This window comes from Paenibacillus sp. W2I17 (genome assembly GCF_030815985.1).
Taxonomy (GTDB): Bacteria; Bacillota; Bacilli; order Paenibacillales; family Paenibacillaceae; genus Paenibacillus.
Map to the genome: position 1 here is coordinate 1,095,760 of NZ_JAUSXM010000001.1, position 57,671 is coordinate 1,153,430.

Consider the following 57,671-nt stretch of genomic DNA (forward strand, 5'->3'; position numbering starts at 1 on the left):
GATTAATAAGTGTCCCGATATCGCTAATGGATATTTCAATGCGGTCCCCGGGTGCAAGTGTAAAATCATTGGGTGGCACGATGCTAGTACCTGTCAATAACACCGTACCGTCAAACAAATCGTTATCTCTGGCCAGAAAAGAAACCAGCTCATCAAGTTTTCGGTTTAACTCACTTGTGCTTGCCTCGCTTTTGACAACTATTTCACTTTCGCGATATATTTCGCAGACGATGCTGAACGCATATGGATCCTGCACCGTTTCCGCTAGACGAATGGATGGACCTATGGAGCAGGAATTGCGCCACATTTTTGCTTGCGGCAGATACAGCGGGTTTTCCCCTTCAATATCGCGGCAGCTCATGTCATTGCCAACGATGTATCCCACAATGCTGCCATCCGCGGCAAGCACCAACCCCAGCTCAGGCTCCGGGATCTGCCAATTGGAATCGCTGCGAAGTGTGACAGCCTCATTAGGCCCGACGGTGCGGGCAGCTGTAGATTTAAAAAAGATCTCCGGTCTTTCGGCATCGTAAACTTTATCGTAAAAGGTCTTTGCATCCAGCTTGCCTTCCGTTGCTTCATAATTTCGCGCTTCGCGGCTGCGTTGATAAGTTACACCCGCCGCCCATACTTCCGGAGCTTCCAATGGAGTGATTAGATGCAAGGAAGTCCAATCGTCAGTTAACTTGTTTGACGGTTTAAAAGCGCTTTCAACAAGTTGAACTGGAGAGACCCCCTGCTTTCTTGCTTGATAGATCAAAGTCATAAAATCTGCTTGTGGCAAACGATACGCTTGTTCATCATCCGTAACGGCTGCCAGCCACTTCTGTTGTCCGTCCAGAAATCGAATAATTCTCATTCAAGCTTGCCTCCATTTTTCCCCATCGGGTTGATAATACTACCATAGCATCCGCTATGGTTCATGACGATGTTCTAATCACTCCCACGATTTACCCTTTTCACGCATTTTTTTTCTGTTAAGATGAGGTTAGATTCGTTTCGTTGAACTAAAGAAGATTTACGAGGACACTTCGATGACAGGATGTTGGAATATAGAATAGTACAAGGGGGTTGGTTTGCTGTGACCAAGCTTTCGGATGCTGTGTATTTAGGGCGTCTGCCCGATGTTCGCATGTCTTTTCAATTATTGGGGCTGCATGCAAGAAAAGTAGATTCCAGCTGGACTTATCCGTCCCATGAACATTCAATGTATGAAGTGCACTGGATGATGGACGGGCAGATGAACATGGTTGTCAACGGTCAGTCTTATCGTCAGTCGGTTGGCGACCTTCTGTTCATCCGGCCTGGTATGACCCACTCTTGCACCGGAGCCGGACCGGAGGGGTTCACTTATTTTTCCGTGCATTTCAGCATACACGATACATCCTTTTGCAGAGAACTTAACCGTTGCAAAGACATCTATTATCCGGCAAATTCGAATTTGGCTCTGGGGCTCTCCTCTTCCCTGTCTACTTTGTATGGTTTGGCCACAGAGCATTTGTCTAGCTCGCTATCTTCCTCCAAACAAATGAAAGTACATGCCGCTGTGTTTGAACTGCTTGGTTCCCTGGTTGGTCAGTTATCTCAGCAAGCCTCCGTTACGTTGTCGAGAAAAGAAACTATTGCCCATCAGATTGCTGAGCACATTGAGGATTCGGTAAGATATATCCATCTTCACGGGGAAATTCAGGAGAGCGATCGAACCTGGATTCAGGACATTGCCAAGTCGCTGAGCATTAGCCCGTCACAGGTTAATCGTATTTTTCGGCAGGTGTACGGCATCGCTCCACGCAAGTTTCTATCCGAAACCCTTCTGAACGAAGCGCAGCGGCTGTTAAAGCAAACCGACCTGAACATAGACCATATTGCGATGATGCTGGGGTATAAGACCAATGCGCATTTTAGTCGCCAATTCAAGCGGTGGACAGGCATCGCGCCAAGCGAATATCGCAGCCATTCGCAGCAGGCTGGAGAAGCCAACGTTGCGGATGACTAAAAGTTTAATCATAAAAACCCCAATTGTCTGAGCCGCAGAGGCTGAGCGGTCAACAAAACAGCTACTGGATGACCAGCAGCTGCTTTGTTTTGTCTCTGGATTGCTCAGATCATGTGTTTGAAGATTACGCTAAAATAAATGATGCAAGACTTGCACTTCCCGAACCTCTGTACGTAAAATACAAAGCCTGTATACCATCCGGAATGGTCATCTCGATTGAATAGGGTTTCCAATGATTGGTGAAATGTACCGGGATTGTACCCAGGACAGGACCGTCCCATGCGGTTTTGACCTCAAATACCCCGTGACAATATCCCCGTACCTTGATCGAGACCTGGCGAATTCCTCGGCAATCAAAGTATTTAAAACCTGCCGTTGCGGATTCAACCATATTGGCGATATATCCGACTTCTTCATCACCGTCTCTACCATCCTGGGTGATCTTTGGAAAGCGGCTGTCCAGCCAGGCTCCTGCCCCGAAACCTCCAGTGTACTTCTGATCATCTTTGGTCAAAAGATTACATGCAAGATATGCGGGGTACTCGCCTTTTCCTTCAAGCGGTCTCCCACTTGGACCAGAGGAGGTCATTTCCACCTGAGGAATGCTGCCGTCCTCTTCAAAAGATATCTTCTCAATACAGCCCTGCCGGTTGAATGCATCCCCATTGGTATGACGGTGATAGAAGACATACCAGTCTCCGTTGATCTCCACAATGCTGCCATGGTTATTGCCTCCATAATACATGGGTTTGTCAGCAGGTTTGTAGGAGTCGATATGGAGATCACAGTTGCTTACGATGACGCCCTGATATGTAAATCCTTTATTTGGAAATCGGCTGGTGGCATAACATAATTCATGCATAACGATGGAGGAATACACCAGATAGTAGGTATCACCTCTCTTCCGGATGGAAGGCGCCTCAAAAAATTCATGGCCCTCATAACCGCTGCCCTCACTGTAAGGTACACTCGGTGCTACGAATACAGGTTCTTCCACAATCGTCAGCATATCCGGACCTAGCATCGTGGCCATCGCGCCATGTCTTGATTGGTCTCCGGCCGCACAGAAGCCGGTATACAGATAAGTGTGCTGTCCTTCAGTCATCACGCCGGGATCGAACTGGGGCTCGTCCCCTTCTCTTTCGCCCAGACGAGTGCCGTCGTCATATTGTACATAACCATAGAATTCATATTTACCGGCAGGTGCATCACATACAGCCACCGAAACAACGGGTACCTTATCCAGCACATAATACAGATAATACCGCCCATCGGGACCCAGCGTAACATCTGGCGCATACAAGCACATATGGCCATTCGGATTCAGCGGGTCATCTGTTTTTCGGTAGATCACCCCTTCATTTCTCCAATTCCCAAGGTCATTCACGGGTGCAGACCAGCATACATAATCGTTCAGACAGAAGGCATGTCCGTGAAAACGGTCATGTGAACCATACACATACACTCTTTCATTGAATACATAAGGCTCACTATCAGGTACGTACTCCCAGGATGGAAGATATGGGTTGAACCCCTGCTTGTTCATTCCAGCTACACTCCTCATATAATTGTAATAGTACATTCGTTCTATGAAATAAAGATAACTCTCGTATAATAAAAAATAGCTTAAGTAGTGTATGGGTTATTCTTTTCTACAACTTAAAGATAAAGGGGAAGAACCATGACATCTATTTTTTACGTTGAATGTGACGCGGTACATCAGAACCATTTTGTTTTTGATATCCCTGAAGGGCATGATGCCTGGTTATTAGTCATTACACAGACCCCTGCCCAGTTTTGGGTTGATGGACAACTTAAGGAATACCCGGCTCATTGTGCTGTACTTTTCAAACCGTATCAAAAAATATATTATCGGGCTTGTTCAGAGCGCTATATAAATGATTGGATTCGTTTTGAAAGTGATGAACCGTTTGTAACCGATACCTCCCTTCCGCCAGGCACACCTTTCCCACTGGATGATCCGGAATACTGTCATAAGCTGTTCCAATTGCTTGTTGCAGAGCATTCTTTTCAGAACGATTACCGGGAATCATCCATCAATTGCCTGCTGCGAACCTTGTTCAATAAATTGCTTGAGTCTTGTGTCCAAGAGGATATTAGTCCTCAGCACTATCCTCTGTTGAAGCTTCGAACGGCAATTCATAACGATCCCAGCCATCCTTGGACCATATCGGAAATGGCGAAGATCATAAACGTCAGCCCGGGGTACCTGCAGTTGATGTACAAGAAATCGTTTGGCCTCTCGTGTATGGAGGATGTTATTCATAGCAGAATACGTTTGGCCAAAGAATATCTCAGACATCATTTGTATACGGTTGCAGAGATTGCTGATCGATGCGGTTACCGTAATGTCGAGCATTTTTGCAGGCAGTTCAAACAAATGACCGGTTCCTCGCCTAAACAGTTTCATAAACGACGTGGAGGTGTCCCGGCTGACTTAACAGAGTTGGGATATAAATCTCACTTTTAAGGGGGATGTACTTAGATCTATGGAAAAATTCCCACTCTGTCCAATACGCGTTTACACATACCTTAGCCATCCAATCGGTATAAACGTCATCGAGGTTGTTAGCGTTCTCTGCTGTCATTTTAAGTTAAGGTTTTAGACTGTATGATGCAATGACATATTCTCAAGCATGATTGATCAATTATCATATTGTGATACGCAAAACACACGTGATTCTCGTTATAACTTTGTTATACACCAAAAAGATCTCTTGAGCAGTGAATGCTGAAGAGATCCTCTTTTTATTTTACTCATAAGCAAGAATTATCCATCACTGAAATTACACTGGATCTGGAGTTCCAGTCCTGCTTCTCGATTTCTTAAATAGCAGTAAGGCAAGAAGTAAAGCAATTCCTACAGCTCCAAACCCCAACCAATTCAAATACAGGACAGATGAACGACTGATCACAAGCCCACCTAATCCAGATCCCAGTGCAAAACCAAATTGGATAAACGATGTATTTACGCTAAGGGCAATGTCGGGATTACGAGGTGCCAGTGTAACCAAATATAGTTGCTGGGCCGGAGATATGCTCCACGTTGCTAACATAAAAATCATTAAAACCAAGATTAAAATCATAAGATTGATCCCTGCTAGAGCGAACAAAAGAAGAGTTACCCCTTGTAACAGAAGGCCTAGACAAATTGTAAACTTTGATCCCTTTGCATCTGCCAATTGTCCGCCCACTTTTGATCCGACAAAGCTGCAAATTCCCGCGAGAAACAGAACACCGCTTATCTCGGTCATAGTAAGAGTGGATGTGGCTTGCAAGAAAGGCGTAATATACGTGAACAGTGTCGAATAGCCTCCGATATACAATAATGTAATAAGCAAGGCAGTCAGAATGAGTGGATTTTTTAAAATGGAGAGCTGCATTCTGAGGGTGATCTTTTCTTCCTCTTTGATTGCCGGAACCTTTTTGTAGATAATAAGTAATGGAACAACACTTAACAATCCAATGAATATAAATAGAACTCTCCATCCAAACATTTCACTAAAAAATGTGCCCAATGGGACACCGAGCACTAGCGAACTGCTGAGCCCCATCAAAATGATGCCGATGGCATTGCCCCTTTTTTCTTTTTCAACCAGTCGTGTCGATACGGCCATTGCTACTACGGTAGCCACTCCTCCGCTAGCCCCTTGAATAATTCGCACCCATAGTAAAGTTTCGTAAGAAAGGTCAACAAGCATAAGTCCGTTGCTGGCAATAAACACACTGAGGGTGGACAACAGTAACTTCTTGCGATCCATATTTATTGTAATTGCAATGAGAATCGGAGCGATAATGGCTGCTGCCAGAGCGAATACAGTAACCAGTAAACCCACTTCGGAAGTAGATACGCTCAAGTCTGAGGCGATCATTTCTATGACTCCTGTAATAATGTATTCAAGGGTTCCGATCAGAAAAACAGCCAATGCCAAGATATATATAATCCATTTATTTTTCACTTTAATCCACTCCGTCTTCTCTAGTTATCTATTTAGTATTGGAATTTGTATTTCTATAAACTGTACATCTTGTTCTTGAGATAAGGGTAAATATAATTCCCTACCAGCTCCGTTCTCCTTGATCTGATAGTTATTATTCTCAATCCATGTAGCTAGATGAACACAGGCTTTACAGGCAAAGGTGGCATTGGAACAATAAGCTATGGTGGCCATCATGGGCTCGGCAGGAAGAGTCCGCAGTTGAAATGGGTCGGGAGGTGATCGCAGCTCACAAGTTAAGAAGTAACCTATCTCAAACTCGAACTCTTCCTCTTGTCCTGCGATTTCTTTCCACAAAACAACCTGAGGTCCGTCGATCAGTTGGCGCATTTCTTTTGTTAATGACTGATCAAACTGACGAAATAAACTCGGGATCTCCTCTTCCCTCCCGCACCCTGTCTGAAAAAGAAACTGCCGAGCACCTTCCTCTTTGATTCGGATTTCTTGCCCAGTTTCGACGTGCCCCTCTTCCTCTATAAGCTGCATGCGTTCCTCAATTCGGACGAGTTTGGCTTGTTCCGTATCGATAATCTGCTGAATTTCGCTTCTTTTTAGCTTAAACATGCCTTGAATATTCTCCAATGTAATATGTTCCTGTAACAGCTGTGTGATTTGTGGCAACGTGAACCCCAATTCTTTATAAATGAAGATTCGGTTGAGCTCGAGAAGCTGATCTGCGGAATAGTAACGGTAACCCGTATCGTGATCTACCTTTCTCGGCTTAAGTATGCCAATCTGGTCATAATAACGCAGTGTTTTTAATGAGACCCTGCTTAGCTTGGAAAACGCACTGATTTTGAACAACATATCATCTCCAATCTTTTAACATAATGCGAGTATATAGTTTCCCGTACAGGGGAAAGTCAAGGGTATATATGCTTCTCATTTGCCTAGCTAAAATCAACTACCGCCCTTGTCATCACTCTATGTTGCTGTTATGGGTAAGTCAAAGAACCGTTTTTGAATGAAACGTTCATTATTTTTGAACAAAAAAATGCCACTCATCGTGGCATTCTCTCGGTACGCATTCAATTATCCTGCTCAGGCAGGTTTGTATTATTTTCCGGTTTCAGCAAATGTTTTAATGCGTTCCCCGATCTGGTCACGAACCCTTTGGAATACGGCCCATTTCTCTTCATCTGTACCTTGCGCTTTGGCAGGATCATCAAATCCCCAGTGTTCTCGCTTCACATGTGGAGGCGTCATTGGACATTTATCTGCTGCATCCCCACACAACGTGACTACGAAATCAGCGTTGTTCAACAACTCTGAATCAATGATGTCCGAGGTTTGAGTCGAAATGTCCAGATAAACTTCGTTCATGGCTTCAACCGCTTTTGGATTCAGACCGTGGGCCTCAATTCCTGCGCTATAGATATTCCAGTCCTCACTCAGATATTTCTTGGCCCAGCCTTCGGCCATTTGACTCCGGCAAGAGTTACCTGTGCACAGGAAGTACAGTGTTTTTTTACTCATGTTCATCGTCTCCTCGTTATTTGAATTATAGATTGCTTTTATAGAATGCTTAACCACAGATACAGACCCACTAGCGTAATAAGCAGAGTCGGAATGGTGATTATGATACCTGTCTTGAAGTAAGTGCCCCATGAGATTTTGACACCTTTGGTGCTCAGCACATGAAGCCAAAGCAGGGTCGCGAGTGAACCAATCGGGGTAATCTTGGGACCCAGGTCTGATCCAATAATATTGGCATAGATAAGCGCCTCCCGAACAGTCCCTGTAGCTGTGGTTGCATCAATGGCAAGCGCATCAATCAACACGGTAGGCATATTGTTCATCAGGGATGAGATGATTGCCGCGATAAAGCCCATACCCATTGTTGCAGCGAACAATCCTTGATCCGCCACAGCCTGAATGACTACGGCCAACAGATCGGTCAAACCTACGTTACGTAGACCATAAACCACGACATACATGCCGATGGAGAAAAATACGATGGCCCACGGCGCTTCTTTGACAACCAATGTAGTTGGTACAGCAGAACTCCGGGAAGCCATGATCAGGAAGAATATCGCAACAACACCTGCTACAAGAGATACAGGAATACCGACGAATTCACTGGTGAAGTATCCAATGAGAAGAACCCCCAACACCACCCATGACAGCCGAAACATTTTCATATCCTTAATGGCAGATACCGGAGGCTTCAATTCACTGGCATCAAAACGTTTGGGAATACTCTTGCGGAAAAAGAGATACAGTACACCGATACTCGCCGCCAGCGAGAACAGATTTGGAACAATCATCCTTCCTGCGTACTCCATAAACGTAATACCAAAGAAATCGGCAGACACAATGTTGACCAGGTTACTTACAACCAGCGGCAAGGAAGTTGTATCCGCAATAAATCCGCTGGCGATAATAAATGGGAATACTTTTTTCTCATCGAAATTCAGTGCACGTACCATGGCTAGAACAATCGGTGTCAGAATCAGTGCGCCTCCATCGTTGGCAAAGAAAGCAGAAACCACCGCTCCCAAGATGGAGACATAGACAAACATTCGTACACCATTGCCATGAGCGGCTTTGGCCATATGTAAGGCAGCCCATTCAAAAAAGCCGATACGATCCAGAATTAATGAGATCAGAATGATTGCAACAAAAGCAAGCGTGGCGTTCCATACGATTTGTGTCACATCCCATACATCTTCCAAGTTGACTACACCAACAAGTAAAGCAAGGATTGCTCCTCCGCAAGCAGACCAACCAATGGACAGGTTTTTAGGCTGCCAAATAACGAGTACAAGTGTAATCAAAAAGATGATGCAGGCTAACAGCGTAGAAAACAAAACCATACACCCCCTCTCAGTTCATCTTTATTTATATTTGTATATAATGATATACTTATATAATGATCAAAATTATTTACACTCTGAAGTAAAGTTTTCTTTATTTAACGATTTAAGAATAGTTGCTGTATCCGGCATCAATTCCAGGACAGATGTAATATAGGGTGTATTCTCTACATTTAAAGAGTAGTATACCCACTGACCACGTTTATTTTCTTTAACCAAGCCTTGATCCTTCAGCTTGCGCAAATGTTGACTAATTCCAGGTTGTGACATGTCTAAAATCTCTACAAATTCACACACGCACCATTCACGTTCTTTGAGGAGTGTAAGGATCGTAAGGCGTGTTTTATCACCCAGCAATTTAAGCTTATCCGCTACCTCTTGCATAGAATCCATAGCACTTCCTCCTTCAATCAAATATAAGTGTATGCTTATATTATAATATCAAAAAAATGAAGTCAATGTTTACTTGATGATTAAGTCCAAAAAGCGTTGGTTCGAATTCGAATCAACGCTTTTTGGAGTTTGTGATTAATTTTTAAATAAACAGGTTATGATTGGCTTGTGATGCTTGTCCAAGATAGTAACCGACCCCACCAATTTTGACTTGATCTATTAATTCTTCACGCTGAATTCCCATTAAATCCATAGACATTTGGCAGGCAACGATCTCTACTCCTTGTGTAATTGCGCTCTCAATCAATTCCTCCAACGAAGGCACATGATGTTTTTTCATCAAACCACGGATCATTTTCGGGCCTGCTCCGAGCATATTCATTTTGGACATGCCAAGCCTCTGGCTGCCGCGAGGTAACATCATATCAAACATACGACCGATCATAGTTTTGGATAACTTCTGCGGTTGCTGCTTACGAATAATACTCAATCCCCAAAACGTGAAAAACAGGGTTACTTTCCGTCCACTGGCTGCTGCGCCATTTGCAATAATGAGTGAAGCAATCGCTTTATCCAGATCGCCACTGAAAACAACCATTGTGCTGGCAGGATCGCTGATTGGGGCATTGGATACGGGTTGTGCTGTATTTTTAGCAATGACAGACTCAATTGTACCGCCTTTCAGTCTTTCCAACTACAAGATTGTGGAACCCGACATTGTGGCCCATGCTTTGACATCTTCATAGAATCCTGGATCGGAAGCTTTCACGCGAAGGGTTTCTCCGTTCGCTAGTTGATCCATTTTTTGCTTAACCTGAATTAGCGGACCAGGACAACTTAATCCGCATACGTTCAACTCATGATCAATACGTTGCGGCTGTGTTGAGGCAGTGGGAATAGACTTTTTTTCCTGAACGTCTATCACAGGTTCAGGACGGTCTTTTTTTGCAGCAGTAAATGGAGCAGGCTTAAACTGGGCTTGACGGTATGTTTTATAACCACCACTCAAGTTTTTTACAATAAAACCATGCTGACGCAAAATTTGCGAAGCAGTGTAACCACGTAAGCCGACTTGACAGTATAGCCAGATTTCTTTGGATGGGTCTAATTCATCTAAACGTTGACGAAGCTCATCAACTGGAATAGAGATTGAGTCCGGAATATGACCATTTTGATGCTCAATTTCACTGCGAACATCCAGAAGTATCGACTGCCCCGGCTGACGATCAGCCAGTTGATTATAAGTGAACGTCTGAACACGTCCAGTGATCATATTCTCTGCTGCATATCCAGCCATATTTACGGGATCTTTGGCAGAAGAATAAGGTGGCGCGTAACTCAGTTCAAGCTCTGTTAAATCCCGGACATGTCCTCCGAAATGAATGGCTACAGCAATATCATCAATTCGTTTATCCACTCCATCATAACCGACTGCTTGTGCGCCTAAAATTTTGCCTTCCGGAGTAAACAGCAGTTTAAGAGTAATGGCGCTTGAACCCGGATAATACGATGCATGAGAAGCAGGGTGTACGATAACGGTTTGATATTCCACGCCGAGACGCTGCAGTGTTTTCTCATTACTGCCTGTCGTAGCTGCGGTCATTCCAAATACTTTGATAATGGACGTACCTTGTGTTCCTTTGTAGGTAGAAGGAAGCCCTGCGATACGGTCGGCAACAATACGGCCTTGTTTGTTGGCAGGTCCGGCAAGTGGAATCGTTGCCTTCGTACCGTGAATGGTTTCCGTAACTTCGATGGCATCCCCGACAGCATAGATATGTGGCACACTGCTTTCTAAAGCTTCATTTACGATAATATGTCCACGTGCACCCAGCGAAACGCCGCTATCCTTCAAAAAATAGGTGTCTGGTGTTACGCCTATCGCAAGAATAACCATGTCAGCTGTCAACACATGACCATCGGCAAGTTCAACCCCTATGCCCTGCTCTAGGGAATGAAATCCCTGAACACGTTTGGAAAACAGCAGGTTTACACCATGATTCTCCATTTCCTGTGCTAATGCGGCTGCTAACTCGGTATCATAGGGTGTGAGTACTTGTGCGTTCCCCTCAATCAGCGTTACATCCAGACCAGCTTCCTTTAAATTCTCAGCCATTTCCACGCCAATAAATCCACCGCCTATAACAATCGCAGACTGGTTGTTAGAAGAATTCACCTGGTCTTTGATCCGATCAATATCTGGAATACTTCGTACGGTATAAATTAGCGGGTTGTCCTTGCCCGAAAGATCAGGAATGATCGGTTTTGCACCTGGTGACAATATCAACTCGTCATAGCTTTCTTCATATGCACCGCGCTCCTGAGACTGTATCTTAACCACTCGCTTCTGCGAATCGATAGCTACGACCTCACTTCTTGTACGCACATCGATACAAAAGCGATCTGCCATCCCTTTTGGCGTTTGCACCAGTAGACGCTCTCGATCATCGATTGAGCCACCTATATAATAAGGTAAACCACAATTGGCAAATGAGATATAGGGTCCTTTCTCAAAGATAATAATCTCGGCATGTTCATCCAGACGGCGAAGACGTGCAGCTGCAGATGCACCTCCAGCTACACCGCCAACAATCAGTACTTTTTTTCTCATGATTCACAATCATCCTTTTCAAACAAAGTTTTGATAATCTGTTCAACCCGTTGATCGGCAAGCACATAGTTCACTTCAAGACCATTCCGCTCCGTAGCAACAATACCTGCACTACGAAGCTTCTGGAGGTGTTGAGAGACTGTTGATTGGGGAAGATCCAGACATTCCTGCATATAAGAAACATTACATTTTTTTTTCATCATCAGTCCCCGAACAATGCATAAACGAATGGGGTGAGATAAAGCTTTTAGCAGATTAGCAGGTTCATCGAACTGTTTAATGTTATTGCTGTCAAAAGCGGGAGTGTTCAAAAGTATTCCTCCTAAATCGTTATATCGTAATAATACGATTTATTGATTCGCATGTCAAATGTATTCTGGACTGAATGCGTTTAATAAGTCGCATACCCTCTCAACCCTACGGTTCTGGCTTGTTTCAGGTGGATGATAAAATTGCCTGCCAAAACCGCTAAAAGCGACATTTGACAGGCAATCATGCTGCATCAGGTCTTCATAAAATAACGATTTAACTGAACGTCTTATATTAGAGTATGACAGGCTGAATCAGTCCGTCCTTACCAAAAAGAAGCGGGTCCATACATATTTCGCGATGATAACCCTTTCCAGAGGAGAATCTGGACAGTGGCGTGACAAAACGGTGATAGGCAATCCGGTATTGACCGGTTTCATTTTCATTAAAGATACAGTGATGACCTGTGCCCAGCATACCCTTCTCGACATTTTTGCTCAGGATTGGGTATCGATAGGTAATTGGACCATATAACTGCTCTGCCGTACCGTAATTCACATGATAGTCTTCGCTGCCTGTATCATCACAGGACCATGTAAAGTGGTATAGTCCACCCTGCTTCAACACGGTTACCGCCTCACGAAAATCATGTAAAGCCCGCCAGATTACTCATTGTGTCCTCCACTACACTTATCATGTCTTCATTAAGCTCCACAATGGCAGCATGTCCATTGCCAAATAGCAGATACGGTTTTCCATCATCCTCAACATAGATGGAGGGATCAATAGCCTGGCCCATGGTAATGCCCAGACGTTTCAACTGCTCCATTGTGATCAAAGGTTGCGACTCGGCCAGGAATGGACCAATCGGTGTATCCGCTACAGCAACACCAATGGCACTCTCGCCGTTCCGCATTTTGCCACAGAAATAAAAATAGAACTTTCCGTTATGGCTGGCAATTGCCGGTGCCCAAGCATTACCAGTTGCCCAGGCGATATCCTCTGTTCCCAGATCAAGGATAACACCTTCGTCTTGCCAATGCTTCAGGTCTGAAGAAGAAAACACCTTGAACTGTGTCCCCGACCACCCCTCGAAGCCATCTGTTGTTGGATACATATAGTAACGATCCTCAAACTTGGCTACATCAGGATCGGCATATTGTCCGGGAAGCACCTGATGACCATCCCCAAAAGCCGCAAGAAGCCGACTGCACTCCTCAGCTGTGATTGGCAGGACACTTCCATGCCGCTTTTGAGTCGTTCCCATATTGAATTCGCCATCAGGGACGATTCGGAATTCTCCGCTTCCCAGATCTGTAGTCAGCAGAGGAAGATAACCCTTGCCTTCAGCAAATCGATCAACAATCAGGCACCATTCCTCCCGGTCATTGAATTTAAAGATTTGAGGTCCCTCCACACCTGCCATAGCCTCCAGTACCGGAGCTTGAAGTGTAACAAATGCCCCTTTGTCGAGAGAGTCTCCTTTTTCTACCCGTATGTTTTTGGTTGTTTCATCCTTGGAGTATCGATAATAAGAGCCATCCGCAGGAAGAATCGTTGTATCAATAATATGATTATCCCGCTCAATGTATTTTTCAGATGCCGAAAACGTACGAAAATCTTTTGTACGAGCGCTGTATATTTTTTGTTTTCGTTCTTGCTCCTGAGGTTCCTGCGTCGCAGAAGCCCAGAATACAAGAAACTCATCTGCCATTTCATCATACACAGCTTCTGGTGCCCAGACACATCCAGCGCCCTCAACACCTAGTGTAACATTCCATGGGGATGACCAGTTTACGAGATTGCTGGATTCCCATACGATTACGTCACGGCTCCCGGTATTAACGGCATGAGTCCATCCTTTGCCGCTTGCGATGCGGAGATCCGTAGCAATCAGATAAAATTTATTATCCTTGACTGAACGAACCAGAAACGGGTCCCGTACCCCCTTTTCTCCAAGGTCTGAAAACAGCACAGGCGAGCCGCCATTAAGATCCTTCCAGTGAAGGCCATCCTCGCTATAGGAGAAATAAACCTGCTCTCCGTCTGGTTGTTCGCCAATAAAATGTACAAAGAGATACCCATCATAAGTTGGAGTTGTTTTGGTCAATGGTAAAGAGCCTCCTGAAAATGAAATAGATTTTATATTAACAGTAATATAAAAATGAAAGCGTTCTACTTATGTTGTATCATACTTCAAAAACAGCGGGATGAGTATATTTTTGTAGTCTCGCTTGTTGCAGATCATGTGAATTTTTCGCCGGAACCATATTGTCCTGATTGCGATGTTTGACTTGCTCCTCATGCAAAGAAATTAAAGTTATCGCCGTATTTGTTTATTTTACCTCTGGTATACAAAATTCTTGGTTTTCATTTACATATAAATGCTAATCTTCTTAATGATGAACAAATGAATATAGATTCATGCATTCATTTTTGTTGTTGAGATATTATGAGGAGGAATCATTGTGAAATTATCCAAAAGAGTGTTACCAGCGGTAGCGCTGACTCTGGCTGTATCGGCTTCTACTCTCTTGTCTGCCGGACAAGCAAGTGCGGTTCAAGCTGTAAGTGTGGAGAAAAAACAAATCAAGAACATCATCTTCCTCATTGGGGATGGCATGGGGACCTCTTATACTTCCGCCTACCGTTATATGAAAGATGATCCTTCGACCAAGGGCATGGACAAAACCGTATTTGACCCTTATCTGGTTGGAGCACAAATGACCTATCCGGATGATGATAAACAAAATGTAACGGATTCCGCTTCCGCAGCAACGGCTATGTCGGCGGGCGTGAAAACATACAATGCGGCCATTGCGGTTGACCCTGAGCAGAAGGAAGTCAAAACCGTACTTGAGCAGGCCAAAGAAAACGGCAAGTCCACCGGACTCGTGGCTACGTCGGAGATCACTCACGCCACACCAGCTGCATTTGGTGCCCATGATATCAGTCGAAAAAATATGGATGCTATTGCGGACGATTATTATGATGAGTTGATTAATGGCAAGCATAAGGTGGATGTACTTCTGGGTGGAGGGAAATCCAATTTTGTACGCGAGGGTCGTGACCTGACGAAGGAGTTTCAGAAGGCCGGATTCAGCTATGTCACGGATCGTTCCTCTCTCCTTGCTGATAAGAATCAACAAGTGCTTTGGACTGTTTGCGGACGGAGGTCTGGACAAGTTGATTGATCGTACTGCTGCAACTCCATCATTGGCTGAGATGACCAATACAGCGATTGATCGTCTCAGTTCGAATGACAAAGGATTCTTTCTAATGGTCGAAGGCAGCCAGATCGACTGGGCAGGACATGATAATGATATCGTTGGTGCGATGAGTGAAATGGATGATTTCGCAGCAGCATTTCAGGCAGCTATTGATTTTGCCAAAAAAGACGGTGAAACACTTGTCGTTGCTACTGCCGACCACTCCACGGGCGGACTTACGCTTGGAAAAGACGGAGAATACAACTTCTTCGTAGACCCGATCAAAGCTGCACTGCGGACCCCAGACTTCATGGCATCACAAATAGCAAAAGGTGCTTCGGTTGAAGAAACACTGAAAAGTTATCTCAAACTGGAGTTGAAACCTGAAGAGATTCAATCGGTAAAAGAAGCGGCCAAAAGTGCGGATGTAACAAAGATTGATAATGCCATTGAAGCGATTATTGATAACCGTTCATTTACGGGCTGGACAACAGGTGGACATACAGGTGAAGATGTTCCGGTCTATGCCTACGGCCCGGCAAGTCATCGCTTCGCCGGTTTGATCGACAACACAGATAATGCCAAGATCATATTTGATATTCTCAGCAAGCACCAATAATTCAATAATTTAAGATCATCCCTTCTCTTCTTTTATCCGAAGAGAAGGGATTTTTTTCATAAAATCCTTATTGATATGCCACTCTACCTTTTTATGAACATCCTCAACCGTAGCCGTTCTTTACTTGGCTTTTTCATGACCGAAACTTGTCCATTCACTTTGAGTAAGGCGTATGCCAATTCCGAATTTGCTAATATGCATTATATCCCATGGAGTTGGTTACCTTATACAAAACCACTTGCATTGAAGGGAGAGAAATCCGATAAATGCAGTTAACGATTGGTTAAGGCAGCTTGCCCACAATTATATTCTCATTGTCATTGCTGCGGTGCTCTTTTTTGCAGTCAAAGCAGTCATTGGATTCTATACGTACAAGCATTATGATAAAAAATTGGATGCACTTACAGATAAGGTGGATCGCCTTCTGGAAGAGAAGACAACGGAGTGATGCGGCTTATAGTTAAACTACAGAAGTAACAAAGTTTTGGAGGAAAATGGCATGTTAGGAAACATTCTGCTGGGTATGGTCATTCCCATTATATTGGGTGTATGGATTCTGCGTCGGAACTTTACAATCCTTATTCTATATTATCCACTTGGTGTGGCTATTTCAGCATCCATCAACAATATCGGGTTTAATTACTTCTGGAATATTCTGCCGAATACTCATAATCAATCCTTGGCTGCTCTTCCAATGGACCTTGGAATCTATCCGATCGCTGGTTGCCTGATGATGTATACGATTTTAGTAAAAGGCGCCAAGCCATGGTTGGCGATCCTTGTTGCATCATTGTCGCTGACATTAATCGAATGGCTTGCCAAAATGATGGGGCATGTCATTTATTTTAATGGATGGAACCTTCTTTGGACCTTTTTGTCATACCTCCTGCCATTTGTTCTTGCTTATGGTTACAGTAAACTATTGAGGTATACGAAGTGATACACTTTTACTCTGATATAACGTGCGTATTCTTTTTAAAGATGAAAATTGAAACGCAAAAAAACCAGTGAATGAGTAAAGCTCACTGGTTTTTTTGTTTTGCCGAGTCTCTCTTATATAAGCTTGCTATCAAATGCACTCTTTCAACATATCAGGTTCCACATGAACGTGAACAGTGTACACGTCATGCTCCTCCATCAACTCGTTCTCCACGTCTGTACAGATATCGTGTGCTTGTTGAAGATCCAGCTCAGCATCAACTGTTATGACAACGTCTACTACAACGTTATTGCCATAGTTCCGCGCTCTCACGTCTTTAACTGTCTCTACGCTGTCAATTCCGGCAATCGTTTTTTTTGTACTCCTGAATCAGTTCAACATCAAAACCGTCCGTCAGATGATGTGTGGCTTCCTTGAAAATGTCCCAAGCGGTCTTGCAGATCAGGAAACCTACGATGACAGCCGTTACAGGATCCAGCCATGGGAGGCCGAACTGGGAACCCACGATCCCAATGACCGTACCGGTGCTCACCCAGGCATCGGAAATGTTATCACGAGCTGCAGCCATGACCGCCTGACTTTTAATACGTGTAGCAAGTCTCTTGTTATAGCGATAGACCACATACATGACAACCGCGCAGAAAATGCCTGTATACGCAGCGATGATATCCGGAGATTCATGTGTACCCTGAAACACAGAACCAATGGCTTCAAACAGTACTTGTAAACCTACTGCCATCATAATGAAAGAAGCAACAAGTGACGCAACGGTCTCTGCTCTCCAGTGACCATATGTATGATCTGTGTCGGCTGGACGTTGGGCAAGCTTCAAACCGATCAGTACAGCTATTGAGGCCACAATATCGGTGGCATTGTTTAATCCATCCGCCTTGAGCGCTTCTGATCCGGCCATATTGCCAACGATCAGTTTTAATACGGTCAAACATATGTAGGCGATAATGCTGATGATAGCTCCGCGCTCCCCCAGCTTTAGATTATCGTATTTAAGTTGATCCACATGATATCCTCCTGCAATCTTCAATTCAAGCACGTGTATGATGGTACCATTGAAGATTTGTGTGGGTCTAGAGAAACGTTTTGAGTGTGACGAAACATAATCTGAACGCGGCAATTTTTTTACGACATCCAAAAAAGTTGGGTTTGGCAAACTTAAGTGATTAATGGGTGGTAAGAGGAAGGTGGCCGACTGCCTTCCCTTGTAACCACACTTTCGTGCACTTAGACATAAAGAGCCGAATGGATCGTTTTGATCCACTCGGCTCTTAGCGTTATTTTACAATCATTTGTATAACATCACTTACCGGTGTTCCACTTCCATTCATAATTTACTGCCCTCATTCAGAAAGTGTCGGTTCACCTTGCACCTCATTGGCAAGCAGATCCGAATCATCGGAATGCCGTTCGAACATAACAGCGTCAACCCTCGTATAGATCATATCCGCAGGAAGCGTTGGCGGGTCTACCGTTGTAGGCGTAACCCTGGTTAACCGGACATACTCGCTGCCGTCACCCGTAAAGTCGAACGTTCCCAGATTAACCCAACCCGATGAGCCGACCGTTGCATCCATATAGGTGACCTCGGTACCCGTTTTATGCTTCACTTCCACTTTGACATTATTATCGTTTCCCGTCGTATGGACAAGTTTGTAGATCGAGACCGTATATTTCCCCTCTGGAAACTCGCCTCTCCACGTCGCTGATGAGCCTTGAACTGTTGAATAGCGGGATTTAACCCCAATTTTGTATCCGGCTAAATTGCTTTGGCTCCACGACCCTTCTGTCGTGTATAACCCAGTTGTATCTGTACTGTCCACGATAACCGTTAGGTCCTTGATCTTGATGTTTAAAGGCGGTGTGGTTAAGGTCACTCCGTCAATCGTAACAGTAGCCCATACCTCAATGTGATCCGTGTCTCCATCAAGATTGAGGAGCGTCAACAACCCACTGCTATTCACTTCGGCCAGATCCGTACGATCAACGAAATACTGCACATTGGCCTGTGTTAGATCACCGATCAAACCGTTATCCAAATAACCTGTTACGCTCAGTTGTGCGGTTTGAGTCATCTGCAGCTCGTTCCGATCGGATATGATCACAGCAGACTCCAATTGCGGTATCCTGTTTGGGTCCACCCACATGATCGCATCGGCAACGACTCTGGACTTATTGGCCTTATTGGTTAGTTCCACGTACCCGCTATCGCCTGCAGCAAAAGGATAATCCCCCAGGTGCACCCAAGTACCATTCGCTGTTGTCTCATCAACTGTCACCGTCTCGGAGCCGCCGCTATGATAAACGGTAAATGAGGCATTTGTTGCCCAATTTTCACTCGCAGCCGTGATTTGCGGAATCTTGTAATACACACTGTAAGTGACACTTTCCGGCAGCTCAGGCCGCCATCTCATTTTGCTTGCCGCTGTGCCGGTCGTAGATTTGGCATACACATAGTTATCATAATAATAATCGTTAGCCGTCGTATCCCTTATCCAGACGCCTTCTGTCTCCGCCTCCGTATTATCCACGATGATGGTTGAGCTATCCTGCCCATCGGGTTGGACTGGAGTTTCCGATACCTGATCCGGCAGATAGAGTGTCCGTTTACGGGTCTGTTTCCCCTCCGATTCCACGTAATACGTGAAGGTTTGGGATAAATCATTCACTCGTATCGACCATTCCATCGGATAGATCGTATCTGGGATGGTCGTGTACGTTGCCCCGCCATCCAGGGAATAATGAATGGTTGCTGGTTTCGTCGTTTTTGCCTGCACGTATGCATCATAGACCGTTTCATCGGGCTTAACGATCAGCATGCCTTTAACCGCATCAATTGGACTGTGTGTATCAAAGAAATAACTTGCATCCGATGTATCTGCCGTTCTGACCTGATGTAGCGGTACATCAATATCAAGTCCCTCTACAATGATCGCAGTGATGCCCTTGCCTGAAACCGTGGCTTGAATGATTCCACCACTCATTACCGTTTGCTCTGGTGTACCATTGTCACGGATGATCGTCACGGTGTAATCCTGTGCCGGGTTGAATCCAATGATTTGTTCATTTAATTCAATTGGAGTCTGAACTTCATCTGAAGATGCGTTGCTTAACCCGATGTAGAATTTATCCCCGCTCTCACCCGTTATCCAATTCAATTGAGGATGATTGGTCTTAATAATCCCCTTGGGCATCCATAACCAAACGTCGGAGTTACCATAAAATTGACCTGGTTTATTCCCATAGAGGTGATATTTGAACCATAAAAAATTCGTTTCAAATACGGAAGGAAACGTAATGCTCCCGTTTGATTTCAATGATTGTTCGCTAATCAAATAATCCATCGTTTGTCCAAGCTGCCCCGGAATATGATGGTAATAGATGGAGGTAGCCCCGCTTGGGCCTTCCAGAGGAAAGTCCGGTTCAAGTTGGCTAACGGCGAAGCCTTTATAGTAATAACCTGGATAACTGGAATATCGTCCAATAACCGCATTATGAGCAATATCCTGCAGCAGTTCATCCCCTGTATAAAGCGACAATCTCAGCATGAATGGAGCTTCCTGAGCATTCATCCGATAATAGCCGGTTGTACTTCCTGCTTCAAACGTCAATCCGCTTGGTGAAACAAGCCAACGCTCCGCTTGAACACCTCCGGCAATATCTTCTGGGAGCTTGAGTCTAGGATATTGAAATTTACCACTTTCCGGCCAATGGAACGACTCCGCGTAATTATATGTCTCCGGCTGAGGAATCGTAACGTTACCTTCAGGAACTGGGCGAGCAACAAACATGGTTGCATACCGTTTGGCTTCCTTATAGGCGGCATCCAAGTATTTGGGATCCTGCGTTTCCTCATATAGCTCCAAGATCTCCATCCACAGCTTGCTATAATAATAAATGAACTCATTTTTGCTCACATCGACAGATGCAGGCGTATCGATATGTTGCGTGATATAGCTGTCGGCTGCATCCTTCGCAGCTTGCAAATACTGCGCATCTCCCGTCATCCGATACATCATCAGGGGCTGAATGACAGGCCCACGGTCTTTTTGATCCGGGTCACGCACAAGATACTCTTCCTGTGCCAGCGCCCCAATACCTGCCGAAGTGCCCATCATCTGATTGACAGCGGTGACACTTGAAACATCAAACGGCAGGGTAGCCATTTTCCATAACGAAGGCACGCCGTATACTTTCTTCTGCGTTGGCGACCAACCGATACCATTTCGCGATACACCATACTGGACGGACGGCAGTGCTCGCGTATCGTATAGTTGGTCATCCCCCGTTAAATAGTAAGCCCCCAAAAGAACCGCATTCGAGCTTGTTCGGACGCTATCCTCGTTTTCGATATCAATGAAACCCTTGGCACGACTCCACCATCCGCTGGGGGATGGGACATAATTAACAGAATCGTCCCCTTGTGGCTCAACCTTAAGCAAATCGATCATATTAAACATCGCGTCAGTAAGCGATTGATCTGACACATTTTCCCGGTATGCCGAATAATCGTACTCATTGCGAAGTATATCCGCGTAGGACTCATACAGATTGCTTTTTTGAGCGATTAGCCCCATATGAAATTGATAAGTGCTTTCTGCGGTCATTTGCGAATAAGTCCCTAATTGAGGAGCGTAAAGGATGGGCTGCACACTGCCTTCGTTGTTGACCAGGCTCATGCCAAGCCGTTGTTTCGTCACGCCTCCCGTCGGTTCAAATTCAACCGGAAGCTCTGCCGAAGGTACAAATACGCCATAGGTCAATGGATTTCCCGAACCATCATTTTTCTCAACCAAGCTCATCGGAGCGCTCAGCTCTCTTAAACTTGTTGATTCCACCGTACCTACCATTTTGGCATGTGACCTGAATCCATTTAACACTTCATTGATGCCCGAGACTGCCTCTGTTGTGAAGGACTGATATCCAATCACATAATTGCCGTCGCGGCGAGGGGTAAAGGCAAAAGAAACATCTGGTTTATCCCCTGCCATGGACCAGTTCACTTCAAAATCGTAATCACTGCCATGCGTAGAATCGGTTAATACCGCCGTCTGGCTGTCGGGAAAATGGACCCCGTCAAATGTAATCCAGCGTTTGTTCATCGTATCATAGTAATTGGTTCGGCTCCCCGCATTCCCGTCCAATAAAACCCATTGTTCCTCAAGTCTTTCTGATTCATTATTGATTGGAACCCAGTTCCCTGTCTCCGTGTTTTTGTAATACATATCACGCACGATGGATTTGCCTCCATCCCATACTGCCTCATGGAAGGTTGCTTTGTAGTTCGCATTTTCGATGCTGCCTTTCTCTGTGTAACTAAGATTTGCTAAGGTACGGCTTCTTAGCGGGGGGAGCGGTGGTGCTTGTTGACGGATATTCCCCTCGAACTTGATTGCATCAGCCCGCGTAATAATTGTACCCGTAGAAGGCTGCGTTCGAGTCAGCCTGACAAATTCGCTATCATCACCACTAAACTCATACTCCCCCAGATCCACCCATCCAACCGATGGACCTGACGAAGGTCTAAGATCCATAAACTTAACATCCGTAATCCCGTTATGAACAATCTCAATCTTCACATTACTATCTGCTTTATCCGCCCAATCCAGCTTATAGAACGATATTCTCGCCGTCCCTGCTTCCAAGCGTGGATTCCAGGTGATACTTCTATTTACGGCGTCTGTATATTTGGAACTGGAATTATTGTAACCCTTCACTCCCGCACTTGTGCTCCAATAAGGAGCGGAAAATCCGTTATTAGCGTTGCCGGAATCAACCGTGACGACATGATCAATCGTGAGGCTTCCATCATCAATGATGATTGTCTTATGTGGCTCTTTCTGCCCTATATTCCCTTCGAACTTGACCGCATCAGCACGTGTAAGGATTGTGTTTGTGGTGCCGGTAGAACGGGTCAATTGAACAAATTCTTCACCAACACCGGAAAAATAGTACTCTCCCAAATCAACCCATCCCGTTGGTGCGCCAGATGAGGGTCTCAGATCCATAAAGACTACATCCGTCGTTCCATTATGAACAATTTCGATTTTTACATTGCTATCAGCCTTATCCGCCCAATCCAGCTTATAGAACGATATTTTCGCCGTTCCTGCTTCCAAGCGTGGATTCCATGTTATCGTTCTGCCTGCTGTACTCGTATATTTGGTGCTGGAAAGATCATACCCCTTCACCCCTGTGCTTATAGTCCAATTTGGAGCCGCATATCCATTGTTCTCGTTACCCGCATCAGGTGTCACAACATCATTGATCTTGATACTCCCGTCATCGATGATAATTGTCTGATAAGGTAAGGTCTCCGCATAAGCGGCCCTTATTCCGATCAGGATGGAAGGAACTACGATCGTCAACATGAAAACGATGAAGAGAAACAGCTTCCTTTTGACCATACAATTCACAGCCTCTCCTTATAATGATAACGCTTCCAAAAATGAGTTGCCTTTTGCTCAAATGATCGTAAAAAAGCACTTAACCTTCCCCTTCTGCCTAATCCCTCTCTGTCGTTTTTATCTTAGCATGTTACATCACGGTGAAATTTCTTTCATTTTAAGAATTTCTTATACGATTTTAAGTAAAAAAAGAAACCTACATCCTAATTGATTGCTCAGTAGCAGTCAGATAGAATATAGGTTTTCCAAGTGTTCCAAGTGAACCCATCAATTATAATGGCGGCTGCACCAATAACAACTTTCCAAGCTGAATGACCGTTTGATCATACCAAGCAGGATGCTGCCGAACATGTTCCATACTTCGTTCATTGCCACTAGCCTCAAACACGGCCGCTTTGTCAGTCTTCTCGTGATCGATTTCGAAGCAAACTGTATGTTTCCCATTTGGTAGCTCCGGCAAGAAAACATATTGATTTCGATTATGATCGTTATAGGGTGTGAATCGATCAATAAGGACGGGTTCCTCTCCATCCACCGACACCTTCAATCGGCCAGAATCCGGCCCCCCGATATCAAATAAGCCGATGTGGGTTCCCTCAAACTCCACTGTGATCGCCTCTCCGGGATCAACTGCTCGCCATAGACCGGGGAACAACCAATCATACTCACGCACTAAAGGAAAGTCATCAGAGGTCATGTAAGACCACCCTGCCGAAAAATGAGTAAGACGATCCAGTGGCAGCATGGTTGCATACTCCCAAGGATTGGCCGGGACCAAGGGGTCCTGCGGCAAGTGATGTTCGACTTTTCCCACTTGATCTCGAAGTTCGCTCATTTTCACGAACGACTGGGTAATTGTGTCCGTGTAAATCTGGTGTCCTTCGGGAATCGTTGGATGGATCGAATCATGTGTAAAAATAACGGCACCGGGAATGGACACATCTGCACTTGAGGTGAAAATGAGCTTTCCATCCAAAACCAATTGACTGACCGCCACGCCCAGATGAATGGAAGGAATGCCGTAATAGTCGGCGACTTCCTCTTGCATAAGAGCGCCCTTCTGGTATTCGCCGGATTGAAATGAGGTTAAATCCCGCTCCTTAACCGTATATACAAACAGGATATCGGTAAAACGGCTGCGCTTACGAATCTGTCGGACAATGCCTTCGATCCGCGCTTTGGATTCAGGAACTCCGCCATCGTTGCCAACGAATTCAACAAATACGAGATCAGGCTGATGACGCAGCACATCTGTCTCCAAACGGGCGCAGCCGAGGTCAGATCCTGTCCCATCAATGCCTGCGTTCACAGCGCGGATATCGGCATGGGGATATTGCCCTCGCAGCCAATCTGCCGTCATGACCCTATATCCTTTCGAACGTGTATTACTGCCGCCAAAATAGACGATTGTTACTGTTTCCCCATTTTCCAACTTTTGAATGACATTTGGCAGCCCTCTTCGTGGGAAAAATTCCTTCATCGTGACTTCACCTGCTCTCACTTAGCGTTTTTAGGAGCAAAAAGTTTTACAGCAAACACTTCATAATATGGCGAACCATACGTTGCACAGAAATCAAACCGGATTTGGGTTACAGCTTGTGCATGCACCTGATGTTTGTTCAACGAAAGATAATTCCCACGGACTTTAATTTCACTCTCGGTTCCGTCTTCCAAAGTTAAAGTCACATCATAATCTTGAATCAACGACTCGATTGGATCGTCGAAATGCTCCAAATTCAGTTGTGAATTGAAAACAAGATGGATTTCATCCAGATTTTTGGGGCTAGCAAAACCAAATTCCAACCATTCCTGTCCTTCCGAACGTTCAGAAATCCAGCCGTTAGGCAGACCATAGGGTCTGGAGAAGCCGTTGACGACATTGGCGGGATTATACATATCCTGGGATGGTAGCAGATCCTTGAAACAAATGCTCTTATTAAGCTTCTTCAGTCTGGACGGCTCTTCCGGCTTGTAAAGGAAGCTCACCGCTCCTGTCAATTTCTCTTCATTGCTGTGTACAGTGAGGTCCGCCGTACCTTCCAATACGATGTAGATTTTGTCGTCTGCTGGCTTCTTGCAGCTGAGGTCCAGTGTAATCCAGTCATCGTGACCCGCTGAAATCACCAAGTTGTAGCCTTTCAGCTCGCTGGTGGGAATATAGTTTTCCTTCCGATCCCCGCCAAACAGCTTCACTTGCAACGTTTCCGAATGCTCGGATCTATTTTTAAATTTGATCTGCACACTTTCAACCAGAGATGTCTTAATCGGCAAGACCAAACATAACGCTTTCTCCAAGGAGACCTCTTCGGTTGAGTAAAGTTGTTCATAGCTTCGCTGAGAGGAGGCACGAATCGTTAATCCGTCTGTGAAATAAGGATCTAACGGCTCTTGAAGCCCTACAATCGTTTGCCCGTCTCGAAGCAGCTGCGCCTGAAGTTCACCCATATGCGCTTTAACGATGTCCGCAGGGTCTGTATCATATTTTACGCATAACGCAGCAGCCGTTCCTACCGCCTGCCCCATACAACCACAAGTTGCCATAACCCTTGTAGACCCAAAAGCTACATGGGTAGCGCTTATATTGCGGCCAGCGAACATGAGATTAGGAATATTACGTGAAAATAAGCTGCGAAAAGGGATATTGTATAATCCCGGCACAAAATTCCACGCTGTAGCCGGTCCGTCATCGTAGATGCCTTTATTTGCATGCAGATCCATATACCAGCCTCCGACAGATACAGCATCTTCGAAATGAGGCTTTGTTGTAAGATCGTTCTGAGACAGCATGTGCTCCCCAATAAACCGCCTCGACTCCCGTTTTCCCGGAATCGGGCATACATAATCCAGGATGAGATTGTCTACATCATCAAACTCACCGCTATTTTTGATGTAATCCCAGATCCCGTACACCAATTTCCGCAGTTCCAAGGCGATGTCTTCATTATTCTTGATAATATCCATATGTCCGCCGTATTCCAGCCACCACAATCCGCCAAGCCCGTTGATTTTCCTTGGAAAAGACCGATGGTTTAATCCTTTTCTGATACTATCAAAAAACTCCAGCTTCGTAATATCATACGCAAAGCCTGGCCTTTTGTAAGGAACGGCATAGTTTACGTCACGGGCTTGAAACAGAATCGTATCACCCATGGTGTAATGATCCGCCACTTCTGGAGCGAGCTCCTCCTGGTATTCATGCTTCGCCTCTCTTCCCCATCGGAAGTGAGCACCTGCTTGATATCCAACAATTCCATCGCCGGAGCAATCAATGTAGGTTGGGCTTTCAAAACGAAATTTTCTTTCGGAAGCCAATTGAAGGCCCTCCACCCACTTGATTCTGCCGTTTTCCATGCCTGTTTCATGCACACATGTATTCAGGAATAGAGAAATGTTGGGCTCATCATAAACCATGTCCAATAACACCGTATCCGAAAGTGAAAGCATAAGTTTTTTGTTGTATAACGGGTTGTAATGAAAGATCTTCAGTTTGAGTTCTTCCACCAACCCGCCTTCGCGAGCATAATAGGATGGACTGTTTCCGAGATATGCCGACCCGTTGATATGAACTCTGACCTCGCTGCTCGCATTTCCCCCAAGAACCGGCCGATCATTGATAAGTGAAACCTGCAGCCCTTGGCGTGCGGCAGCAACGGCAGCACATATCCCGGCAATTCCTCCGCCTATGACGGTTACATCTGCTTTCATAAGCTCCATTTTGATAACCTCCATGATTAGATGCTCCTATCATGGTAATGGTTTTGGCCCCTTTTTTTTTACAGGATTTCGCGAAAAAATCATACATTTTTTGCATCCTTATTAGGATTTCTACCGTGTCATTTTTATCCGATATTGCTTAGGTGTATCCCCCGTATATTCTTTGAAAAGTTTGCAAAAGTACCCTTCATTGACGATACCTACTTCCTCGCACAATTCCAATAATGAATAATCCCGAACGTTTAACAACTCGAGGGCGAGATGGATTTTTTTACGGTTGATGTAGCTGATCACGCCTTCGTTCATTGTTTTTTTGAATAAGCTGCTAAAATACGATGGTGCTAAATTCACTTCCTCGGCAATTGCCTCCAACGTTAAACGTTGTTTCAGGTTTGTCTCTATATAATGCATTGCACTCATAATTTCTGCACGATGTAATAGTTGGCCCGCGTGCACGTATTCGAATGTGAAGTCGCCAATATAGGCGAGCTGCTCCTGAAAAGCCATAAATTCCATGGGGAAGTCTGGAACTTCCGTGGCCATCTTATTCCCCGATTTAAATTTCACGGTAATGTCTCTGTACAAGTCTCTAATCATTGGCACCATGATGGACTTGTGGATTTTATGGTCCGTAGCAAATTGCGACAGATCGGCAAGTGCATTATCCAGCTCTTCCTTGGAAATCTTTCGTTTCAGCCGTATAAGAAAATCAACAAGCTTCTGCTGAAAGTCTACTTTTTTGTCATTATGGTATTGGAACCGATGCATCGGTGTTTTCACGACTTTTTCGGTATGATAATAGAAATCCTCACTCACATTTTTAGCTTCCGTGTACGCCTGTTTGATCGATTCCCAACCTCGATGTGGACTTCCAAAAGCGACAGACACCCTTTTATTCAAATATTGATGCAAATGAGAGATGATCTGCCCTCCCAAGGATAGGCAAGCATATTCCGTTTCCATATCACTACGGTTATTTTCCCAAGATAGAAAACCAATAAAACGATTATCGGACAGATCCGCAGCTACCCCACTGCTACCATTCATCACTGTTTCTTCGATGATATTTGTTATCGCATACTTCAAGATGTTTTGATCTGCGGCCGCGTATTCGTTTCGGAAACTTTCATACGTATTCATTTCAACGATGAAGCAGCAATAGTTGGATTGAAAGAAATGAAACTGCATGCGATTGGCAAAATCCGATGCCCGATGAGAAGGAATTTCACCTCGGATCAATTCGTTAAAAAATTGCTTACGGACTCTATATTTATTTTCAAGCACAGATACGTTTAACGAGTGAAATTCCGCTTCTTTTTTCTCAAACTCATTTAAAATTCCGGCTGCCTTATCCAACGCTCGATTCAAATCGGCTTCCCTCAGCGGAACCTTTACAATGTACTCCAATACGTTGGCTTGAATCGCTCGTTGAGCGTATTCAAAAGATGAATAGGCGGTCAGAAGTATGTATTGGGTATGGGGGAGCTCCGCCTTGAGCTGCTCAATCATGGAGATGCCATCCATACGCGGCATTACGATATCGGATATGACGATATCCGGTTTAAGTTTTATGATCTCCTCGATCCCATTCAGCCCATTATTGGCTTTGCCCACCAGAACAAATCGTCTATCCCTATGAGAGAGTTCATTAAAAAACAATTCCAATCGTTGAATGATCAGGTCTTCATCGTCAACAATGAAGCAGGTATAGTCTCTCCCCATTATGCATCTCCTTTTGGCAATTCTGCCGGGAATACAGCGCGTATACGGGTTATTTCCTTAGGTATGCTTATGATTTGCAGTCCGAATTGATCTCCGTAGTGGAGTCTTATTCGCCCATGAATATTGTTCAGCCCGATTCGTTTTCTTTTTACTTCCTCTTCACTCGGTTCTGAGATTAAAATATGCTTTATTTTATCAGCTGGAATTCCCTCGCCTTGATCAACAACTTCGATGATGACGATGCCGTCCTCCCTGTACGCATGAATCGTAATAGGTCCCTCAATTCCCCCTCCGTTATAACCATGGAAGATGCTATTCTCCACAAGGGGCTGCAGCAGCATTCGAAAAACAGGAAAATCCATCAGTCCTACTTCGATATCTTCAATCAAGTTGAAGTTTCGGTTATACCGAATGTTCTGGATCTCGATATAGTCCGCTACATTGCGTAATTCCTGGCGTAGGGAAACCTTCTCAGAAGCATCGTCTATCCCGTACTCCAATAATGAAATGAGCGACCCGATCACCACATCTACTTTCTCTATTTGTCCGAGACGTATCACATTGCTGATCGAACCAAGTGTGTTATACAGAAAATGTGGGTTAATTTGAGACTGTAACACCTGGATTTCCAACTTCCGCTCAAGTTCATTATGAAGCTCGGCTCGGCGAATCAGTTCAACAATCTGCTGAAGCATACGATCGAATGCTCGTGAAAGATCGCCAAACTCATCGTTTCGATTAATCGTTATTGTCGTTGTGAGGATACCTTGTTCTACCTGCTTCATTTTTGTTTTGAGCGTATAGAGTGGTTTTCTTATATATTTGGCAACCAAAAAAGAAATGAACAAACTTAAAATAAGACCTGCAGCGAGAAGCTCGAGGTAATAGGTTTCCAATCTGGACAACGCTGCTTTTAAGCGTGATTCATCGTTGATCGAGATGATGGTCCAGTTGAATTTCTCCGTTGGTTTTTTCAAAAGGGAGACCGGAATACCATCGTTGGTAAACAGTTGAAGGTTTGTTTCTGTTGTATCCAGAATTTCTTCCGCTGACGTCTCCCCGATTGAAAAAGAATGATCTTGAATATTCAGAGGTCCTTTATTTTCAGAAAATCCGGCAATGATCTTACCTGACGCAGTGATCAGAGCCAGATTCATTTGTTCCTGTTTATTAATTTTGAACAAGGTTTCTTCAATGGCATTTAGATCCAAATCAACCGCAATGGCCATAGGAAACGGAGCACCGTTCAGATATCGAACCATCGTAACGGTCCAGCCGGAATACTTCGATTTGTAAGGTTCACTAACAAAGGTAGTCCTTCTATTCTTGTCAGCCGCATCAAATAAAGGTGCTCTTTCAGATAAAGGTTCATCGAATATTCGAGTAGGTGTACTTCCACCCAGAATGGATAAATCGCTTTTGATCAAATAAATATTACTGACATAAATACTGTTGAGTTCATACAGCTCCCTTAATTGCTTTTTAATCACTTCGGTATTGTTGATGTTGGCTTTCACTGATGTTTCAACTGAGAAGAGAATCGTCTGGAAGGAGGAAAAATTAACGGTGAAATACTGGTCTACCTTGTCTAGTATTTGATTGGTGTAAAAAATGTCATTGGTTCTTATTTCCTTTTGCACATAGCGATAAGACAATTGGCTTATCAAGATGATGCAGCCTAATACAAATGCAAACACGATAAAAAATAATTTTAAAGGCAAGCTGATTCTTCTTGGCATTGATCATCTTCCTTTTAGTTCCGTTTTAAACTAAGAATAGCATATGCTAATAAAGAGAGGGGCTACGAATAGCCACTCTCTCTTCGTTTATTTTTACTTGATAAGGCCGGCTTCTTTAAATTGCTGGATTGCTGTTTCCTTATATTTCTGCATGTCAAACTTGGTATCCAGCGTCTGGAGGAAATTGTCCCAGTTGGAAAGAGGCTCTTTGCCCGTCATAAATTTAACCAAGCTTTCATTAATGAAACGTGTGCGGTCAGCATCCAAGGTATCGCTTGGGTCAGGGGTCAATAAATTCCCGGGCAACGTTGGCCCCACATATTGCTGATTGTCCTTAAAAGCTTCCGCTGTCTTCGGATTCTGGAAGCTGAAGTACTCCGCATCATCACCACGGCGTGGCATTCTATAATGGTCAACCCACAGGTACTTTTCTTTCATTTCCTTTGATAACTCGGAGGTTTTATTTTTGATCTTGCCGTCTACGACATCCCAATGGATGCCTTTGATTCCGTATGCAAAGTTCGGATAGGCTTCTTCATCCGTAAAGAGATAATTCAGCATGGACAAGATCCGAATGATTTTATCCTCGTCCGCTTTTGCGGATATGGCCCATGAATTGCCCTGGAATGATTTTCTCTCTACAATTTGATCCCCGTAAGGACCTTTCATCGGAGGAATAACGATCCATTCGGGCACCTCGCCACTAATTTCTTTTATTTTCTGCTGATAGTCCGGCTCCAGTCTGCGAGCATCTCTGATCATGAAGCCAACTTTTCCCTTAAACATCTTTTGGTCCAACAGATCAGGCGAATTCATCGTCACCCAGTCCGGGTCAACCACCTTGGCTGCCATCATTTTATTAATGTAAGCAAGCGCCTCTTTCATTTTGGGATCGATAAACAGAAATACCGGTTCATTATCTTTTATCTCAACGGCTGAAGGAGGATTGACGCCAAACATCCACATCAAGCTATCAAAGCCGTAGGTTTGCAGATTACCTTCTTTATTCATACCGCCGATGAATCCGTACGTATCGTTTTTCCCATTCCCGTCCGGATCTTTCTCTGTAAAGGCTTTCATAACTTCGAACAGCTCGTCAGGTGTCGTTGGTACCTCCATATTCAACTTTTTCAGCCAATCGTTACGGATGAAGAAGCTTCGACTGATACCGTTTACATTATCATAGCCTGGAACTCCAATCGTTTTTCCTTGATAGGACATCGCCTCCCAGGAGTCGTTGCCAAACCGCTTTTGTAGTTCAGGGAATTGGTCCATATACGGTGTTAAATCCGCAAGAACTCCTTGGTCGTAATATTGCGCAAGATCAGCACGACTTTTCAAGAAGATCAGGTCTGGAATATCCCCGCCTGCAATGAGTGTATTCAGTTTGGTTGTTGCTTGACCCGCTTGAGGAATCATCATATCCAAGTCGATGTTCATCTCTTCTTCCAACATTTGGCGTTGAATATCTTCATCACGTGGAGGTACGGGAGCAGCAGCATTAAAAGTGCCTTGGTTAAACATTGAGATTTTCATTTTGTTTGCAAACTGGCCAGACTGGCCTTGCGAATTACTCGAAGTTGTTGATGTAACTTCTTCATTGCCCCCACATCCTGACAATAGCGTTCCAAGTCCTAAGATTGCCGACAGAATAGCAAATGAAATCTTTTTACGCTGCATATTGACCTCTCCTTTGCTTGTATATTATCACGGTTTCCCCGTAATAAGTTAGGTTGAAATACCTTTTATCCTTTAACGGATCCCAGGAGTACACCTTTGGTAAAATGCTTTTGCAAAAATGGATAAACGATCAATATAGGAACTGTAGTTACAACAACTGTAGCCATCTGCACAGCGAACGTACTGACAGCCCCGGAATTGGCGAGCGAATCGGCGCTTTGAGTTGCAACGTTAAGGAGGATGTTGCGCAAAATCACTTGAAGTGGCATGTAGTTGGAATCATTGATATATACAATGGCATCAAAATAACTGTTCCAATGCCCGACTGCGTAAAATAAGGAAATGGTGGACAGTACGGGTAAGGACAGGGGTAAAATGATCCGCCATAACGTCTGAAGTTCACTGGCACCGTCTACCCTCGCTGATTCCTCGATTTCACCGGGTAATTGCTCAAAAAAGCCTTTGATGATCACCAGATTAAATGCACTAATGAGATTTGGAATAATCAATACCCAAGGACTGTTTAACAATCCCAGAGAGCGGATTAGTAAATATGTCGGAATTAACCCCCCACTGAACATCATGGTAAACACAATGAAGAGTAAAAACGGACTTCTTCCGGGCAAATATTTTTTGGATAACGGGTAGGCCGCGATTACCGTAAAAAACACATTTAACGCAGTCCCTACAATTGTTCGAAACAACGTAATTTTATACGCCTGCCAGATCCCATGAGAAATGAATACTTCTTTATAGGCCAGAAAGGTAAAGGATTCTGGTATAATCACAATCCCTCTTCTTAATACTTCCGATTCTGGTGTTACGGAGACAGCAACCACATATAGAAAAGGTAGCACGCAAAGTAGGGATAACAAAATAAGAATTACATAAACGACGGTTTGCCAGACTTTTTCCCCGATTGTCAAATGGATCATTCTAAAGACCACCTCACCAAATTTGCCCATCGAATTTTTTGGCGAGCTTATTCGCTGCCAACACTAAAGCAAATCCGATGACAGCTTTAAACAATCCTACTGCAGTAGCCAAGCCAATCTTAAGACGCTCCAACCCTTCCCGGTATACCCATGTGTCGATAATATCGATCTTCTCCTGGTTAAAGGTGTTGGCAAACATGAATATTTGGTCAAAACCTGCATCCAGAATATGGCTTAATTTAAGAATCAGCATCAGAATAATGACTCCTCGAATGCCAGGTAACGTGATATGCCAGAGCTGTCTCCATTTGGAAGCGCCATCTATTCGAGCCGCTTCATATAAGCTTGGATCGATTCCTGCCAAGGCGGCAAGGTACAAAATCGCCCCCCATCCAATATCCTTCCATACTTCAGATAAGATGATCAGCATTCTGCCCCAGGCAGGTTCGGTTAGAAACGAGATGGGTTCAACACCAAAATCCTTCAAAATCATGTTAAAGAGACCATCGCCTGGGGCTAGTAATGCTACCATAATTCCATACACGATGACCCATGATAGAAAATGAGGTAAATAAGTGATTGTCTGTACGATTTTCTTAAACCATTGGCTATACACTTCATTGAGGAGTAAAGCAAGTACGATAGGCGCGGAGAAACCGAACAATAACTTATACAGCGATATAACAATCGTATTTTTCATGATGTCCCAGAAATAAACGCCGTTCATAAAATCGGTAAAATTTTTGAATCCCACCCATGGGCTATCCCATAGTCCCAAAGCCAGGTTGTAGTTTTTAAAAGCAATCATAATTCCCGCCATAGGAATGTATTTGAATACCGCAAAGTAAATTAAAGCTGGTAATAAGAGTGCATACATCACTTTGTGCTTTTGTATCGTCCTTATCCATGTCTTTCGCTTTTTGGAGATGGGAATGGCGTCCGCTGCCAATTTTGCTTGCATTTCATCACCTCGTCTTTGTTTGTATTTGTATAATAGCACCCGCCTATCGGATAAATTTCTGAAATATCAAGAATTTCTTATAAGATTTTAAGGAAGTGTGCCAGGGCTCGTTCCAACAGCTAATTCCGGCAAGTGAGACAAGAACTTGTTCCACTAAAATAAAAAAAGCCGCTATAATAGCGACTTTCAAATGCCGTATTTATACTTCTCCCCAAAAAATCTCAGTTTCATAATCGAATTCAACAATACCCTCTTGATTATTTTTATCAAATAAATGCCGCAGTTCTGTCATCATTGGATCGTAATTTGCATGCCCGGGTACAGGGCTGTAAGAAGATGATAACAACCGGCCTTTCAATCCCTCGAAATCGAACTCCTGACTCATTTTGAATCGCATTTCATTCATTGAACCTTCCTTGAAAAAAGAGAGAAGCATCGCCTGAGAAATATTTTTATGATTAACTTTTTCGTAGTCAGTTCCATATGTATGGAGCAGTTGATTGTACTCTTCACGAAATGGAGTACCGTTAGTAAGACGTGAATTCCAGATGAGTATTACTTTCCCACCTGGCCGTAGAATTCTGCGAAACTCGATTTGGGCTGCGGAGCGATCAAACCAGTGAAATGCCTGAGCGCAGACAATAAAATCAACCGACTGATCAGGTAATCCAGTAGATTCAGCAGAACCTGAGGTACTCTGAAATTTCGGATTACTTTCTAACATTTGCTCGGCGGCTTCCCGCATTGCCTGATTTGGCTCCACCGCGATTACATGGCTTCCGCGTTCCAGAAGTAGTTTTGAAATGATGCCAGTACCTGAACCGATGTCTGCTATATTACTGTTCACATGTAAACCAACGACGTCGTACAAATAGTCAATAGCCTCTTTTGGATAACTCGGGCGGTATTTCAAATACGAATCGACCCGGCTCGAAAACCGTTCTCTATTGTTCATCGATCGTCACGCTCCCATCACTATTTTGACATCCTATATACTGGCTTCAGTAATAGCTTCAAAATCTTACTGCCCCAAAAAGCAAATACCGTCGTTCCGGTCCATGAGCTGCGCTTATCTTGGCTGTATTGATCGTTGATCATATAAGTCCGAGTCGAAATAGGACTCTTCAGACCGAACTGTTCCCATTTGTCGGGATCATTCGAACCTCCGAGTTTTCTAAGCATATTAGCCGACTCATGATCTATTTTAGCCGGAATTTGCTCGAATGCTTGGGTGATTTGCGTATGAAACTCGTCGATTGGGTTGCGACTGGTAATGCTCTCGAGATGGATGCTTTCACGAATGTAAGAAACGAATGCCAGATGGTCAGCCCAGAACTCGTCGATATAAAAAAGCCGTACACGCTGCTCCGATGGACTCATCAGTCTCCCAGCTTTCAAAATTCCGAGCCGTTCTTCATATAGAATTCGCCTCTGATCCTCCACCATATCCGAATAACAGTTCAATTCCCGCTGAATATCGAAGTTTTGACCTATAATAACGCGCTGGATATGCTCGATTTTGCTGCGGAGCGCCGGATCATCAAGAACCTCGTCCTGATTTGGAGCGCGAAACAGTTTATGAATGCCAAAGCGAAGCATCAACTCGTCCTCCAGGCTAATATAAAATACGGAAGACCCAGGGTCACCTTGGCGGCCGCAACGTCCGCGCAACTGGTCATCAATCCGCATGCTTTCGTTCACATATGTACCTATCACGTATAATCCGCCCAGTTTGGCAACCACTTCTGCCTGAGCGGGATTACCACCGCCGAGACGAATGTCGACGCCGCGCCCTGCCATATTCGTAGATACCGTTACCGCGCCTATTTCTCCCGCTTTAGCGATGATTTCGGCTTCTTTTGCATCGTTTTTTGCATTTAGAACCTGGCAAGGTACGCCAGCAGCGGCAAGCGCCTCCGCCAGCATATCAGATTCCTCGACGCTTGACGTACCAATAAGAATGGGGCGTCCCATCCTATGGACGGAAGAGATTTCTTGTACAAGCGCCTTATATTTGGCTTCTTTATGGGTGTAAATTCGGTGTTTGTGGTCGATCCGTATGTTTGGCTGGTTTGGCGGAATTTGCACGACTTGCAGCGCATAGATATCCTCAAATTCCATTGCTGAAGTGTGCGCTGTAGCCGTCATTCCGCAAATTCCCGAATATAGGCTAATAAAGTGCTGAATGGTGATCGTGCCGAGAATTCTCCCGCCGGCCTTCCACTGCAACCCTTCTTTTGCCATCAGCGCAGCTTGCAGCCCATCCGGCAAATACCTGTTCTCGGCCACACGGCCGGTGTGTTCTTCGATTAGCTCAATTACACCGTCCCGGACGATGTAATCGACGTCTTTTTTTAATAACGATTCCACATGCAGCGCACAATTCAATGACGTTAACCAATGACTGTTATGGCTATCGTACAAATTGCCACAGCCCAGCAGCAACTCCGCTTTCGCAGCACCCGCTTCATTCAAGTAAACGTTCCGCTGGAACTCGTCAAAATCGTAATGCTCTCCTGGCCGCAGCTGCCGGGCCACTTCTGAGAAAAGAACGCCATCACTCTTGGAAGCACTCGAATCGCCACTAATAACTAACGGCACCCGTGCCTCATCAAGAAGCAATGAATCTGCTTCGTCGACGATGACGTAATGGAAAGGACGGTGTACGGTATCCGCTTCATTAAATGCGATTGTGTCACGCAAATAATCAAACCCTGCTTCTTTAGCCGTAACATAGGTTATGTCCTTGGCGTAAGCTTCCCGTTTCTCAAACAGGCTCATGCCCGCTTGAACCGAGCTTACCGTTAACCCGAGGAAACGGTAGATCGGGCCCATCCACGCTGCATCTCGATTTGCCAAGTAGTCGTTAAAAGTAAGCACATGAACTCCTTTGCCTGTCAAAGCGTTGAGATAAACAGGCATAACAGCAGAGAGTGTTTTTCCTTCACCGGTATGCTGCTCGATCAAAAATCTCTCGTGCAAAGCAATCGCAGCCATAATTTGCACATCGTAAGGCTGTAATCCGAGTGTTCTCTTCGCAGCCTCGCAGACTAAAGCATAAGCATCAACAAGTAGCTCATCCAAAGGCGTGCCTAATCTTGCTTCTTCTTGCAGCCGAAGAGATTCCGCTTGCAGGTGCTGATCATCCCAAACTTCCAAGTTCCGTTTCCTGATAAGCTCCACTTTGTCTCGATAATCCTTCAACAAACGCCGGTTATCTCGCTCTTTGAATTCACGTATCAACTTGACGACTACATTCATCGGAATTTGATTCCTCCTTAGTAGAAATAAGTTGTGAAAAGAAAAGACTCCATATGGAGTCTTTTTTGTCGATGATTAAAGTGCCACCAAACCATTCGTTATAAGAGAAACCTACATTACTTCTCCGATGGGAGTGGTGTAAAGAGCAGATTGACCGGCAGGTTGCTTCCTGGTGCGGCAGAGAATAGAATGGTCACGCTCTCTCCAGTTGAACCGGTGCGGTAAAGCACGCTTTGTTCACTTGAATTGGCAACCGCAACGTTACCTTCGGCAATCGATACCAACTGATTGTTCACCAGAGCTACTCCGGAGTACTTCCCTCCACGAGGGTTAAAGGAGATAAGCGTACGCGGTGCAACATTGGTCAGCGTGATTTTGTACAATACGCCGAAATTACCAGCATTGGATGCGTCTGTGTATGCCATCGGATCTGTTCCTACCAGATTGGGATCGCTTGAATTGTCACCAAGTGGCAGACGGGCAGGTTTGATTCCCACGTGCTCATCGTACTTTATAACGCGAGTCGCATTCGGGTACGTACCACGGTTGTGCACTCCGTCACGATCAAGCACAGGTAGCAATGGCAGAGCCTCGAACGGATCTTTATTTTCTTCCACCAGGATAACGTTATAGTCTAAGGAATAATCACTATAAGCGTCCGAATAGAGAGAGATTACTTGTCCTTCTTTCATCGGCGTTTTATTAAGTTCCGTCAAAATCAGTTTGCTTTCCCCAGGTTGAAGGTACTCTTTCTTTTGATCCGCTCCAGTCTGAATCGACTTGAACCATTTATCAATAGACAATTTCCCAGCTACGGTAGCATACGGTGTAGGTCCGGCAAAGCCCATATTCTGTTGTTCAAATACGGCTGGATTCGGATTGTTATTGGTTGCAATCACATACATTTTTACTCTTTTGCCTGTATTGTTCACGTGGTGAATCATGAAACGGGTCTGCCCCGAAGATGATTCTTTATATACAATGCCTTCCGTATTCACAGTTTCCGGACTGTTACTGCGGATCAGCAAACTTGGCTCATCCATGTACGTATACGGCACTTTCTCCATCGTAGTCACTTCGCCGCCGTTAAAGGTAAATTTCTGTCCTACTGGTGTGAAGAGTAAATTGAAGTCTGTAAATGAATATAAGGTCTCATTTGTTATGGTGATGACTTTAGAGTACGTGTTCGTAGCGCCGTGATTGTCAGTAACCGTAAGTGTCACCGTTTTTGGACCCGGTTCAAAGAACGCAAGTGAATTGTTCTCCCATACTGCTTTAACAATATCATTTTCATCATCTGTACTTTGGTCTGTGTATGTTATTTTTTCGCCCATTTTATACTGTTCTTTATCCGTGGCGAACATGGCTACAGGAGGAAGATTAGGAGCCAAAACTTCAATCGTAGTTGAATAGGGATCGCTCCATTGACCATTGGAATCCTGTACTTGATATGAAATCGTATATGTACCTGCTTGATCAAATGAATCCTGGCGACCAGTCCAGCGTTCGTCAACGATATCCATTCCATTAGGTGAACTGGAAGAAGTCACGTAGTCTACTTGATCACCCGCAAAGATTTCCTTTTGGGAAATGGTAAAGCTTGCAACAGGTTTTGTATTAAGATTCAACACAACCGTTTTAGCCGACTGATTCACTTTATAGGTGATGTTCAGAGCTTGAGTAATGGAAGTTAACGGCACCATGAATGTACTTTTTTGCTGATAAGCAGGGCCTTTCATCGTTCTGGTCTCTCCATTTACCGTATAGTCCTTGCTGTTAGTCTTGAATCGGAGTTCATCTTCACCACTAATAATGATGGTTTCCTTGGTTTTGTTATCGTATTTGACGCCATATCCCACACGGTCAACCAGCGCACGGATTGCAACATAGGATACACCGTTTTTTACAGCCATTGGCTGTCCAGCAAGATACGTTTTTCCATCCTGCTCCATTTTGTTGCTATTCATGTACAACGTCAGATTTCCACCTGCTACTGCAGGAGACGTCCCATCAACGGATGGTTGCTCTATCTGAGCAGGCGTAGCTGGCGTTTCAACCTTCTCAGGGGTTTCCTCTTGAACTACAGGTTTTGTACCCGTTTCGTTTGCAGGGGTCTCTCCCCCATCCAATGCAGATTTCTCGCTATCTGTTTTGGGTGTTGCCTCAGTGCCAGTCGAGGTTTGAGTGTCCTTGGCTTCAGTGGGCGGAGTGTTGATAGATTTGTTATTGCTCTCCGTCTTCACTTCACGCTCTGCAATCGGCTGCTCTTGCTTTAACACCTCAACTGATTCTACATTGGCCGTGTTTACTGACGCGGTGTCACCTTGCGGTGCTGATTGCGCATTCACAGAACCGACTGTAAATGCTTGAAAAACGGCTAAAGCGGTAAAAATGGATAATTTCTTCTTCATATTCATGCGTTGTCTTTGGCTCCTTCTACTCTCTAGTAATTTATAACCCCTCAAAAAGTCATAGTATTAGACGCTAGATTTAGGAAAAAGTTTCTAATTGAATTGTAAATTATGGATTTTTGTACAACTATTTTTTCAATGTTTGGTTATAAGTTCTTTGAATAAGAAGCGCCTATTGAATAATAGTGTTGATTTTGCACAAGATAATCCATGTCGCATTTTATAAAGAGGTGGATCAATGACCCCAACCAATCAGGCTTTTTCTGAATTAAAAATGAATATTTCTTATGTTGAACAGTCCCTCTACTGTACTGACGATTTGAAACAACAACAGCTTCTACTTAATGGTGTACAGAGTGTGCTTCTCTATATCGATTCACTTGTAGATCAGGAGATCATTCAAACACATGTCTTAACAGCACTGAATAGCCAAGCTCATTCGGAGATTTACCCATCGTTCACCACTTTAGAAAGTAGAAAAGATACGGATCTGCAACGTGGAATAGATTCACTTATTCAAGGGAAATGTCTTTACATAATCGATGGGTACCCGGAGTTTTACATTCTTTCTACCGAGAAAATGTATGTCCGAAGCACAACCGAACCGGAGAATGAAGGCGTTATTCGAGGGCCGCACAATGGATTCGTAGAGCAGCTTTCGGTTAATTTGAATCTGATCCGTAGACAAATTATTAGTCCATCTCTAATCGTTCGATATTTTAACGTCGGCGAGAAGACACATACCAAAATTGCAGTTGTATATCTTCAGGACTTGGCCAATCCGGAGTTGGTGAACGAAGTAAAAGAGCGAATCACGTCCATATCTTCAGATATGGTGCTCGCTCCAGGTTTTATTGAAGAGTTTATGGAGGATAACCCCTTCTCTCTGTTTCCACAGCAGCTCAATACAGAAAGACCTGACCGGGTTATTGCCAACTTGATGGAAGGGCGTGTCGCCATACTTGCCGAAGGAAGTCCTTCAGCTCTTATCGCTCCAGTTACGTTTTTTGCTTTTTATCAAAGTCCAGATGATTACCATGGTCGCTGGATTGTCAGTTCTTTTTTACGGTTAATTCGCATGATGAGTTTTGTCATTGCTTTTACATTACCTGCTGTTTATATTGCTACCATCTCTTTTCACTCTGCTATTTTACCAATCGAACTGGCACACACGATCAAGAAATCATTGCAGAACATCCCCTTTCCTGCACTTGTAGAGGCAATGCTGCTTGAACTGATCTTTGAAGTATTAAGAGAAGCCGGGGTCCGACTCCCCAGCCGAGTGGGCCAGACCATCGGCATCGTTGGCGGTTTGGTTATCGGAGATGCTATCGTTCGTGCGGGGCTTGTATCCTATACAATGATTATTGTGGTTTCACTAACCGCTATCTCGTCGTTTTTGGTGCCTTCGCATGAGATGAGTTCGGCAGTCCGTATTCTCCGCTTTCCAATGATGATTGGAGCGGCGCTTTTTGGATATATCGGCATCGCATTTGGTTTGGTGATTCTAACCATTCACCTCTGTAAGATGGAAAACTTCGGATCGCCTTATTTTGCTCCAGTGGCCCCTTTCCGATTAGCTGACATGAAGGATGTATGGATTCGATTTCCCATCTGGGCGCTTCGCGGGCGTCCTCATGATGCCCGCCCGCAGCGGCTGAATCAGCAGAAGTTCTCTAGGAGTTGGAAAAAACGTGAATAAGGAAACAACAATCACTCGGGGACAATTATTCTTGCTCATTTTGAAATTTGAGATCGGTGTAGATATTCTGTCCCTCCCTTACCGTATACACCTTATCTCTAAAGGTGGGGGATGGATTTCTGTTTTTCTTGGAGGGTTCCTGATCCAACTTGTCATATTGTTGTGCTGGCTTTTGATGCGAAGATTCCCTAGTTCATCCATTTATGACATTGTAACGCTGATTATGGGTAAATGGATTGGCAAGTTGCTGATCATTGCCTACGTTGGATATTTCCTGTTAATGGGCACTTCTGTTCTGGTGAACGCTTACGGTGTGATTAACCGTTGGATGCTGCAGGATACGCCTCGATGGGCTATATTAGCCCTCTTCTTGTTCAGCAGTATCTATTTGGTTCGGCAAAAATTACGAATCATTGCACGAGTACTTGTACTCATCTCCTTTTTGGTCTTGCCCATGATGGTATTGATCAGTTATGGACTCAAGGAAGTAAATCTGTTATATCTTTTGCCATTAACCGAAGCAGGATGGCCCAATATCATTAGCGGATCAACCGAAACATTAATGGCTATGTTCGGATTCGAGTTTTTTCTCGTTGTGTTTCCTATGGTTGAAGGTAGCAGCGGTGGCAAACTTAAGTCTGTTGCTTCAGCAAGTGCTGTAGTTGTGTTGTTGTATGCATTCACCGTGTTCATTTGTTCAACGGCTTTCAGCCCCCAGCAACTTGACTTAATGCCTGAACCGGTCATTTATCTGCTCCGTTCTATCCCACTCGGGACAATGGATCGGGCCGATTTCCTGTTCCTCCCTATCTGGTTAATTTCAATTTTCGGGGCCATATGTGGCTATTACTATACGGCATCCTATGGTATAAGTTATCTCTTCAAACAAAAACACCATAAAAAAGCGGTGCCTTATGTCGTTCTTGCTTCTTGCATAATTGCCTATCTGCCACAACAGAAGGAAAAACTGGAGTTAATTAGTACGATTTCCAACAGATCGGCATACTTTTTTCTCATGATCCTGCCTCTGCTCCTGTTGGTTCTATCTTATATAATGAAACGAAAAGAGAAGATGATATGAGTAAACGGGGGAGAATCCTCATCCTGCTGACCCTGCTCATGGTGATGACGGGATGTTGGGATCAGGATAGTTTAAAAGATGCAAGACTGGCTAATGCTTCGGCGTTCGACATCACCTCAGAGGGTGAAATTAAACAGACGCTTGAAATTGTCGATGATTCTGAGAGTCAACAAGGGAGCAGCGGTAATGAAGTCCACTCAGGCACCGGGAGATCCGTCCGTCAAAGTACAGATAGAATTCGCGCTAAAGTGACTGGTGATATCCGGTTTTTCAAATATGGGATGATCTTATACGGCAACAAACTCGCACAAAATGATATCTACCCCTACCTGGACGTCTTATATCGGGAACCTGATTACCCAACCTCACATGTGAAAATTGCGATTGTGGATGGCGATGCCGGAGATCTGTTACACCAAAAAAAAGTTGGCAGCATATTGATTGGTGATTTTATTACGAAAAAAATTAAGAGTCTGGAGGAATTATGTATTTTTCCGGAAATGACGTTAGAGACCCTTCTCCCTCCCATGCTGGATCCGGGACAGGATTTTACACTCCCTTATCTATATAAGGATGGAGAGGAGATTGATGCTCGGGGAATCGCCCTGTTTCATGGGCAAAGGTTCAGTGGGAGTCTTACGACCGAACAGGCTCCTCTATACATTATTATGAGTGGGAAATGGAATGAAGCGGCGCGTTTTGTCAAAAAGGTCCACCCAGGGCCTTCCAACAACCCGCGGAACTATGTCACTTATGAAGCAAATATCGCACAAATTAAGCGCAAACTTGCGGTAAAGGTAGCAAGTGATAGCCAAATTGATGTGAACCTCCGTATCGAACTTCCAGTAACGATCGTTGAGTATGCAATGAATCATCTTCAGGAAAAGGACACGATTGAACGTCTGAACAGCCAGTTATCCGATGACATGACTCAGGACGCAGAACAAATTATCAAGACACTTCAGCAAAGTGGTTGTGATTCCTTCGGTATTGGCAGACATTTAATTGCCCATTACCCGGACTTATGGAAAAGCCTAAACTGGAATAAAGAATATGCCCAAGTTCGTTTTCACCCGGAAGTAAAGGTTACAATAGTCGGTAGCGGCGTTTTAAATTAATTACATGCTGTCGTGTAATTGGAAAAGCTCTCTTCCATTTTGAAGAGAGCTTTGTCCTTCATATTCAATTCAAAAGTCTTCAGATCTCCACTTCTTATCCATTCCTTACAACAGGAATCCACATTTCACCATATAACAAACCGTTTTTCTCTCCCATTTCAACCGTTGTATTCGGACCGCCAACATAGGCATAATCTTTTTCTACGGGGAGGGCTTGACCAAAGGCAATGCCAGTAAGCATATTACTGAGCGCATCAGCCGTCTCTGCTTCGCCCTTCACAACAAGGTATTCTCCCTTAGGAAATTGGATTACTCTCGTCGCTTCTGGCAGAGATTCTTCTGTCATGACACCAGCATAATGCATCATCTGGTTATTCACTGCTTCGTTTACGGCAAAAATGTAGTCGTTTGTTGCCAGAGACTTTAGTTTGTCCAGGCTTCCATCCTCCTTCACCGTGGACCAAAAATCCGCCTTCTCCTTGCTGATGCCAACATAGTCTGTATAGTCGCTCTTAAGATCCGTTCCAATACCTAACACGATAAAGCTGTCTTTTTCTTCAAAATGATAATTACTCATGGTTTACACCGTCCTCTTTAAATTTTCAATTGATTTGTGTTTTCACTTGATAGGTTTATAATAACCTTAAATCATGTCAGAATATGATACTGTTTAGGGGGCCCAATGAAAAAAGTTGAACGCATAAATACCATCACGCGGTATATCAATAACCGTGCACACTTTACCATCTCTGAAATCATGCGAGAATTTAACATTTCTCGTTCAACAGCCATTCGAGATATCAGAGAAATTGAAGCCATGGGAATGCCACTTGTCGCTGAAGTTGGGCGTGACGGGGGTTATTTTGTCATGAACAACTCCCTCCTGCCCACGGTTCGTTTTACCGATAATGAAATCAAAGCGTTATTCATTGCCTTTATGGCGACAAGAAATCAACAGCTTCCTTATCTGAAGAGTCGTCAATCTTTGGCTGAAAAATTATTGGGCCTTATCTCAGAAAATCAGCAAGATGACCTGGTGCATTTGAATCAAATATTGCTTTTTGAAGGGACCAATCCCCATAATCCAGACTTGCTTGATCTATCAGACCTGCCTCACCCTACCTTGGAAAAACTCATCCAAATTCTTCTTATAGAACGTTATTTGTTAGTCACTGTTCAAGAAGAGAAGAAAACAAAGTCTTATCCCATTGTTCTCTTGCACCTTCATCATCAAAAAGGCCATTGGATCATTGAAGGTTTTGACCTGGAGGAAGAAAAGAGACGAATTGTATCCGTTGACAACCTCATCCATGTCGAAGCATACCCGGCGAAAAAAAGACTGAGTACAAAAAAGATTGTAGAACAACTCAAACGAAACACGCAGGAAGAAGTTATCAACCTTGTCCTGGAACTTGGTCCAAAGGCGATTGCGCAATTCAAAAAATACCATCCTTTAAAGTTTTCAATTGCCTATACAAATCCATACCAAACTACAGCCCTCCTAAAGGCATTTATGAATGTTCATAACTCAGAAGAGTTAACCGAAATCACCAATTGGTTGCTCTTTCTAGGTGAAGACATCAAGGTGAAGGAGATTCCGAAAGAAGTTCTGAATGCTGTACAAGAGAGATTAAGCTTATATCAAATGAAGCAGTGAGCAACCCCCTCCTACCTAGTCTCTCCATTATCTAACAATGCCTTACCGGAATTCAGGCTGAGCGTTCAGTTAAAAAAACCAAAAAAGCCGCTATTGCAGCGACTTGTGATGGAATCATATTCATAGTCATTCATGTCTTACGCCAATGCTTGGCGAGCTGTTCCTTCTATGCTAAAAGTCAGCATTAGACTGGGCATGATTAGGTGTATGCTGCGGGACGTTTTTAACGAGTAGGAAATAAGTAACAATCGCAATGATACTGGTCATTAGTAAAGTGAGTCCTAACGGGACGGCAGTGTCCTCACCCGCGATGCCGACCAGAGGAGCAACCAGTGCACCCAGAAGAAAAGGAACAACGCCGAGCAGTGCTGCTGCACTTCCGGCCATCTTAGCTTGACTCTCCATGGCAAGTGGGAATGCCGCTGTAGACGTAATGCCGATCGAGCATACGAAGAAGAACAATGGAATCACCAACGCGAAAAGTGGACCATGAGCCAGGGTTACGACCAACGCAGCCACACTTGCTATTATAGCAAGCCATAGTCCCGATAATAGCAGCGTCTGCTCAGGGATACGTTTGGCCAATCGACCCACGATTTGAGATCCGATGATCAAACTGATGCCGTTCGAAGCAAACAGTATAGCAAATACTGTGGGTGTGACTCCATATATATTTTGGTAAATAAAGGGTGTTCCCGCCACATAAGCAAAGACCCCTGCCGTCATGATTCCCTGTGCCAGCATGTAACCAACAAATTTGCGGTCACGCAGAAGCATTCTGTAATTGCCCAATTGCTGTTTGAAGTCGGGAACCATACGTCTTTCGACGGGGTGTGTTTCTTTTAAGCTCCACTTTGTCATGATTAATAAGAAAATCCCCAAGAATGAAAGACAGATAAACACGCCAATCCATGTTGTGAAGGAAAGAACCCCACTTCCCGCGATGGGTGCTGCCAGAGGCCCCAAATTCCCTACAAGCAACAGCAAAGAGAAAAATTTAGTGAGTTCATGTCCACTGTATAGATCTCTAGCTATCGCACGGGAAATGACAATTCCAGCTGAAGCCGCAAATCCTTGCGTGAAACGAAACAAAATCAATAGTCCGATATTCGGAGCAAAAGCACATGCCAAGGAACAAATAATGTAGGCTGCCATACAGATCAACAATGGTCTACGTCTACCGTACGCGTCACTCAAAGGACCCATAACGAGTTGTCCTACACCCAGTCCTAATAAACATGCGGTAAGGCTAAATTGTACAAGTGATGCCGTTGTATTCATATTTTGTGCAATCTCGGGAAAAGCCGGTAAATACATATCAATCGTAAATGGACCTAATGTAGAAAATAAACCTAGTAGTATTGCCAGTCCAAAAACATTCCAATTCGTGCTCTTCGCCATAATAAATAAAATCTCCAATTCCTTATATAATTTGCAAGCCTAATCGAGTATAAGACATAGAGTTAACTGTAGGTCAAGTCTTAAGACTATTAAAACCAAAAAAAGCCGCTTATTAAGCGACTTTGAATGGAAAACCATTTAAATTGTGTAACTTTTCCGATCTGAACCCATATGACTCATAATCATTTCGGCAGCTCGCTTGTAACCGCCTGCCTGCCTTAGAGATTCACCAATGAGGTAAGCCTGCCGTCTATAAAGTGAATTGTGTAGTACTTCTGTTAATGCCTCTCTCAAATTAGTTGCACTGAGATTATGTTTATTTAAAGTAATACCCGCGCCCAACTCCTGTACCCGATTGGCGACAAGAGGCTGATCCGATGTTAATGGAATCATCACCATTGGAACGTTATAATATAACGCCTCACTTGTGCTGTTCATTCCAGCGTGTGTAATAAAAACATCGGTATGCTGCAACATGTCCAACTGGGCAATGTATGGCTTGACGATAAAATTAGGAGGTATTTGATCCGCCAGCGGCGTCATGTCCGTGTACTTTCCTGAAGATAAAACAACATTCACGGGTAGGTCCCCTAATGCTTCAAAGCAAAGCTGATAGAAATCCAAATTTTTATTTAAAATCGTACCCATAGCAATGTACACGGTTTGCGGGTACCGTTCACGAAGCAACTCAAACGAGAAGGTTGGAGCATCTTGACGTGTTATGATCGAAGGACCCGTGAAAATAAAACGATCATCCAGCTTTTCTGCCTGCGGCTGAAAATAACGGCTGGTGTACACGAGCTTTAACTGACCTGCATGTGCCGGAATCTCTTCCATGGCTGGAATACTCACTTGAAGCTCTTCAGCTAACTCCGTTGTAATCTTCATTGTAGCCTCATAAAGCTCCTTCGTCTCCATCTCATTCAGAACTGAGCTAGACCCCAGAGGCTCCACAAAAGCAAAGGACGCAATCGAGCACACCGCAGGAATTCCCAGTTTTTCTGCAAGAATAGTCCCTCCCCATCCCATCAGGGAATCAAAGATCATATAATCAAACTTTTGATCCTCGACCACCTTCAGCACATTGGGGATGATCCTCCGGATAATACTTACCATCATATAAATGAACTGATACGGATGCTTGTATTCCTGGGGTTTCAACACCGGATCATGAGAGAAGGCATCTTGTGGAAACGGATAGGTAATGATCTGCGCACCGGTTTGTTCAATTCGGGAACGGTACTCCTCCGTGCACACATAGATGACTTCCTCACCATTGTTCATCAACTGAGTAACTAATCCTAACGATGGATTCACATGTCCTTCAGCTGGAGTAATGACTACTAATACACGTGCCATCTTACCCACCTCCCAATGCAATTAGTCCCCCCGTTCTTCGTGATGTATTTAACGACGCGGTCGTCATCCGTTACATGGAGATGTTGTCCTTCACTTGGTTGATTGGATGATGTTCTTGATGAACGAGTTTGGTAATTCGTAGTGATGCCAAGAAACTTAACAAGACCCATAATAATTGCAGTGTTAACACGATCAAAACACCTGTCGATATGCCCCACTGTAACGTTTCGGACAAGGCAATCAGAGCTCCACCAACGCCAATGCTTACGCCCATATAGAAGGAATCCACAAATTGCAGATTCGCGGACATTTCGCCCTCTTTCCTGGGCAAGGCATGTTGTAAAGCAATGGCTGCCGTTGTAGGGTTGGCCAAACCAACACCGAACCCTGTAATCATTTGTGAGAGAAGGATGAGTATAATCCCGCCGTCCGTCAAAATAAGAGCCAGGATCACAAGTACAGTTCCAACGATCATAATCCCAATGCCCGTCATGACCCTACCCTTTCGGGCACGACCTTGATCTCGTGCATCAAGCTTGGCTTGTAACCACGCTGCGGCGGACCAGCTCAGGGAGCCTGCTGCTACAATGAGGCCGGCAAGGTCAGCTGATAACCCCTTCACTTCGGTTAGTGCCAAGATCACAAAACTTTCCGTTGTAAAATAACAAGCAACATATAGCCCTCTCGAAACCAAAGTAGCAGGCAACCCTTTTTTTACCGAAAAAGTCCCTACTGGCAGCAATTTACGCATTGGTGTGATCATGACGACTAACCCACCCAAAGTGAGTAATATACCTTTCCAATCGGTTATCATACCAAGTCCTGTGAGTAACAGCCCCGTTCCAACGGCAAGCAGAATCGCATACATAATCTTTGAGTCGGTTGCTCGAGCTGGACCTGACAGATCTTGCTGAAGCTGCAAATTACGGAAAGAACGGAATGTGAGACTCAACGCTATTCCAATCAACGGTAAAACGATCCAGAAAACATATCGCCACGAGATGTAGGAAGCTATAAGGCCTGCTGCATAAGGTCCAATTAAGGTAGGCAGGACAAATGCCAGGGAGAATGCGGCCAGGATTTGAGTACGAAGTGTATCTGGATAATGTAACGTCACACAGGTATAAACACATGTGATCAGGGCCCCCGCTCCAAAACCTTGAAGGGCTCTTCCAGCAATAAGCATGTGCATATCGAAAGAGATCGCGGAGACCACAGTTCCTAACACAAAAACACTAAAAGATATCAGCATGGATGTAAAAACGCCGCGCTTGTCAATCTGCTGACCCATAACCAAAGTTCCAATAAGCTGAGATAACAAAAATGCACTGAAGATCCAACCGTATAAATGAATGCCCTCTAAACTTTGTGCCATTTTCGCGGCAATCGTCGTGATAGCCAGTCCTTCGAAAGCTACGGTTGACAGAACCAGCATAATCCCAATTGTAGGCGCCCTGTACTGAGCATCAAAAATCCCAATCTGATTGTTGTTTGTCTTCTACACCTCCATAATTTGATGGATATTATGGTAAAATAAACCTTTTTACATCCTGAATATACATGAAGTGTTATACTTTGTAAAGTTAAATGTTTAAAAAGTGAGATTAGGGTCTAGAATAGGGTTGCCATGTTCAATAGGAGATTTTGCTTGAAAATATGCCATTTTCATTACAGTCAATTTGGAGAAGTTCATCCTCCAGGATCCAGGCATCTGTTTTTTCAACAAAGAAATGAAATCCTCCGATGGATTGAACCAATGCGGGATCGACCGGTGTAGCACTCGCATTTATGCCAATGGTAAAAGCATCGGAGCCTCCTCCAACATATTTGGCGTAAATCCTTACATATTGGTCCTCTTCCAATTCCCATTCATTCTTAAATGAATCGATTGCTTGGTCAGATATTACAAATGAGATCATTGCTCTGCACTCCTTCCTTCAGTTCAGTCACATTTTTTCACTTCGCCACGATAATTGGCCATTCTGAAACTGGCCCCGCATCCACACGAAACTTTGGCATTTGGATTATTCATGGTGAATCCGCCTAACATTCCGCTCTCTTCATAGTCAATCTCAAGACCATCAATATATGGAATACTGTTTGCGTGAACCAATATCCTAAATTGCTTTTTATTTAACACAATGTCTTCTTCTGCCTGCTGTTCATCCACGATAAGGGTATAAGACAAACCACTGCATCCCCCTTCATCAACGCCTACTCTAAGGAAGGCATTTTGGATATCCGCACTTGATAAGATCTCAACGATTTTGTCCGATGCTGAATCACTGACCTCAATGATCATCTTTATTCCTCCCGGTGGTATCATTTTGAAATTTGGTATCCCAGTCCATTAGACAGGGTATGAATGTCGCAAGAGCAGCTCCTTTTGGCGTAAGTTCATAAATAATTTGTGTAGGACGTGTCAGTATTGTTCTTTTGACCAAATGATCATGTTGAAGACCCTTTAAACGTCTGGAGAGGATCATTTCGGAAATGGAAGGAATGTTATCGAATATTTCACCGAATCTCTTCGGGCCTTGAGAAAGAGCACACAAAATATGGATCGTCCATTTCGTTCCGATGATGCGATAAGCTGTAAATAGTTTATTCGGATCTTCAGTGAGCAATGGTCTGTACACCCACTTTCTTATTCATCCGCGTGGTGAGATCCGAGTGCTGGCAATGATACTCGTGACGATTAACAAGAGATGGAAACCCATGGCTACAATTAAGCCGGATTGAAGTGACATACCGCCAGCCTGACACACGACAAGAATGGAACCACCAATACCGATCACTACACCAGGTGTAAAAGAATCTGCAAATTGCAGATTTGCCGAGGTTTGGCCCACGCCTTCTTCCCCCGTTTGGGAAAATGCGACAACACCACTAATCGGATGCGCCAATCCAATACCAACTCCTGCAATGATCTGACCAATAACTGCAATGGTAACGGTCACAACAGGTACCCAAAATACGATGGCAATCCCTATGGCAAGTAACAATACGCCAAGAATAATTCTCATATGACGTCCACTGCCCTGATCTGCCGCATCCCACCGTCCTTGCAGATACGCAATGATACACCAACTTAATGCAGCACTCGCCACAATTAATCCGGCCTGAGAAGGTGTAATTCCTTTCACATCGATTAGAGCCAATACCAAGAAATTCTGTGTACTAGTATAGGCAGCGAAGAACAAGCCACGTGTTGCCAAAATAGCTGGCATTCCTCTGCGCAACGTAAGTGTTCCCTTCGGTAGCAATTTACGGAGCGGAAATAACATCAAAACTAGGCCAATCACGACTAAAACAAATCCCATAATGCTCGGAAGCATACTTAGACCAACCAGGAAAATCCCTGTACCTAACGTTAAGAGTAACGCCATCCAAGTGGATGAAGATCCGCTATCTCCTCCCGTCTTCTGCACTTTCAATTTCCTAAAGGCAGGTAAACTAAGCAATGCTGAAACCACTAGCACAGGTAAGATCCCCCAGAAAACAAAGCGCCAGGACCACTGATCTGCGATAAGGCCGGCTACATATGGACCAAGCATGGACGGAAGAACATAGGCTGTACCAAATGCTCCAAGTATTTTGGCACGTAACTCATCCGGGTAACTTAAGGATATAGCCGTATATACACAAGTCATCATAGCTCCGGCACCCAAACCCTGCAGGGCCCGTGATCCTATCATGGTATACATGTCGCCTGCGGTTGCGGCAGCGATCAGCCCTACGATAAACAACAGAAGTGCAAAAGTGAACGGTGCTGCAGGTCCTCTTTTATCAATGATCCGACCGACGACCAGCGTCCCGATAATCTGCGCAAGCAGATATGTACTGAATATCCATCCGAACAGGCTAAGGCCGTTCAAGTCTCCAGCAATCGAAGGAGCAATGGTGGTTACGGATAGACCTTCGAATCCAACGGCCATCACTGATAAAATAATCCCTATGGTTAGTGCAAAATAACGCGGGCTGAAAATACTTTGATGATTAGACGACATGAAATGTGACCTCCAAGAAAATTGGTATGTATACATCGTATCCGGATACTTAGTAAACATTTTTGTTTATAATGTCTAAGCTACAGTTCGGCTTTGACTTTGTCAACATTTTTGTTTAAAATGTAGTTAATCATAAAGATTCAGTTGCGTCACAAGGAGGTGCACCATGAGCGAAAATCAAACTAAAAAGGATATCTCGACCAGTACCCGGAGAGCAATCATTAATCTGTTAAAAGAGCGCGGAGGAATGGATGTTGTCACTCTCTCCTCTCAGTTTTCGTTATCCGGAATGGCTATTCGTCAACATCTGAATGCGCTAAAAGGAGAAGGATTGGTTACCACTGTGGAAGAGGCCCGTCCCATGGGTCGTCCCACCAAGTTATGGATATTAACTCCCGCGGCTAATCGTTTTTTCCCAAGTGGATATTCCGATTTATCCGTCAGTCTCATCAATTCGATGAAAGAAGCTTTTGGTACTGAAGGGCTGGACAAGCTGCTGGATGTTCGAAATAAAAAAATGCAAGAACAATATCTTCAGCATCTTGGCGATTCATCAGGAGTTAGAGAGAGATTGGAGAAATTGGCCGAAATTCGCACCAATGAAGGTTATATGGCCGAGGTTAAGGAGCAGGATGATGGTAGTCTCCTATTCATTGAGAAGCATTGTCCGATCTGTGAAGCGGCCGCGGTATGTACCGGGTTATGCAAGAATGAGTTACATTTATTCAAAACAGTTCTAGGCGATAATGTTCATATTGAACGGGGAGAATACATTCTAGCCGGAGGAAGAAACTGCGTATACACCGTTAGACAAAATAAGCCATGACCAAAAGAGCAACCTCATTGGAGATTGCTCTTTTGGTTTGGATTCTGAACTGATTAGAACGATGCAGATTTCTCTAAAGTATCCTTCACTATACCAGTTATTTCTAACTCCTTCATAATCGTATGTACCCGATTATGTAATTTTGAATTTAGGTAGAGTATAGTAAGAGTGTTGAAAATATACTCTAGGAGGCTACAGCCATGTCACAAAAAATCTGGATGAACCTGCCGGTGAAAGATGTTGTGAAATCCACTACCTTTTTTAATGAGATTGGATTCCATGGGGAGAATGTTGGCAACGAGAGAGCCCAGCTTGTCATAGGCTCAACAACGATTCTCCTGTTTCCGGATGCAACGTTTGAGAAATTTACAGGGGCCAAAACCGCAGATACTTCCCATAGCGCAGAAGTGATATTTTCCATTGGTGCTGACAGCAGAGAAGAAGTTGATGCTTTTATTGAAAAAGTCGAGTTAGCTGGAGGAACCATCTTTGGAAAGCCGGGTGAAATAGACGGCTGGATGTATGGGGCAGGATTTGCCGACCTGGACGGTCACCGCTGGAACCTGTTGTATATGGATGAGAGCAAAATGCCTAAGAACTAATATGTAAACGCCGGTCCTTGTTTAAGGTCACTGGCGCTGAAGCTTCCGATAAAATCATTTTCCTGATCCTCCAACAACAAATAATGATAACAACAATCTGTCTATAATAATGGCTAGTTTTGTTATCATTATTTGTTAGTTTACATATTCATTCACCACCCGATAATCCTCGTTACTTTCTCCATCTCTTCACACGTCTACTTCTCATGTTCCTTTATCACTTGTTCGATCCCGAGCAAAATAAGCTTCAAGCCGAACTCGAAAGCTCCGTCAGTTCCCATCACCTCAAACAGACCGTTCTTATACATCCTGCTGAAAAGTCCAGCTTCCTTCTCACTCATAGAATCCAGAAGGTGGATCATCTCTTCACCCTGAAGTGCTTCCTGGTCCTTAAGAACAGCAGAGATATTGCGCTGATGCTGATAATCGTCCAGTACGAAATAGAATACATAGTTGACCAGTGTAAGAACGGCCTGTAATTTCTGCTCTTGCTCTAGTGGTGTTGATTCCATGCAGAGCAACATGCGGTTGGTGAAGCGGATCATGTCCGGTTCATGGGGCAGCGTCATCATCATAAGCTGTGTGGAGCACGGGTATCTGCTGAGCACACTCCGTACCGTCACCGCAAGCCCCTCCATCTGCTCCTTCCAGTCCCCTTCAGCTTGAAACTCGTCCAGAATAATTTTCGATATTTGATTGGCCAGCCGTTGGTAGAGTGTCTGCTTGCTCTTGAAGTACCAGTATAGAGATGGAGCCTGTATCCCCAACTTGTCTGCCAAGCGTCTCATGCTGAATTTCTCGATGCCCTCTTCCCCGAGAAGCTCCCACGAAATTTCCAAAATCTTATCTTCTGAAATCTGAGGCTGTTGTTTTTTCATCGGTATCCGCCCTTTAATCTAACAGTGTAAGTTTATGCTTTACAGGTTCATACGTTCATGATAACATCTAACACTGTAAGGTTCAATCTAACAGTGTTAGATTGAATCAAAATTAACGAAGAAGGTAGTGACCCACATGGATGCAGAAAACCTCCATTACTTTGAAAAAGCACCAATCGCCAAAGCCGTAGCTCACTTTGCTGTCCCAATGATGCTAGGCACGTCAATGAGTGTTATTTACTCCATCTTGAATGCCTATTTCCTTGGCACACTGGGTAACACGGCAATGTTAACCGCACTCGCACTGACTTTACCGTTATTTGCGGTCATTATGGCGTTAGGCAACTTAATTGGAATAGGTAGCGGTACATTTATCTCTCGTTTGCTGGGAGAGAAAAAAGTCGATAAATTGAAGCATGTTTCTTCATTTGCTTTCTACTGTAGTTTAGTTCTCGGAATTATTGTGATGGCCGTTGGCCTTCCGCTGATCGAACCAATCGTTCATGGGCTGGGGGCAACGCCAGAGTCCTTCGGATTCACGAAAGAGTATGTCACGATTATGCTTATGGGTTCACCCTTTGTCATCTTATTCTTCACCTTGGAGAATATCGTGCGCTCAGAAGGTTCAGCAATGACTTCTATGACCGGTATGATTCTCAGTGTTGTTATAAATATTATCCTCGATGCGCTATTCATTTTTGTCTTCCATTGGGGCGTGATTGGCGTTGCATCTGCTACCGTCATCTCCAACTTGGTTGCGAGTGCATTTTACGCTTACCATATGAGTTATAAGAGTCAATTCTTAACCGTCTCCCTAAAATGGTTCAAGGTGACCAAGGATATCCTGAGCAATGTGTTCAAAATCGGTGTTCCCGTCTTTGTTATGAGTGTCTTCTTGGGTGCAATGTCGCTTATTCTTAATCTTTTTCTTGTTGAATATGGAGATCAGGCTGTTGCGGGGTATGGAATCTCCTCACGTTTATTGCAATTTCCTGAGTTTATTCTGATGGGCTTGTGCGAGGGAGTTGTGCCGTTGATTGCCTTCTCATTCACAGCGAATAAATTACGCATGAAACAAACGATTGGATTCACGATCAAATCTATTTTGGCGTTAGCCGTCCTGTTTGGGGTTGTCGTCTATCTGATCTCTGACCACTTGATTGGTTTATTTACGACTGACCCGCAATTAATTGAAATGGGTAGCTACATTCTTCATGTGACCTTCTTATCCTTGTTTATTACAGGAATGACTTCTTTGTTTATGGGGATCTTCCAAGCAACAGCCCAAGGAACCGCGGCGTTTGTTATGTCCATCATTCAAGGGATTACACTAATTCCTGTATTGTATATCGCTAATCAAATGAACGGCTTTCATGGAGTGATCTGGTCGCTCGTTATTGCGGATGCCGTGGCGTTCCTAGTTGGGGCCATCATGTTATATGTTTTGCGGACCAAATTGCAGCCGGATCTGGAACATTTGGTACAGTAGTTATCCAAAAAAACGAAAGAAGGCAGGATAAGGGTATCCCCTCAATCCTGCCTTCAATTATTGCAACACCGCAGTTCAATGATCAATCATCCTATTGGATTTGTTTCATGTAAGATTTGAATTCCTCGGCGATTTCTTTGTATTTCGTATGATGCAGGTAATGTGAACCTTCCATTGGGATCATTTTTCCTTGCGCGGATTGTTTCACTTGCTCCTCATGCAGCGGAATCCACTGCGGGTTTTTCTCGTTATTGGAAAGAACAAAGAGAAGCACTGGCAGATCACGAGGATACGTGAGTTTTTCTCCATTTTTGAAATTGGAACCCAGGTGTTTAAGCTCATTAACTAATGTCGGATTTGTCGAGACTTGATTCGAAATCAACTTCATCTGTTCTTTGGTATGTTCATCGTATGCAAGTGATGCATATGAATCACCACTCACTTTATTGAGTACTCTCATTAAGCCCGATTTTTGAAGGAATTTCATTAGGTTCAAAGGTAATTTAACATCCATGCCAGGTTGATTCGGAACACTGCTATCGATTCCGACAAAAGCAGAGACTTCATCCGGATACGTGTTCACATACGTCGCTGCGTACAGTCCCGTGATGGAATGCCCCATCAGAATATAACGATCTATACCGAGCTGCTCTACAGCTTCATGAATTTCACTAACAATATTCTCGGTGGTTCTCTCCTTTTCGGTCTGGTCGCTTAATCCATAACCGAAAGGCTCAATCGCCACAACTTTGTAATCAGGCGTCAATTCATCGATTAACAATTTGAAATCAAGTACTGGCGACGGGGTCCCTTGTCCGGGAAGTAGCACGATGGTTTGTTCGCCGCTTCCTTGAATGGACACATTCATATTCTTCCCATCGACATTGACATATTGGCCGTACGATTCGATTTTCTTTTTCTCGGCCCCATTACTTATCGTATGAACGACAAACGTGATGCCCATGAACAGCACCAGCGCGCCGACAATACCACCTATTATTTTTAACCATAAGTTCCGTTTTTTACGGCCCTTAGTCCCCGTTGTTGTTACATCCACTGTTTCTGCCATATCCATCTTCTCCTGTCCTTTATATCTGTAGAGCCGCTCTTGCGACATAGATATATTGTAACCATGGAAGATGTCCCCTTCGTGACGGGAATATGAACGGAGTATGAACAAGCAAAAAAAGAGAGCTGCTTGTTAAAGCAGTTCTTCTTAGGATAAGACAGTTTCTTAGTGGTCCAGGAACACAAGCTGAATGAAGAACAATACCGCAAAAATGTAGAAGATTGGATGAACATCTTTACCTTTTCCACGAAGCAGCTTAAGTACCGGATAAAAGATGAAACCTACGCCGATGCCTGTCGCAATACTATGCGTCAATGGAGTAAGGATGATAATCAGGAAGGCAGGAAATGCTTCTTCGAGATCATCCCATTTGATTTTGCTGATAACGTTGATCATAAAGTATCCAACAATGATCAGTGCCGGAGAAGTAATCGCCGGAATGCTTGATATTACACTTACGATTGGTGTGAAGAACAACGTCAGCGCAAGCAGAACACTTACCGTTACCGCTGTCAGTCCCGTTCTTCCTCCTGCAGCTACCCCTGTGCTGGATTCGATGTAAGCCGATGTTGGACTTGTTCCGAGCAAAGCACCTGAGGTTGTTCCTACGGCATCTGCCAATAATGCGCCACGCGAGCGTGGAAATTTACCATCCTTAAGCAATCCTGCTTGTTCAGCAACGCCGAGCATCGTGCCCGTCGTATCAAACAGCGTGATCAGCAGGAACGTAAATATGATCGTATACAAACCATTCGAGAATACCCCTGCCAGATCCAGTTGCAAAG

General features: G+C 44.2%; 42 protein-coding genes and 3 pseudogenes (2 of these 45 only partly in view). 11 read left to right on the forward strand and 34 right to left on the reverse strand.

Annotated elements, in window-relative coordinates:
- Positions 1-859, reverse strand: partial view of a fumarylacetoacetate hydrolase family protein gene (locus tag QF041_RS04845; RefSeq protein ID WP_307412523.1) — the 5' portion only. Its footprint begins 17 nt before the window's first position; the window shows 859 of its 876 coding nt (coding positions 1-859); the start codon lies at positions 857-859; the stop codon falls past the left edge of the window.
- A 222-nt stretch (positions 860-1,081) separates the two neighbouring features.
- Here QF041_RS04845 and QF041_RS04850 point away from each other — a divergent pair, with 222 nt between their 5' ends.
- The gene (locus QF041_RS04850) at positions 1,082-1,996 is read left to right on the forward strand and encodes a helix-turn-helix domain-containing protein (RefSeq protein WP_307412525.1); all 915 of its coding nucleotides are present in this window, start codon (positions 1,082-1,084) and stop codon (positions 1,994-1,996) included.
- 124 nt (positions 1,997-2,120) lie between these two features.
- Here QF041_RS04850 and QF041_RS04855 read toward each other — a convergent pair whose 3' ends face one another.
- Positions 2,121-3,542: a family 43 glycosylhydrolase gene (locus QF041_RS04855; protein ID WP_307412528.1), complete on the reverse strand. Its 1,422-nt coding sequence runs from the start codon at positions 3,540-3,542 to the stop codon at positions 2,121-2,123.
- 135 nt (positions 3,543-3,677) lie between these two features.
- Between QF041_RS04855 and QF041_RS04860 the strand changes: the two genes are divergently transcribed.
- The gene (locus QF041_RS04860) at positions 3,678-4,487 is read left to right on the forward strand and encodes a helix-turn-helix transcriptional regulator (protein ID WP_307412530.1); all 810 of its coding nucleotides are present in this window, start codon (positions 3,678-3,680) and stop codon (positions 4,485-4,487) included.
- Between the two features lie 316 nt (positions 4,488-4,803).
- Here the strand turns inward: QF041_RS04860 and QF041_RS04865 are convergent, their stop codons facing one another.
- The 9 genes and pseudogenes from QF041_RS04865 to QF041_RS04905 form a co-directional block, all read right to left on the reverse strand.
- A complete protein-coding gene (locus QF041_RS04865) occupies positions 4,804-5,976 on the reverse strand; it encodes an MFS transporter (RefSeq protein WP_307412532.1) in 1,173 nt (390 codons plus the stop codon).
- A gap of 24 nt (positions 5,977-6,000) precedes the next feature.
- A complete protein-coding gene (locus QF041_RS04870) occupies positions 6,001-6,819 on the reverse strand; it encodes a MerR family transcriptional regulator (RefSeq protein WP_307416896.1) in 819 nt (272 codons plus the stop codon).
- Between the two features lie 252 nt (positions 6,820-7,071).
- Positions 7,072-7,491 carry an arsenate reductase (thioredoxin) gene (arsC, locus tag QF041_RS04875; RefSeq protein WP_307412534.1) on the reverse strand — a complete coding sequence of 140 codons (420 nt, stop codon included), beginning with the start codon at positions 7,489-7,491 and terminating at the stop codon, positions 7,072-7,074.
- A gap of 38 nt (positions 7,492-7,529) precedes the next feature.
- Positions 7,530-8,825, reverse strand: coding sequence for an arsenic transporter (locus QF041_RS04880; protein WP_076317798.1), 1,296 nt, complete (start codon positions 8,823-8,825; stop codon positions 7,530-7,532).
- 72 nt (positions 8,826-8,897) lie between these two features.
- Entirely contained in the window at positions 8,898-9,224 is a 327-nt protein-coding gene (locus QF041_RS04885; protein WP_307412537.1) for an ArsR/SmtB family transcription factor, read from the reverse strand.
- A gap of 142 nt (positions 9,225-9,366) precedes the next feature.
- Positions 9,367-11,835 (reverse strand): annotated as a pseudogene (locus QF041_RS04890) (FAD-dependent oxidoreductase).
- Positions 11,832-12,146, reverse strand: coding sequence for an ArsR/SmtB family transcription factor (locus QF041_RS04895; protein ID WP_036615511.1), 315 nt, complete (start codon positions 12,144-12,146; stop codon positions 11,832-11,834). Before QF041_RS04895 ends, QF041_RS04890 begins: the two are co-directional and overlap by 4 nt.
- A gap of 232 nt (positions 12,147-12,378) precedes the next feature.
- Complete coding sequence (locus QF041_RS04900) at positions 12,379-12,711, reverse strand: family 43 glycosylhydrolase (RefSeq protein WP_307412539.1); 333 nt, start codon at positions 12,709-12,711, stop codon at positions 12,379-12,381.
- A 19-nt stretch (positions 12,712-12,730) separates the two neighbouring features.
- A complete protein-coding gene (locus QF041_RS04905; RefSeq protein WP_307412540.1) occupies positions 12,731-14,194 on the reverse strand; it encodes a family 43 glycosylhydrolase in 1,464 nt (487 codons plus the stop codon).
- A 355-nt stretch (positions 14,195-14,549) separates the two neighbouring features.
- Between QF041_RS04905 and QF041_RS04910 the strand changes: the two are divergent.
- Positions 14,550-15,912: pseudogene (locus QF041_RS04910) on the forward strand (alkaline phosphatase).
- A gap of 499 nt (positions 15,913-16,411) precedes the next feature.
- A complete protein-coding gene (locus tag QF041_RS04915) occupies positions 16,412-16,852 on the forward strand; it encodes a hypothetical protein (protein WP_307412542.1) in 441 nt (146 codons plus the stop codon).
- A gap of 129 nt (positions 16,853-16,981) precedes the next feature.
- On the opposite strand, the pseudogene QF041_RS04920 reads toward QF041_RS04915, so the two are convergent.
- From QF041_RS04920 to QF041_RS04975, 12 genes and pseudogenes are all read right to left on the reverse strand, one after another.
- A pseudogene (locus tag QF041_RS04920) lies at positions 16,982-17,870 on the reverse strand (cation diffusion facilitator family transporter).
- Positions 17,871-18,207: 337 nt separating this feature from the next.
- A complete protein-coding gene (locus QF041_RS04925) occupies positions 18,208-23,271 on the reverse strand; it encodes a golvesin C-terminal-like domain-containing protein (RefSeq protein WP_307412544.1) in 5,064 nt (1,687 codons plus the stop codon).
- Between the two features lie 271 nt (positions 23,272-23,542).
- On the reverse strand, positions 23,543-24,751 hold the full coding sequence (locus QF041_RS04930; RefSeq protein WP_307412546.1) for an SGNH/GDSL hydrolase family protein: 1,209 nt from the start codon (positions 24,749-24,751) through the stop codon (positions 23,543-23,545).
- Between the two features lie 17 nt (positions 24,752-24,768).
- Positions 24,769-27,000, reverse strand: a complete 2,232-nt coding sequence (locus tag QF041_RS04935) for an FAD-dependent oxidoreductase (protein ID WP_307412548.1) — start codon at positions 26,998-27,000, stop codon at positions 24,769-24,771.
- A 96-nt stretch (positions 27,001-27,096) separates the two neighbouring features.
- Positions 27,097-28,707 carry a response regulator gene (locus QF041_RS04940; protein WP_307412551.1) on the reverse strand — a complete coding sequence of 537 codons (1,611 nt, stop codon included), beginning with the start codon at positions 28,705-28,707 and terminating at the stop codon, positions 27,097-27,099.
- Positions 28,707-30,446, reverse strand: a complete 1,740-nt coding sequence (locus QF041_RS04945; RefSeq protein ID WP_307412552.1) for a sensor histidine kinase — start codon at positions 30,444-30,446, stop codon at positions 28,707-28,709. The genes QF041_RS04940 and QF041_RS04945 overlap by 1 nt, the downstream gene beginning before the upstream one ends.
- A 93-nt stretch (positions 30,447-30,539) precedes the next feature.
- On the reverse strand, positions 30,540-32,126 hold the full coding sequence (locus QF041_RS04950; RefSeq protein WP_307412554.1) for an extracellular solute-binding protein: 1,587 nt from the start codon (positions 32,124-32,126) through the stop codon (positions 30,540-30,542).
- Between the two features lie 65 nt (positions 32,127-32,191).
- The gene (locus QF041_RS04955) at positions 32,192-33,061 is read right to left on the reverse strand and encodes a carbohydrate ABC transporter permease (RefSeq protein ID WP_017688329.1); all 870 of its coding nucleotides are present in this window, start codon (positions 33,059-33,061) and stop codon (positions 32,192-32,194) included.
- 13 nt (positions 33,062-33,074) lie between these two features.
- On the reverse strand, positions 33,075-34,022 hold the full coding sequence (locus QF041_RS04960; protein ID WP_221821255.1) for an ABC transporter permease: 948 nt from the start codon (positions 34,020-34,022) through the stop codon (positions 33,075-33,077).
- Between the two features lie 199 nt (positions 34,023-34,221).
- Positions 34,222-34,977, reverse strand: a complete 756-nt coding sequence (locus QF041_RS04965; RefSeq protein WP_307412559.1) for a class I SAM-dependent methyltransferase — start codon at positions 34,975-34,977, stop codon at positions 34,222-34,224.
- Positions 34,978-34,997: 20 nt separating this feature from the next.
- Positions 34,998-37,283, reverse strand: a complete 2,286-nt coding sequence (locus tag QF041_RS04970) for a preprotein translocase subunit SecA (protein ID WP_307412561.1) — start codon at positions 37,281-37,283, stop codon at positions 34,998-35,000.
- Positions 37,284-37,399: 116 nt separating this feature from the next.
- On the reverse strand, positions 37,400-39,700 hold the full coding sequence (locus tag QF041_RS04975; RefSeq protein ID WP_307412563.1) for a copper amine oxidase N-terminal domain-containing protein: 2,301 nt from the start codon (positions 39,698-39,700) through the stop codon (positions 37,400-37,402).
- 232 nt (positions 39,701-39,932) lie between these two features.
- Here QF041_RS04975 and QF041_RS04980 point away from each other — a divergent pair, with 232 nt between their 5' ends.
- Genes QF041_RS04980 through QF041_RS04990 form a run of 3 tightly spaced genes read left to right on the forward strand, consistent with a single transcriptional unit; the run spans position 39,933 to position 43,595 of the window.
- A complete protein-coding gene (locus tag QF041_RS04980) occupies positions 39,933-41,396 on the forward strand; it encodes a spore germination protein (protein ID WP_307412565.1) in 1,464 nt (487 codons plus the stop codon).
- Positions 41,389-42,477 carry a GerAB/ArcD/ProY family transporter gene (locus QF041_RS04985; protein ID WP_307412567.1) on the forward strand — a complete coding sequence of 363 codons (1,089 nt, stop codon included), beginning with the start codon at positions 41,389-41,391 and terminating at the stop codon, positions 42,475-42,477. The genes QF041_RS04980 and QF041_RS04985 overlap by 8 nt, the downstream gene beginning before the upstream one ends.
- Positions 42,474-43,595, forward strand: a complete 1,122-nt coding sequence (locus QF041_RS04990) for a Ger(x)C family spore germination protein (protein ID WP_307412569.1) — start codon at positions 42,474-42,476, stop codon at positions 43,593-43,595. Before QF041_RS04985 ends, QF041_RS04990 begins: the two co-directional genes overlap by 4 nt.
- A gap of 94 nt (positions 43,596-43,689) precedes the next feature.
- Here QF041_RS04990 and QF041_RS04995 read toward each other — a convergent pair whose 3' ends face one another.
- Positions 43,690-44,172 (reverse strand): GyrI-like domain-containing protein, encoded by a 483-nt coding sequence (locus QF041_RS04995; RefSeq protein WP_307412571.1) that lies wholly within the window; start codon positions 44,170-44,172, stop codon positions 43,690-43,692.
- A 105-nt stretch (positions 44,173-44,277) separates the two neighbouring features.
- Here QF041_RS04995 and QF041_RS05000 point away from each other — a divergent pair, with 105 nt between their 5' ends.
- Complete coding sequence (locus QF041_RS05000) at positions 44,278-45,252, forward strand: helix-turn-helix transcriptional regulator (protein WP_307412573.1); 975 nt, start codon at positions 44,278-44,280, stop codon at positions 45,250-45,252.
- 171 nt (positions 45,253-45,423) lie between these two features.
- Here the strand turns inward: QF041_RS05000 and QF041_RS05005 are convergent, their stop codons facing one another.
- The 7 genes from QF041_RS05005 to QF041_RS05030 all read right to left on the reverse strand — a co-directional run bounded on the left by QF041_RS05005 (position 45,424) and on the right by QF041_RS05030 (position 52,022).
- A complete protein-coding gene (locus QF041_RS05005) occupies positions 45,424-46,653 on the reverse strand; it encodes a multidrug effflux MFS transporter (RefSeq protein WP_047843067.1) in 1,230 nt (409 codons plus the stop codon).
- 138 nt (positions 46,654-46,791) lie between these two features.
- Positions 46,792-48,012, reverse strand: a complete 1,221-nt coding sequence (locus QF041_RS05010; RefSeq protein WP_307412576.1) for a macrolide family glycosyltransferase — start codon at positions 48,010-48,012, stop codon at positions 46,792-46,794.
- A gap of 70 nt (positions 48,013-48,082) precedes the next feature.
- Positions 48,083-49,447: an MFS transporter gene (locus tag QF041_RS05015; RefSeq protein WP_307412579.1), complete on the reverse strand. Its 1,365-nt coding sequence runs from the start codon at positions 49,445-49,447 to the stop codon at positions 48,083-48,085.
- A 196-nt stretch (positions 49,448-49,643) separates the two neighbouring features.
- Positions 49,644-49,931, reverse strand: coding sequence for a HesB/YadR/YfhF family protein (locus QF041_RS05020; protein ID WP_249910602.1), 288 nt, complete (start codon positions 49,929-49,931; stop codon positions 49,644-49,646).
- A 23-nt stretch (positions 49,932-49,954) separates the two neighbouring features.
- Positions 49,955-50,314, reverse strand: coding sequence for a HesB/IscA family protein (locus QF041_RS05025; protein ID WP_249910603.1), 360 nt, complete (start codon positions 50,312-50,314; stop codon positions 49,955-49,957).
- Positions 50,304-50,651 carry a winged helix-turn-helix transcriptional regulator gene (locus QF041_RS31240; RefSeq protein WP_373461272.1) on the reverse strand — a complete coding sequence of 116 codons (348 nt, stop codon included), beginning with the start codon at positions 50,649-50,651 and terminating at the stop codon, positions 50,304-50,306. Before QF041_RS31240 ends, QF041_RS05025 begins: the two co-directional genes overlap by 11 nt.
- Before the next feature lie 12 nt (positions 50,652-50,663).
- Positions 50,664-52,022, reverse strand: a complete 1,359-nt coding sequence (locus QF041_RS05030) for an MFS transporter (RefSeq protein ID WP_307412583.1) — start codon at positions 52,020-52,022, stop codon at positions 50,664-50,666.
- Positions 52,023-52,188: 166 nt separating this feature from the next.
- On the opposite strand from QF041_RS05030, the gene QF041_RS05035 reads away from it, so the two are divergent.
- Together QF041_RS05035 and QF041_RS05040 are read left to right on the forward strand one after the other, a co-directional pair.
- Entirely contained in the window at positions 52,189-52,848 is a 660-nt protein-coding gene (locus tag QF041_RS05035; protein WP_307412585.1) for a helix-turn-helix transcriptional regulator, read from the forward strand.
- Between the two features lie 200 nt (positions 52,849-53,048).
- Complete coding sequence (locus QF041_RS05040; protein ID WP_289389175.1) at positions 53,049-53,450, forward strand: VOC family protein; 402 nt, start codon at positions 53,049-53,051, stop codon at positions 53,448-53,450.
- 197 nt (positions 53,451-53,647) lie between these two features.
- Here the strand turns inward: QF041_RS05040 and QF041_RS05045 are convergent, their stop codons facing one another.
- Complete coding sequence (locus QF041_RS05045; RefSeq protein WP_307412588.1) at positions 53,648-54,328, reverse strand: TetR/AcrR family transcriptional regulator C-terminal domain-containing protein; 681 nt, start codon at positions 54,326-54,328, stop codon at positions 53,648-53,650.
- 136 nt (positions 54,329-54,464) lie between these two features.
- Here QF041_RS05045 and QF041_RS05050 point away from each other — a divergent pair, with 136 nt between their 5' ends.
- Positions 54,465-55,817 carry an MATE family efflux transporter gene (locus tag QF041_RS05050; protein WP_307412590.1) on the forward strand — a complete coding sequence of 451 codons (1,353 nt, stop codon included), beginning with the start codon at positions 54,465-54,467 and terminating at the stop codon, positions 55,815-55,817.
- Between the two features lie 91 nt (positions 55,818-55,908).
- Here QF041_RS05050 and QF041_RS05055 read toward each other — a convergent pair whose 3' ends face one another.
- Both QF041_RS05055 and QF041_RS05060 read right to left on the reverse strand, forming a co-directional pair.
- Positions 55,909-56,886, reverse strand: coding sequence for an alpha/beta hydrolase (locus tag QF041_RS05055; RefSeq protein WP_307412592.1), 978 nt, complete (start codon positions 56,884-56,886; stop codon positions 55,909-55,911).
- 165 nt (positions 56,887-57,051) lie between these two features.
- A protein-coding gene (locus tag QF041_RS05060) for an NCS2 family permease (RefSeq protein WP_017688352.1) crosses the window boundary here: on the reverse strand, positions 57,052-57,671 show its 3' portion. 679 nt of this gene lie beyond the right edge of the window; the window shows 620 of its 1,299 coding nt (coding positions 680-1,299); its start codon lies beyond the right edge, outside the window; its stop codon occupies positions 57,052-57,054.

What these genes read in the sequence shown, in the direction of transcription:
- QF041_RS04940 (WP_307412551.1), bottom strand. Translation starts at nt 28,707, where the DNA reads ATGGGGAGAGACTATACCTGCTTCATTGTTGACGATGAAGACCTGATC.
- QF041_RS05045 (WP_307412588.1), bottom strand. Translation starts at nt 54,328, where the DNA reads ATGAAAAAACAACAGCCTCAGATTTCAGAAGATAAGATTTTGGAAATT.
- QF041_RS05055 (WP_307412592.1), bottom strand. Translation starts at nt 56,886, where the DNA reads ATGGCAGAAACAGTGGATGTAACAACAACGGGGACTAAGGGCCGTAAA.
- QF041_RS05030 (WP_307412583.1), bottom strand. Translation starts at nt 52,022, where the DNA reads ATGTCGTCTAATCATCAAAGTATTTTCAGCCCGCGTTATTTTGCACTA.
- QF041_RS04955 (WP_017688329.1), bottom strand. Translation starts at nt 33,061, where the DNA reads ATGATCCATTTGACAATCGGGGAAAAAGTCTGGCAAACCGTCGTTTAT.
- QF041_RS04950 (WP_307412554.1), bottom strand. Translation starts at nt 32,126, where the DNA reads ATGCAGCGTAAAAAGATTTCATTTGCTATTCTGTCGGCAATCTTAGGA.
- QF041_RS04915 (WP_307412542.1), top strand. Translation starts at nt 16,412, where the DNA reads ATGTTAGGAAACATTCTGCTGGGTATGGTCATTCCCATTATATTGGGT.
- QF041_RS05040 (WP_289389175.1), top strand. Translation starts at nt 53,049, where the DNA reads ATGTCACAAAAAATCTGGATGAACCTGCCGGTGAAAGATGTTGTGAAA.
- QF041_RS04960 (WP_221821255.1), bottom strand. Translation starts at nt 34,022, where the DNA reads ATGCAAGCAAAATTGGCAGCGGACGCCATTCCCATCTCCAAAAAGCGA.
- QF041_RS04885 (WP_307412537.1), bottom strand. Translation starts at nt 9,224, where the DNA reads ATGGATTCTATGCAAGAGGTAGCGGATAAGCTTAAATTGCTGGGTGAT.
- QF041_RS04855 (WP_307412528.1), bottom strand. Translation starts at nt 3,542, where the DNA reads ATGAACAAGCAGGGGTTCAACCCATATCTTCCATCCTGGGAGTACGTA.
- QF041_RS04995 (WP_307412571.1), bottom strand. Translation starts at nt 44,172, where the DNA reads ATGAGTAATTATCATTTTGAAGAAAAAGACAGCTTTATCGTGTTAGGT.
- QF041_RS05000 (WP_307412573.1), top strand. Translation starts at nt 44,278, where the DNA reads ATGAAAAAAGTTGAACGCATAAATACCATCACGCGGTATATCAATAAC.
- QF041_RS04935 (WP_307412548.1), bottom strand. Translation starts at nt 27,000, where the DNA reads ATGGAGGTTATCAAAATGGAGCTTATGAAAGCAGATGTAACCGTCATA.
- QF041_RS05025 (WP_249910603.1), bottom strand. Translation starts at nt 50,314, where the DNA reads ATGATCATTGAGGTCAGTGATTCAGCATCGGACAAAATCGTTGAGATC.
- QF041_RS04925 (WP_307412544.1), bottom strand. Translation starts at nt 23,271, where the DNA reads ATGGTCAAAAGGAAGCTGTTTCTCTTCATCGTTTTCATGTTGACGATC.
- arsC (WP_307412534.1), bottom strand. Translation starts at nt 7,491, where the DNA reads ATGAGTAAAAAAACACTGTACTTCCTGTGCACAGGTAACTCTTGCCGG.
- QF041_RS04860 (WP_307412530.1), top strand. Translation starts at nt 3,678, where the DNA reads ATGACATCTATTTTTTACGTTGAATGTGACGCGGTACATCAGAACCAT.
- QF041_RS04930 (WP_307412546.1), bottom strand. Translation starts at nt 24,751, where the DNA reads ATGAAGGAATTTTTCCCACGAAGAGGGCTGCCAAATGTCATTCAAAAG.
- QF041_RS05010 (WP_307412576.1), bottom strand. Translation starts at nt 48,012, where the DNA reads ATGGCACGTGTATTAGTAGTCATTACTCCAGCTGAAGGACATGTGAAT.
- QF041_RS04975 (WP_307412563.1), bottom strand. Translation starts at nt 39,700, where the DNA reads ATGAATATGAAGAAGAAATTATCCATTTTTACCGCTTTAGCCGTTTTT.
- QF041_RS05020 (WP_249910602.1), bottom strand. Translation starts at nt 49,931, where the DNA reads ATGATCTCATTTGTAATATCTGACCAAGCAATCGATTCATTTAAGAAT.
- QF041_RS05015 (WP_307412579.1), bottom strand. Translation starts at nt 49,447, where the DNA reads ATGCTGGTTCTGTCAACCGTAGCTTTCGAAGGACTGGCTATCACGACG.
- QF041_RS04990 (WP_307412569.1), top strand. Translation starts at nt 42,474, where the DNA reads ATGAGTAAACGGGGGAGAATCCTCATCCTGCTGACCCTGCTCATGGTG.
- QF041_RS04945 (WP_307412552.1), bottom strand. Translation starts at nt 30,446, where the DNA reads ATGCCAAGAAGAATCAGCTTGCCTTTAAAATTATTTTTTATCGTGTTT.
- QF041_RS04970 (WP_307412561.1), bottom strand. Translation starts at nt 37,283, where the DNA reads ATGAATGTAGTCGTCAAGTTGATACGTGAATTCAAAGAGCGAGATAAC.
- QF041_RS05005 (WP_047843067.1), bottom strand. Translation starts at nt 46,653, where the DNA reads ATGGCGAAGAGCACGAATTGGAATGTTTTTGGACTGGCAATACTACTA.
- QF041_RS04980 (WP_307412565.1), top strand. Translation starts at nt 39,933, where the DNA reads ATGACCCCAACCAATCAGGCTTTTTCTGAATTAAAAATGAATATTTCT.
- QF041_RS05035 (WP_307412585.1), top strand. Translation starts at nt 52,189, where the DNA reads ATGAGCGAAAATCAAACTAAAAAGGATATCTCGACCAGTACCCGGAGA.
- QF041_RS04965 (WP_307412559.1), bottom strand. Translation starts at nt 34,977, where the DNA reads ATGAACAATAGAGAACGGTTTTCGAGCCGGGTCGATTCGTATTTGAAA.
- QF041_RS05050 (WP_307412590.1), top strand. Translation starts at nt 54,465, where the DNA reads ATGGATGCAGAAAACCTCCATTACTTTGAAAAAGCACCAATCGCCAAA.